The 47171-nt window shown below is 64.8% G+C and carries 50 protein-coding genes (1 of these 50 running past the window's edge); 24 read left to right on the top strand and 26 right to left on the bottom strand.

What is annotated here, in order from left to right:
• Nucleotides 1–209 precede the first annotated feature (209 nt).
• The 10 genes from KHP60_RS14700 to uvrC all read right to left on the bottom strand — a co-directional run bounded on the left by KHP60_RS14700 (nt 210) and on the right by uvrC (nt 8322).
• Nucleotides 210–815 (bottom strand): glutathione S-transferase N-terminal domain-containing protein, encoded by a 606-nt coding sequence (locus KHP60_RS14700; RefSeq protein ID WP_213565070.1) that lies wholly within the window; start codon nt 813–815, stop codon nt 210–212.
• A gap of 64 nt (nt 816–879) precedes the next feature.
• Nucleotides 880–1728 carry a 23S rRNA (adenine(2030)-N(6))-methyltransferase RlmJ gene (locus tag KHP60_RS14695; RefSeq protein WP_213565069.1) on the bottom strand — a complete coding sequence of 283 codons (849 nt, stop codon included), beginning with the start codon at nt 1726–1728 and terminating at the stop codon, nt 880–882.
• A gap of 89 nt (nt 1729–1817) precedes the next feature.
• Nucleotides 1818–2384: a ribonuclease T2 gene (locus KHP60_RS14690; RefSeq protein WP_249688788.1), complete on the bottom strand. Its 567-nt coding sequence runs from the start codon at nt 2382–2384 to the stop codon at nt 1818–1820.
• A gap of 92 nt (nt 2385–2476) precedes the next feature.
• Complete coding sequence (locus tag KHP60_RS14685; protein ID WP_213565067.1) at nt 2477–2908, bottom strand: hypothetical protein; 432 nt, start codon at nt 2906–2908, stop codon at nt 2477–2479.
• 81 nt (nt 2909–2989) lie between these two features.
• On the bottom strand, nt 2990–4036 hold the full coding sequence (locus KHP60_RS14680; RefSeq protein ID WP_213565066.1) for an extensin family protein: 1047 nt from the start codon (nt 4034–4036) through the stop codon (nt 2990–2992).
• Between the two features lie 508 nt (nt 4037–4544).
• Entirely contained in the window at nt 4545–4793 is a 249-nt protein-coding gene (locus KHP60_RS14675) for a hypothetical protein (protein ID WP_213565065.1), read from the bottom strand.
• A 66-nt stretch (nt 4794–4859) separates the two neighbouring features.
• Nucleotides 4860–5315, bottom strand: coding sequence for a molybdenum cofactor biosynthesis protein MoaE (locus KHP60_RS14670; protein ID WP_213565064.1), 456 nt, complete (start codon nt 5313–5315; stop codon nt 4860–4862).
• Between the two features lie 22 nt (nt 5316–5337).
• The gene (gene moaD, locus KHP60_RS14665; protein ID WP_213565063.1) at nt 5338–5589 is read right to left on the bottom strand and encodes a molybdopterin converting factor subunit 1; all 252 of its coding nucleotides are present in this window, start codon (nt 5587–5589) and stop codon (nt 5338–5340) included.
• The gene (gene pgsA, locus KHP60_RS14660) at nt 5586–6191 is read right to left on the bottom strand and encodes a CDP-diacylglycerol--glycerol-3-phosphate 3-phosphatidyltransferase (RefSeq protein WP_249688787.1); all 606 of its coding nucleotides are present in this window, start codon (nt 6189–6191) and stop codon (nt 5586–5588) included. The genes moaD and pgsA overlap by 4 nt, the downstream gene beginning before the upstream one ends.
• 127 nt (nt 6192–6318) lie before the next feature.
• Entirely contained in the window at nt 6319–8322 is a 2004-nt protein-coding gene (gene uvrC / locus KHP60_RS14655; RefSeq protein WP_213565061.1) for an excinuclease ABC subunit UvrC, read from the bottom strand.
• 111 nt (nt 8323–8433) lie between these two features.
• Here uvrC and KHP60_RS14650 point away from each other — a divergent pair, with 111 nt between their 5' ends.
• The 7 genes from KHP60_RS14650 to KHP60_RS14620 all read left to right on the top strand — a co-directional run bounded on the left by KHP60_RS14650 (nt 8434) and on the right by KHP60_RS14620 (nt 14885).
• Nucleotides 8434–9594: a benzoate/H(+) symporter BenE family transporter gene (locus KHP60_RS14650; RefSeq protein ID WP_213565060.1), complete on the top strand. Its 1161-nt coding sequence runs from the start codon at nt 8434–8436 to the stop codon at nt 9592–9594.
• Between the two features lie 62 nt (nt 9595–9656).
• Nucleotides 9657–10181 carry a hypothetical protein gene (locus KHP60_RS14645; protein ID WP_213565059.1) on the top strand — a complete coding sequence of 175 codons (525 nt, stop codon included), beginning with the start codon at nt 9657–9659 and terminating at the stop codon, nt 10179–10181.
• A gap of 154 nt (nt 10182–10335) precedes the next feature.
• Nucleotides 10336–11268 carry a ribose-phosphate pyrophosphokinase gene (locus KHP60_RS14640; RefSeq protein WP_213565058.1) on the top strand — a complete coding sequence of 311 codons (933 nt, stop codon included), beginning with the start codon at nt 10336–10338 and terminating at the stop codon, nt 11266–11268.
• Between the two features lie 749 nt (nt 11269–12017).
• Nucleotides 12018–12635, top strand: a complete 618-nt coding sequence (locus KHP60_RS14635) for a 50S ribosomal protein L25/general stress protein Ctc (protein ID WP_213565057.1) — start codon at nt 12018–12020, stop codon at nt 12633–12635.
• Between the two features lie 87 nt (nt 12636–12722).
• On the top strand, nt 12723–13334 hold the full coding sequence (gene pth, locus KHP60_RS14630; protein WP_213565056.1) for an aminoacyl-tRNA hydrolase: 612 nt from the start codon (nt 12723–12725) through the stop codon (nt 13332–13334).
• Nucleotides 13335–13353: 19 nt separating this feature from the next.
• On the top strand, nt 13354–14451 hold the full coding sequence (gene ychF, locus KHP60_RS14625) for a redox-regulated ATPase YchF (RefSeq protein ID WP_213565055.1): 1098 nt from the start codon (nt 13354–13356) through the stop codon (nt 14449–14451).
• Nucleotides 14452–14732: 281 nt separating this feature from the next.
• A complete protein-coding gene (locus tag KHP60_RS14620; protein WP_213565054.1) occupies nt 14733–14885 on the top strand; it encodes a hypothetical protein in 153 nt (50 codons plus the stop codon).
• A 31-nt stretch (nt 14886–14916) separates the two neighbouring features.
• On the opposite strand, the gene KHP60_RS14615 is transcribed toward KHP60_RS14620, so the two are convergent.
• The 3 genes from KHP60_RS14615 to KHP60_RS14605 all read right to left on the bottom strand — a co-directional run bounded on the left by KHP60_RS14615 (nt 14917) and on the right by KHP60_RS14605 (nt 17535).
• The gene (locus tag KHP60_RS14615) at nt 14917–15690 is read right to left on the bottom strand and encodes an alpha/beta fold hydrolase (RefSeq protein WP_213565053.1); all 774 of its coding nucleotides are present in this window, start codon (nt 15688–15690) and stop codon (nt 14917–14919) included.
• A gap of 156 nt (nt 15691–15846) precedes the next feature.
• Nucleotides 15847–16272, bottom strand: coding sequence for a group III truncated hemoglobin (locus KHP60_RS14610; RefSeq protein WP_213565052.1), 426 nt, complete (start codon nt 16270–16272; stop codon nt 15847–15849).
• Nucleotides 16273–16389: 117 nt separating this feature from the next.
• Nucleotides 16390–17535 (bottom strand): hypothetical protein, encoded by a 1146-nt coding sequence (locus KHP60_RS14605; protein WP_249688786.1) that lies wholly within the window; start codon nt 17533–17535, stop codon nt 16390–16392.
• Nucleotides 17536–17815: 280 nt separating this feature from the next.
• Between KHP60_RS14605 and nfi the strand changes: the two genes are divergently transcribed.
• Nucleotides 17816–18493 (top strand): deoxyribonuclease V, encoded by a 678-nt coding sequence (nfi, locus tag KHP60_RS14600; protein WP_213565051.1) that lies wholly within the window; start codon nt 17816–17818, stop codon nt 18491–18493.
• A gap of 38 nt (nt 18494–18531) precedes the next feature.
• On the top strand, nt 18532–19548 hold the full coding sequence (locus KHP60_RS14595; protein WP_213565050.1) for a MaoC family dehydratase: 1017 nt from the start codon (nt 18532–18534) through the stop codon (nt 19546–19548).
• On the opposite strand, the gene KHP60_RS14590 is transcribed toward KHP60_RS14595, so the two are convergent.
• From KHP60_RS14590 to KHP60_RS14580, 3 genes are all read right to left on the bottom strand, one after another.
• On the bottom strand, nt 19545–20120 hold the full coding sequence (locus KHP60_RS14590) for an HD domain-containing protein (RefSeq protein ID WP_213565049.1): 576 nt from the start codon (nt 20118–20120) through the stop codon (nt 19545–19547). The genes KHP60_RS14595 and KHP60_RS14590 overlap by 4 nt on opposite strands.
• A 10-nt stretch (nt 20121–20130) precedes the next feature.
• Complete coding sequence (locus KHP60_RS14585; RefSeq protein WP_213565048.1) at nt 20131–20676, bottom strand: adenine phosphoribosyltransferase; 546 nt, start codon at nt 20674–20676, stop codon at nt 20131–20133.
• Nucleotides 20677–20746: 70 nt separating this feature from the next.
• Complete coding sequence (locus tag KHP60_RS14580) at nt 20747–21631, bottom strand: S-methyl-5'-thioadenosine phosphorylase (protein ID WP_213565047.1); 885 nt, start codon at nt 21629–21631, stop codon at nt 20747–20749.
• A gap of 173 nt (nt 21632–21804) precedes the next feature.
• Between KHP60_RS14580 and KHP60_RS14575 the strand changes: the two genes are divergently transcribed.
• A complete protein-coding gene (locus KHP60_RS14575) occupies nt 21805–22305 on the top strand; it encodes a cupin domain-containing protein (protein WP_213565046.1) in 501 nt (166 codons plus the stop codon).
• On the opposite strand, the gene KHP60_RS14570 is transcribed toward KHP60_RS14575, so the two are convergent.
• From KHP60_RS14570 to petA, 4 genes are all read right to left on the bottom strand, one after another.
• Complete coding sequence (locus KHP60_RS14570) at nt 22306–22914, bottom strand: hypothetical protein (protein ID WP_213565045.1); 609 nt, start codon at nt 22912–22914, stop codon at nt 22306–22308.
• 387 nt (nt 22915–23301) lie between these two features.
• Complete coding sequence (locus KHP60_RS14565) at nt 23302–24186, bottom strand: cytochrome c1 (protein WP_213565044.1); 885 nt, start codon at nt 24184–24186, stop codon at nt 23302–23304.
• 24 nt (nt 24187–24210) lie between these two features.
• Entirely contained in the window at nt 24211–25491 is a 1281-nt protein-coding gene (locus KHP60_RS14560) for a cytochrome b/b6 (RefSeq protein WP_213565043.1), read from the bottom strand.
• Nucleotides 25492–25515: 24 nt separating this feature from the next.
• Nucleotides 25516–26079: a ubiquinol-cytochrome c reductase iron-sulfur subunit gene (gene petA / locus KHP60_RS14555; RefSeq protein ID WP_213565042.1), complete on the bottom strand. Its 564-nt coding sequence runs from the start codon at nt 26077–26079 to the stop codon at nt 25516–25518.
• A gap of 263 nt (nt 26080–26342) precedes the next feature.
• On the opposite strand from petA, the gene KHP60_RS14550 reads away from it, so the two are divergent.
• Nucleotides 26343–26822 (top strand): tRNA (cytidine(34)-2'-O)-methyltransferase, encoded by a 480-nt coding sequence (locus tag KHP60_RS14550; protein ID WP_213565041.1) that lies wholly within the window; start codon nt 26343–26345, stop codon nt 26820–26822.
• Between the two features lie 188 nt (nt 26823–27010).
• Nucleotides 27011–27925, top strand: a complete 915-nt coding sequence (gene hemF, locus KHP60_RS14545) for an oxygen-dependent coproporphyrinogen oxidase (protein ID WP_213565072.1) — start codon at nt 27011–27013, stop codon at nt 27923–27925.
• A gap of 132 nt (nt 27926–28057) precedes the next feature.
• Here the strand turns inward: hemF and KHP60_RS14540 are convergent, their stop codons facing one another.
• The 4 genes from KHP60_RS14540 to KHP60_RS14525 are packed head-to-tail and all read right to left on the bottom strand — an operon-like array spanning nt 28058 to nt 30793.
• Nucleotides 28058–29302 carry a CCA tRNA nucleotidyltransferase gene (locus KHP60_RS14540; protein ID WP_213565040.1) on the bottom strand — a complete coding sequence of 415 codons (1245 nt, stop codon included), beginning with the start codon at nt 29300–29302 and terminating at the stop codon, nt 28058–28060.
• Nucleotides 29302–29559, bottom strand: coding sequence for a DUF6111 family protein (locus KHP60_RS14535; RefSeq protein WP_213565039.1), 258 nt, complete (start codon nt 29557–29559; stop codon nt 29302–29304). Before KHP60_RS14535 ends, KHP60_RS14540 begins: the two co-directional genes overlap by 1 nt.
• Nucleotides 29556–30194: a CoA pyrophosphatase gene (locus tag KHP60_RS14530; RefSeq protein ID WP_213565038.1), complete on the bottom strand. Its 639-nt coding sequence runs from the start codon at nt 30192–30194 to the stop codon at nt 29556–29558. The genes KHP60_RS14535 and KHP60_RS14530 overlap by 4 nt, the downstream gene beginning before the upstream one ends.
• Nucleotides 30194–30793: a DUF1285 domain-containing protein gene (locus KHP60_RS14525; RefSeq protein ID WP_213565037.1), complete on the bottom strand. Its 600-nt coding sequence runs from the start codon at nt 30791–30793 to the stop codon at nt 30194–30196. The genes KHP60_RS14530 and KHP60_RS14525 overlap by 1 nt, the downstream gene beginning before the upstream one ends.
• A 200-nt stretch (nt 30794–30993) precedes the next feature.
• On the opposite strand from KHP60_RS14525, the gene KHP60_RS14520 reads away from it, so the two are divergent.
• From KHP60_RS14520 to KHP60_RS14505, 4 genes are read left to right on the top strand one after another with little or no spacing between them, the layout of a single operon-like run.
• Entirely contained in the window at nt 30994–32010 is a 1017-nt protein-coding gene (locus KHP60_RS14520; protein WP_213565036.1) for a MoxR family ATPase, read from the top strand.
• A gap of 10 nt (nt 32011–32020) precedes the next feature.
• Nucleotides 32021–32947: a DUF58 domain-containing protein gene (locus tag KHP60_RS14515; RefSeq protein WP_213565035.1), complete on the top strand. Its 927-nt coding sequence runs from the start codon at nt 32021–32023 to the stop codon at nt 32945–32947.
• A 3-nt stretch (nt 32948–32950) separates the two neighbouring features.
• Nucleotides 32951–35755: a DUF4159 domain-containing protein gene (locus KHP60_RS14510; protein WP_213565034.1), complete on the top strand. Its 2805-nt coding sequence runs from the start codon at nt 32951–32953 to the stop codon at nt 35753–35755.
• Between the two features lie 12 nt (nt 35756–35767).
• A complete protein-coding gene (locus tag KHP60_RS14505; RefSeq protein WP_213565033.1) occupies nt 35768–37840 on the top strand; it encodes a hypothetical protein in 2073 nt (690 codons plus the stop codon).
• 175 nt (nt 37841–38015) lie between these two features.
• On the opposite strand, the gene KHP60_RS14500 is transcribed toward KHP60_RS14505, so the two are convergent.
• Nucleotides 38016–38528 (bottom strand): GNAT family N-acetyltransferase, encoded by a 513-nt coding sequence (locus KHP60_RS14500; protein WP_213565032.1) that lies wholly within the window; start codon nt 38526–38528, stop codon nt 38016–38018.
• 157 nt (nt 38529–38685) lie between these two features.
• Nucleotides 38686–39168 (bottom strand): NUDIX domain-containing protein, encoded by a 483-nt coding sequence (locus KHP60_RS14495; protein ID WP_213565031.1) that lies wholly within the window; start codon nt 39166–39168, stop codon nt 38686–38688.
• A gap of 338 nt (nt 39169–39506) precedes the next feature.
• On the opposite strand from KHP60_RS14495, the gene mbfA reads away from it, so the two are divergent.
• The 8 genes from mbfA to KHP60_RS14455 all read left to right on the top strand — a co-directional run.
• Nucleotides 39507–40478 carry an iron exporter MbfA gene (gene mbfA, locus KHP60_RS14490; RefSeq protein ID WP_213565030.1) on the top strand — a complete coding sequence of 324 codons (972 nt, stop codon included), beginning with the start codon at nt 39507–39509 and terminating at the stop codon, nt 40476–40478.
• Nucleotides 40479–40532: 54 nt separating this feature from the next.
• Complete coding sequence (locus KHP60_RS14485; protein ID WP_213565029.1) at nt 40533–41447, top strand: metallophosphoesterase; 915 nt, start codon at nt 40533–40535, stop codon at nt 41445–41447.
• 282 nt (nt 41448–41729) lie between these two features.
• Nucleotides 41730–42551, top strand: coding sequence for a DUF4142 domain-containing protein (locus tag KHP60_RS14480; protein ID WP_213565028.1), 822 nt, complete (start codon nt 41730–41732; stop codon nt 42549–42551).
• A 185-nt stretch (nt 42552–42736) separates the two neighbouring features.
• Nucleotides 42737–43435, top strand: coding sequence for a fumarylacetoacetate hydrolase family protein (locus KHP60_RS14475; RefSeq protein ID WP_213565027.1), 699 nt, complete (start codon nt 42737–42739; stop codon nt 43433–43435).
• 127 nt (nt 43436–43562) lie between these two features.
• Nucleotides 43563–44408, top strand: a complete 846-nt coding sequence (locus KHP60_RS14470) for a lysine/arginine/ornithine ABC transporter substrate-binding protein (protein ID WP_213565026.1) — start codon at nt 43563–43565, stop codon at nt 44406–44408.
• Nucleotides 44409–44784: 376 nt separating this feature from the next.
• Nucleotides 44785–45630, top strand: a complete 846-nt coding sequence (locus tag KHP60_RS14465) for a lysine/arginine/ornithine ABC transporter substrate-binding protein (RefSeq protein WP_213565025.1) — start codon at nt 44785–44787, stop codon at nt 45628–45630.
• Nucleotides 45631–45764: 134 nt separating this feature from the next.
• Nucleotides 45765–46487, top strand: coding sequence for an ABC transporter permease (locus KHP60_RS14460; RefSeq protein WP_213565024.1), 723 nt, complete (start codon nt 45765–45767; stop codon nt 46485–46487).
• Nucleotides 46487–47171: the 5' portion of an ABC transporter permease gene (locus tag KHP60_RS14455; protein WP_213565023.1), read on the top strand. It continues 41 nt past the right edge of the window; the window shows 685 of its 726 coding nt (coding positions 1–685); its start codon is at nt 46487–46489; its stop codon lies off the right edge, out of view. The genes KHP60_RS14460 and KHP60_RS14455 overlap by 1 nt, the downstream gene beginning before the upstream one ends.

The raw sequence follows: 47171 nt of genomic DNA, 5'->3' as shown, positions 1-47171 counted from the left end.
TCACGAACAACCTGACCGCCAAGATCGAAGGTCTGTACGTGAACCTCGAGCGCGACGACAACTTCGTCAGCCCGACCGCAACGGGCGGCAGCGACGAGAGCGAGTTCGGCGTGGTGCGTGCCGGTCTGAACTTCAAGTTCGGCACCTACTAAGATCCATCGCTCACGCGATCGACGAAAGGCCCGGGTCAACGCCCGGGCCTTTTTATTTTATGGCGTCACCCTGGTCTTGGAATAGGCCGGGACGCGGGATTCGAAATCGGCCACCCAGGCGACGAGCCTGGGATAGCTCTCGCGCCAGCGGCCGCCGAAGCGCAGATCGAGATAGCCCAGCGCACAGGCGAGAGCGATCTGGCCGATATGAAGAGGCTGGCCTGCTGCCGAGAGATGAGCCTCCGCGTGATCGAGACCGCGGCGCACCTTGTCGGCCTGGTGGCTGACCCATTTCGGCTCATGTCTGTCTTCCGGTCGGAAGCGGCCCTCGTAGACCTGCAGCAGCGCCGCATCCGTGATGCCGTCGGCAAGTGCCTGATCGCGCAGGGCGGAGAATCTCTCCGGACCATTGGGGATGATGCCGCCGCCCCCGGCGAGATGATCGAGGAAATCCACGATCACGCGGGAATCGTAGAGCACGTCGCCGTTCTCCAGAATCAGCGCCGGGATCTTGCCCAGCGGATTCTGCCGCCGGATGGAATCCTCAGGGTTCAAGGTATCCGCATCGACGATCTGGATGCGATCGGAGAGTCCGAGGATCGAGGCGGAGAGTTTGACCTTCCGCCCGAAGGGCGATGCGGGCGAGGAGCGGAGAACGAGCATTGATGACCCCTGGTGAGAGAATGACAGGAGTCATGAACGCTCGCGTCCCGAACGGCAATCCGCTTTAAGCAGGAGGCCCGAAGGCTTCACAGCGATAAGCCCCGTAGCCGCTGCGCGACAGGCGCTCCGCCAAAGCCGGCAGCAGCCTTTCCGCCTCCTCTCTCAGAGACCAAGGCGGATTGAGGACGAAGAGGCCGCTGCCGTTGAGCCGCGACGGATCGCGCGGATCATCCACATAGAGTTCGAGGCGAAGCCCCGGGCGTGTGCTTTCCTCATGCAGTTGTGCCGCCGCCGCATCGACAGGGTCGACATCCTTGATCGGATACCAGCCGGCATAGACGCCGGTGGGCCATTTCTTCAGAGCGGCGATCAACTCCGTCCCGAGCCGGTCCAGTTCGTCGGGCTTCTCGTAAGGCGGATCGATGAGCACGAGTCCACGCTTCTCCTTCGGCGGAATCAGCGCATGAAGCGCCGTCCAGCCGTCCAGATGCATCACCTTGAGATTCGCCACCTCATTGTAGGCCTCGTTCAGCACCGCGTGATCGGCCGGGTGCAGTTCCACGAACACGCCCCGGTCCTGCCGCCGCAGAAGCTCGCGCACAATCGCTGGCGAACCGGGATAGGCGGTCGCGCCATGCCGTGCTCGCACGTCGGCCACCACGCTCCGGTAGGGGGCGAGGATCTCCTCCACGTCAGGCGAAAAGGCCTCGCCCAGGCGCCCGATCCCTTCGACCCACTCCCCTGTCCGTCCGGCCTCGTCGCCGGCAAGGTCGTAAAGACCGATCCCCGCATGGGTGTCGATGACGCGCAGCGGTGTCTCCTTGCGCTGCAGATAGACCAGGATACGCACCAGGAGAGCGTGCTTCATGACGTCGGCGAAATTGCCGGCGTGAAAGGCGTGTCGGTAATTCATTGTCGTCCTAAACCATCGGATTCAAAAGTAGACCTCACTTTGGGGGCGATCCGATGCTCGTCTCCCTTTTGGGCGCATCCTTCGATGCCCTATCTCACCGCCGGGACCGTAATCTCGCCTGCGCGGCAACTGTCTCCGTCGACCTCCGGACACCGGCGGAAGCCACGCAGATCCTTGGCAAGGCAGATGCGGACCTCCTGAAAAATACGCCGTCCGCAGGAAACGGAAACCATGTCGGCATGCAAGCCCGGATTGGCGTTCATGAAGGCGCGCTCGATCTCGCTCGGTAGCACCTTGGAGCGGCTGTCCAGGGACTTGAACCCGTCCGGGATGCGCACGAGTTCGCGGGCCTGCCGAACCGCCCGGAAATAGCCGCTCGGCGACTCGCCCGTGCAGGTTCCGTGCTTGCGCCACTGATAGCGCGCCAGGTTGTCGTCAGGGAACAGGCCGCTGGCATCGGCGAGCGCCGCCCGCGGAACGAAGCGGCCGCTCGGCTCGCAGAAGCTGGGATAGCCCTGCTCCCGCTGGGGCCATAGGCCATGGGTCACGAAGCCGAGACCGCTGCCGGTATCGCATTGCCGGCTTCGGCTGCCGCTGTTCTCGCAGAAGCCGGGCGACCAGGAAAGAGCCAGGACATAGAAGTCGAACTGCCCCATGGGGGCGCCCCTCGCCTCCCGGGGGCCCTGAGCTGCAGAAGGAAGGATCGAGAGAAGGCAGGCGCCCGCGAAGGCAAGGCACCAGCGCAGGATCAAGGAGCCGCCTGCTTGCAATGCGGCGCGAAAGAATAGTGGCGGTCGAGGCCGTCGACGCAGGCCTCCGTGTTCCAGCCGATGCCGATGAAGCCGAGATCCTCACGGATCGAGAAGTTGATTCTCCGCTTGTAGCCGTCGGACACGATCACGGTGCCGGTGCAGAAGCGGCGGGGGATGTAATCGAGCCCCCAGGGACGCCATGCGACTTCCCGCACGCGCTCGAAGCCGACCAGCTGGAGGTCTGAATTCCAGAACCGGCCCTCTTTATGGGCGAATCTCGAGCTGATGTCCCGGAGCACGGAGGGATCGGCGCAGGCCGGCAACGACGCGTCGAAAGGCTCCTCCCGCCGTTCCGCGGGATTGATCTCGCGCGCAAGCGCAGGCGCGCTCAACAACATGCAGGAGATGAAAGCCGCCAGCCACTTCATTCGAATGCTCCGCCAAGTCTACAGACCGTATAACATCGACCATGTGGGCGGCGCCCGCGAAGGTCAAGATCCGCTTACGCTTTAATAGATGGCGTGGCTGTTGAGCATCATCGGCTGGCCTGAAGAACGCCCCTGCTGCCTCGGGGGAGCATAGGTCTGTTCGGCCGGCCGGCCGGCGGGCGGAAGGGGCGCCGGGGAATAGGACTGGGATATGGGGTTCTTTGAAGATCCCGCATTCGGTCCCGGCAGATCGGCCGCATAGGCCCCACCGGAGGAATAGCGTGTCGCCGGGGGAACCGGCGCGGAGATGACCGGAGACGGCGGCGGGGGCGCCGGCGGAATATGGGCCTCCCCGTCTGGGACGTCCTGCTCCAGATCGACGGGAGCCAGGTCGCCTGACGCCGCCGCGCTCTGGAGAGCCTCGCGGCTGCGTTCGGGATCGATTCGGGGGGCGAATTTCAGGATCGGCTTGCAGATGCGCCGCTCGCCCCGGGGATCATGCCGCGCCAGGTCGATATGGAAATGATCGTAATGGAAGGCGTCGGAACCCGGGCCGAGCACCGTGGTGAAGTAGCGGCAGGAGCCGACGAAGGCCTCGCGCAGGAATTCCTGTTCGGTGGCATCCCCTCCCCGCCAGCCCTTGACCACGGAGATCTCCCGGCCATCGGCCAGGACGAAGCCCATCACGTCGAGCGCATTGCCGAACGCGTGCTCGGAGACCTTCGCACCCCGCTGGTTGTTGCGGGGACGGCAGGAATAGGAGCCCGCCTTGATGTCGGCCAGAGGCACGCCGAAATACATTTCGGCCGCGGGCCTGACGATCTCGTCCAGCCACGTATCGATGCGGGGAATGATCGGGCAGGCCAGCGTGACCTTCGACTTCAACCCCACCGCGCCGTTGTTGAAGGCCGAAACCTTGAACGGATAATCCATGCCGCAGACGCCCGGCCCGTCGATCTTGGAGCTGAGAGCCATATAGGCGGAGGGCTGCACGAGGCGCTGCGACAGGCAGGCCTCCTCGGCCTGGGCACGCCAAGGCTCACGCTGCTCGAACCGAAACAGCCCGCAACCGGTAAGCCCAAGCCCAATGAGCGATAGGGCAAAAAACGCAACTAACCCACGACGCATGAACGGGAGACTGGCCCAAAGGTCGTAAACATCCGGTCAACGTCGGAAAATGTCCTCTGAAGTCGGCTCGATTCGGTTCCCCTCAGACGCAGTTTCGCACACCGATCCCCGCTGTGCCCAGGTGCGACAGAATCGAGCAGGAACTTTTTTCGACTAAATTTGCGCAGATATTCCACTTGGGGAAACAAGGAGTTAACTTCTTGTTAACGATTACATTGCTTGCAGCCACGTCGTTTGCGACACTCCGGGGCGCTTCTCAGGATCCCGCAGGTTTGATAGGGTGCCTCTGCATTCAGATAGGGGATTAACCCCTTCAGAAAGAGGGGCTTCGATGAACCTGACTTCGAACCTGGACTGGACGTCCAAGCTCAACATCGCCGCCGTCTGCGTTTCCTTCTCCTTCATCTGCGCTGTTTTTTCTGGTCTTTTCTAAGACAGCATCGACGGCCCCTGGTGGAGCCGAACATCGATTTCATGGTTTCAACGCTGCCGCCTCCGGCAGCGTTTTTCATGTCTCCGGACAGGGCACTTCCGTGATGCTCCAGGACATCACGTTGATCTCCATCTGGCACTGCGCCAGCTTGGGACCCGCGGCGGTCCTGAGACAGACCTTCTCTCCGGGCGCGAACATCCTGCCTTGGGCCCGGCAATAGCAATCGAGCGGATTGTGGGCCTGGGCCGTCTGGGACATCGGCACTTCGTGGGCCAAGACCGGGGCTGCCGCGATCAGGCCGAGAAAGACAACGACGCTGCGCATGAGACGTCTCCGTATGTCATTTCACGGACGATGCTCATCCTGTCACGAGACCGCGTCAAGCGTCGATTATCGCCACCTTTCCGCCGCCCGGTCGTCGGCCTCCTTGGCCTCGACCCAGGCGCCGACCAATCCATCCTTGAGATGCTCGCGCTTCCAGAAAGGCGCGTGGGTTTTCAGGTAGTCCATCAGGAATGAGGCCGCCTCGAAGGCCGCTTGGCGGCTGGCGCTGGCCGTGAGCACGAGAACGATTCCCTCGCCCGGCACGATCTTGCCGAACCGATGGATGATTGTGAGGCCGAGAAGGTTCCAGCGGGTCTGCGCCTGGGCGGCGATGCGGCCGATCTCGGCCTCCGCCATGCCTGCGTAATGCTCGAGTTCGAGGGCCGCGAGCCGCCCGTCCTCGTCCCGGCACAGGCCGGTGAAGGCGACGACCGCCCCGATATCCGCCCTCCCGTCGGTCAGGGCCGCCGTTTCGGCGGCGGCATCGAAGGGCTCGGCCTGGATGCGGATGGTGTGTGCCATGGCGGTCCCGCCCCTCGAGAGGCTAGCCGCCTGTCATGGGCGGGAAGAAGGCGATTTCCCGGGCCCCTGCAATCCGGGCCTCGGGCTTGACGTGGACATGGTCGATGGCAGCCCGGACAATGCCTTCGTTCTCGAAGGCATACTCGTATTCCTCACCCCGGCCTCTCAGCCAGCGCACCAGTTCGGCGACCGTCCCAATGCCGTCCGGCACCGCGACCTCCTCGTCCGTCCGGCCGATTCGCTCGCGCACCCAGGCGAAATAGACGAGCTTCATGGCCTCTCACCCTCGTCGACGAGGTGGTGGATGCCGTTCTTGAAGTAGTCCCAGCCGGTGTAGATCGTCAGGATCGCCGCGACCCAGAGCAGGACGATGCCGATCAGGGTGTTGTTGGGCAGGACCGTCTCGCCGGCCGGCCCGGCGATCAGGAAGCCCAGGGCCACGAGCTGGAGGGTGGTCTTCCACTTGGCGACCCGGCTCACCGGAACGCTGACCTTCAGCTCGGCCAGGAACTCGCGCAGGCCCGAGACCAGGATCTCGCGGCACAGGATGACGATGGCCGCCCACAGCGCCCAGCCGTGGATCGTGCCGTCGGCCACCAGCATCAGCAGGCAGGCGGCCACGAGAAGCTTGTCCGCGATGGGATCGAGCATGCGCCCGAGCGCCGATTGCTGGGCGAAGGTCCGGGCCACGTAGCCGTCGAGGTAATCGGTGATCGCCGCCACGGCGAACACGATGAGAGCCAGCCAGCGCGACCAATGGTCCTCGGGCCAGAACAGGAGGCCGACCACGGCCGGCACCGCAACGAGCCGACCGTAGGTCAGCATGTTCGCCAGGTTGAAAGCCTTCGAGCGGCCCAGGGAGGAAACGGTCTTCATCACAGCTGCAGGAAGCATGAGGACGGTCGGTCCGTCAATCGGACAAGCCTCGGTTGCACACCCCCGCCAGCCGGCGAACACGGCAATGTGAGGCCCGCCTGACCTCTGGTGCCCCGGACTGTCATGCTCAGCTCCTCTCATGGAAGAAGTCGAAGACCGCGCGGGCCGTTGCGGCATTGACGCCGGGCGCCTTCATCAGGTCCTCGAGGGCGGCGCGCTGGATCGCCTTGACGGTCCCAAAATGGTGCAGGAGCGCCCGCTTGCGGGTCGGCCCGATGCCGGGGATCTCGTCGAGAGGGTTCTTCACCAGCTCGCGCTTGCGTTTGGCGCGATGCGCCCCGATGGCGAAGCGGTGAGCTTCGTCGCGGAGGCGCTGCACGAAATAGAGCGCGGGATCCCGCGGCGGCATCTTGAAGGGCGGCTGGCCGGGCTTGAAGAAGGTCTCGCGCCCGGCATCGCGGTCGCGTCCCTTGGCGATGCCGACCAGGGACACGTCGTCTTCGCTCACGCCCACCTCCGCCAGAGCTTGTCGGGCCGCCTCCAGCTGGCCCTTGCCGCCGTCGATCAGGACCAGATCGGGCCAGGCGGGAAAGGCGTCGTCTCCCGTCGGCCCGTCCGCCTCCGAGCCCCTCGGCTCCTCCTTCACCAGGCGGGCGAAGCGGCGCTGCAGCATCTCGCGCATCATGCCGTAATCGTCGCCGGGCTTCAGTTCCTCGGACTTCATGTTGAAGGTGCGGTAATGCTGCTTCATGAAGCCGTTGACACCCGCCACCACCATGGCGCCCACCGCATTGGTGCCCATGATGTGCGAGTTGTCGTAGACCTCCACACGCCTCGGCACTTTCGGCAGCCCGAAGGCCTGGCCGAGGGACACGAGGAGCTTCTGCTGCGACGAGGTATCGGCGAGGCGCCGGCCCAGCGCCTCACGGGCATTGCGCAGCGCGTATTCGATGAGCTGGCGCCGCTCGCCGCGCTGAGGCGAATGGATCTCGACCCGGGTCTCGGTCCGGGTGGAGAGCGCCGCCGCCATGAGCTCGGCGTCCTCGATCTCGTGCGAGAGCAGGATCAGGCGGGGGGCCGGCTTGTCGTCATAGAACTGCGCCATGAACGAGCCCAGAACCTCCTCCCGGCTCATGGACTTGTCCGCCTTCGGGAAATACGCGCGGTTGCCCCAGTTCTGCCAGTTGCGGAAGAAGAACACCTCGACGCAGAACTGGCCGGCCTGCTCGTCGAGGGCGAAGACGTCCGCCTCCTCCACCGACTGCGTGTTGATGCCCTGCACGCCCTGGATGGCCGACAGGGCCGCCAGCCGGTCGCGGCAGCGTGCGGCGCGCTCGAACTCGAGTTCCTCGGCCGCGGCTTGCATCTCGTCCGTAATGCGCTGCTTCACCGCATTCGACTTGCCTGACAGGAAAGCGCGCGCCTCGGAGACCAGCTCCGCATATTCCTCCGACGAGATCTCGTTGGTGCAGGGCCCGGAGCAGCGCTTGATTTGGAACAGCAGGCAGGGCCGCGTGCGGTTCTCGTAATAGCTGTCGTTGCAGGAGCGCAGCAGGAATGCGCGCTGCAGCGCATTGATGGTGCGGTTCACCGCCCAGACGCTGGCGAAGGGGCCGTAGTAATCGCCCTTGCGCTTCCTCGCGCCGCGATGCTTCACGAGCTGCGGCGCCTCGTGATCGGCGGTGAGCAGGATGTAGGGAAGCGACTTGTCGTCCCGCAGCAGCACGTTGTAGCGGGGCTTGAGCTGCTTGATGAGATTGGCCTCGAGCAGCAGCGCTTCGGTCTCCGTCGCCGTGGTGACGAATTCCATCGAGGCGGTCTGGCCGATCATCCGGGCGATGCGGTTCGAATGCGCCTGCCCGCGCGCGTAGGAGCCGACGCGGCTCTTCAGGCTCTTCGCCTTGCCGACATAGAGCACGTCACCCTTCGCATCGAGCATGCGATAGACGCCGGGCGCATTGGGAAGGGTATTCCAGAAATGCCGGATGACCTCGGTGCCGCGCTGAACCGAATCGGGATTGACCTCCAGATCGAACTCGACGTCCGAGCCGCTTTCGACGGCTGTGGACTCATCGTCTTCCTCGTTGTCCAGAATGTCCGGCGGGACGTCGTTGGTGGTGTTGCGACTCATGGGAGAGATTTAAGGGCTCGGGAGTCGCGAGGAAAGTGCCGCCGACGAACTGGCGCAGCCCCGCCGTTCGGTCTAAACGGCTAAGCTCCTGGAATAGGCAAGGGAACGGTCATGCGCCTGTCGATCGTCACATCAGCCGTCGTGGCGGCCCTGGTGGGTTTCGGCAGCACGATCGCCATCATCATCGCGGCCGCCCAGGCGGTGGGTGCCGATGCCGCGCAGACGTCGTCCTGGGTGGCATCCCTGTGCCTGGCGACAGCGGCCATCAGCGGAATCCTCAGCATCCGCTATCGCATTCCCGTTGTGGCGGCCTGGTCAACGCCCGGCGCGGCGCTGATTGCGGCCTCCAGCGGGATCTCCATCCATGCGGCTGTCGGGTCGTTTCTCCTGGCAGGCGCTCTGATCGTGCTCGCCGCTTTCATCAAGCCGTTCGGGCGGCTGATCGAGCGCATCCCCACCCCGATCGCGGCCGCGATGCTGGCAGGCATTCTCATCCGCTTCGTCATGGCCGTGTTCGAGAGCGCTCAGGCGGCACCCGGCCTGGTACTCCCGTTGGTCGGTCTCTTTCTGGTCATGCGCCTCTACAACGCGGCCTTTGCGGTGCTTGCGGTCCTCTTCGTAGGCCTGGGGCTTGCCTTCGGGGGCGGCCTTGCGCAACCTCTCGCCGCCGGTCTGAGCCTGTCCTCCCTCACCTTCATCGAGCCGGCCTGGGAGCTGGCTGCCCTGATCGGATTGGGAATCCCGCTCTTCCTGGTCACCATGGCGTCGCAGAACCTGCCCGGTTTCGCGGTTCTGCGGGCATCCGGGTACGCACCTCCATCGCGACCCATCCTGGCCGTTTCCGGCCTCGCCTCCGTCGTCACGGCATTTTTCGGCGCCCATACGAGCAATCTCGCGGCGATTTCGGCCGCGATCTGCACCGGGCCCGACACCCACCCCGATCCGGCCAAGCGCTGGATGGTCGGTCCGTTCTACACCCTGTGCTATCTGATCATCGCCGCATTCAGCGCGGCTCTGATCGGCCTGATCGCCGCCTTGCCTCCGGAGCTCATTCGGACCGTGGCAGGACTTGCCCTCATGGGCGCCTTTGCCGGCGCCTTGAGCTCGGCCCTGTCCGAGAACTCAAAGATCCTTCCGGCAGTACTGACCCTGGCTGTCACAGCCTCCGGCCTGACGCTCCTCGGGATCGGCTCTGCCTTCTGGGGCCTGACGGCAGGCCTCCTTGCCCTCGGGGTCGATGCCCTCGCCCTTCGCCTGCGTAAGCGCGCCTGATCTGGACGGCGGCCTCCGTTAAGCTTAAAACTTCGTTACGAAGAACAAGAACGGGGGCCTCCATGGCCGGGATGAAGCATGCATGGCGGCTTGCCGCTATGGTCCTGACGGCGGCTCTGGGAGCCTGTCAGGGAACGTTCAGCGGGTCGCCGGAAGGCGTTCCGGTGGCCCTGGAGAGCATCGACGGCGCCCCGGCTCCCATCCGCACGGCCCTGGTCGACGAACTGGCCAGCGCGGCCACCGACCGCAAGGTCGACCTCGTCGGCGCCAGCGCCCAGGCGCGCTACCGGGTCCGCGGCTATTTGTCGACCTCGACCGAGGATGGGGAAACCAAGGTGGCCTATGTCTGGGACGTCTTCGATTCCCAGAAGCGCCGGGCCAAGCGTCTGGCCGGATCGAGCCCCGTTCCCGCCTCCTCCATTTCGGATCTCGACAAGGCCGCGCTCGCCAAGCTGGCGCAGGCCAGCATGGACGAGATCGCCGAGTTCCTGACGGCGGCCAAGTCAGAAACCGTGTCCGAAACGCCCGAAGCACCCATTCAGACAGCGGAGGTTTCGGGCGACGAACCCGCTGTTGCGTTGCAGTGATTGCATGACTACAGGGCAAACTTGCAGCATATCGAAAGCCTTCCATCTATTGTGACGGTTTCATATCGCTGCTAAGAGCCTTGCGCCCAGCCGTGCAGGGATTATGGCATTGCGCAGCGCGGGTTATCGGTCACTCGAAGCCAAAGTTGCTTGCATGAAGCTCGTTGCGGGAAATTCCAACCGTCCGCTGGCAGAGGCCATCTCCGCCTATCTCAATGTGCCGTTGGCCAAGGCTCAGGTCAGGCGCTTCGCGGACATGGAGGTCTTCGTCGAGATTCAGGAAAACGTGCGCGGCGAGGACACCTTCATCATCCAGTCGACCTCGTTCCCCACCAACGACCATTTGATGGAGCTTCTCATCATCACGGATGCACTGCGCAGGGCGTCAGCCCGCCGCATCACCGCGGTGATCCCCTATTTCGGCTATGCCCGCCAGGACCGCAAACCGGCCGCCCGTACCCCGATTTCGGCCAAGCTCGTCGCCAACATCATCGCCCATGCGGGCGTCGATCGCGTACTGACGCTGGATCTCCATGCGGGTCAGATTCAGGGCTTCTTCGACATCCCGACCGACAACCTCTTCGCCGCTCCCACCCTGGCGCGCGACATCAAGGATCATCTCGACGGCGGCAACCGCATGGTGGTCTCGCCCGATGTGGGCGGCGTGGTGCGCGCCCGCGCGCTCGCCAAGCGCATCGACGCGCCGCTCGCCATCGTCGACAAGCGCCGTGAGCGGCCCGGTGAATCGGAGGTGATGAACATCATCGGCGACGTGTCCGGCCGCTCCTGCATCCTCGTCGACGACATCGTCGATTCCGGCGGCACCCTGGTGAACGCCGCCGACGCGCTCCTCGCCAACGGGGCGAAGGAAGTCTACGCCTACATCACCCACGGCGTCCTCTCCGGCGGCGCGGTGGCGCGTATCGCGGGCTCCCGGCTGAAGGAACTCGTGATCACCGACTCGATCATGCCGACCGAAGCCGTGAAGGTCGCCCACAACATCCGGGTCATCTCCATCGCCCAGCTCATGGGCGAGGCCATCGGCCGTACGGCGACGGAAAGCTCGGTGTCGAGCCTGTTCGACTGAGCCGAGAGGCTACGGCCTCTTGGGGAAGCCAATCCCTATCGCGGTTTGAACCTAAGCGTTCGGCGCTTGATGCCTGTTCGAGGAAATCTATCAGAGCACCTCGCAGGTCATCCGGGGCCCTTATCTCAGGTGAAAGTTCCTACGGCGCCCCGGTGGCATAGCAGATACCGGCCCCCCGGTTTTTATTTCGCCAGCATCATTCTCCTCTCGAAGAACGCTGACTAGGTGCTTCCATAAGTAACCGTCTCTGTTTTCGAGAGGTGCAGCGTCATCGACGGGAGCCCGTCCGACGGCGCAATTAAAGTTCTTTGGGTTCTGGCCTGTTACGAAGACGCTCTGAAGCCCGTCGACATTCTCCTTGAGAGGGTCTGGAAGAAGCATGGCGGCAAGGCGCGGGGAGCTCCCGGAATAGTCGCACCTGCTTTTCGAGACGATTTCCTTGAGGGCTTGGAGTTGATCCCCGGATCAACGCCGGGAAGGGGATGACGCGATGGGGCATGACACCGTCCCTGGTCACACGCTCCCCCGGTCCTCTGATCTTCATAAGGAAACAGGGAAAGACGGCGGATGTCCTGATCAACTGCGCCAAGCAGTTTTTCTTGCCCTTCAAGGCACTTTCCCCTATAAGCCGCGTCGCGCCCGCTCGACACCCTTGGAGGCACGGGCGCTAACCTCATGGCCGCCGGTAGGTTTTTCTGAAAAACCTGGGCGGCCATCGGTTTTTAAACCCATTTCAAAGGACCACGACCATGAGCGAAGTAAAGCAAATCAAGGCCGTGGCGCGCGACCGGGCCGGCAAGGGGGCCGCCCGGGCCGTTCGTCGCCAAGGCCAAGTTCCCGCCGTCATCTACGGAGCCGGCCAGCCGGCCCAGGCGATCGCCCTCGACTTCAACCAGACCAAGCAGCTGATCTTCGCCGGTCACTTCCTGACCACGATCTTCGAGATCGACGTGGACGGTCAGACGACCCGCGCCATTCCGCGCGACTACCAGCTCGACCCGGTGCGGGACTTCCCCGTCCATGTCGACTTCCTGCGCCTCGCGCAGGGTCAGGCGATCAAGGTCGTGGTGCCGGTGCACGTGGTCGGCCAGGAGAAGAGCCCCGGCGTGAAGCGCGGCGGCGCGCTCCAGATCGTCGAGCACTCGGTGGAACTGCTCGTTCCGTCCGACGCGATCCCGGACTTCATCGAGGTTTCGATTGCCGACCTCGAGATTGGCTCCTCGGTTCACCTCAACGACATCGCCCTGCCGAACGGCGCCAAGGCGACTTCGACCGAGAACATGACCCTCGTGACCGTCGTGGCCCCGACCGGCCTCACGGAAACGGATGCGGCTCCGGCGGCTGCCGAAGGCACCGCTGCTGCCTGATCGGCCTGATCGGGCGTTCAAGCCCATCGATCGGCTTCGACGCTCCGACCGCAAGGCCGGAGCGTTTCTTATGAGCAGGACCAAGCGATGCGCCTCTTCGTCGGCCTCGGCAATCCCGGATCCCGCTACGCCAGGAACCGCCACAATATCGGTTTCATGGCCGTGGACGAGATTGCGCGCGTGCACAACGCTGGCCCCTGGCGCAAACGCTTCCATGCGGAAACGGCGGACGCGGTGATCGGCGGCGAAAAGGTCCTGCTGATCAAGCCGCAGACCTATATGAACCTGTCCGGCCAGGCGGTGGGGGAAGCGCAGAACTTCTTCAAGATTCCCCTGCATGACGTGACGGTCTTCTACGACGAGCTCGATCTTCCGCCCGCCAAGCTGCGCGTGAAGATCGGCGGCGGCAATGCCGGCCATAACGGGCTTCGCTCGATCTCGGCCCATTGCGGTAATGAATATCGCCGCGTGCGGCTCGGCATCGGCCATCCCGGCCACAAGGCTCTGGTGCAAAGCCATGTGCTGGGCGATTTCGGAAAAAGCGAAGGGGAATGGGTCGAGGACCTGTGCCGGATCATCGCAGACAACGCCGCCCTTCTCGCCAAGGCCGAGGACGGGAGTTTTCAGAACAAGGTCCACCTCGCCATGGAGGCGAGAGGCTGGACGGACGTGAAGCGGCCCGGAGAAAAGGCCACATAACAAACAAAGGAGTGAGGCCATGGGCTTCAAGATGGGCATCGTCGGCCTGCCGAATGTGGGCAAGTCCACCCTCTTCAACGCTTTGACGCAGACCGCTGCCGCGCAAGCCGCGAACTATCCGTTCTGCACCATCGAGCCCAACGTGGGCGACGTCGCGGTGCCGGACGAGCGGCTCGACCAGCTCGCTTCCATTGCCGGCTCGGCGCAGATCATCCCGACCCGCCTCACCTTCGTGGACATCGCGGGCCTCGTGCGCGGCGCGTCGCGGGGCGAAGGTCTCGGCAACCAGTTCCTCGCCAATATCCGCGAAGTCGATGCCATCGCCCATGTCGTGCGCTGCTTCGAGGACACGGACATCACGCACGTCGAAGGCAAGATCGATCCCATCGCCGATATCGAGACCATCGAGACCGAGCTGATGCTGGCCGACCTCGACAGCCTCGAGAAGCGCGTCACCGCGCTCGAGAAGAAGGCCAAGGGCAACGACAAGGAAGCGAAGGAAACCCTCGACCTCGTCAACCGCACCCTGCCCCTGCTGCGCGAGGGCAAGCCTGCCCGTCTGGTGGAGCGCAAAGTCGAGGAAGAGCGCCTGTTCCAGATGCTCGGCCTCCTCTCCTCCAAGCCCGTGCTCTACGTCTGCAACGTGGAGGAAGCTTCCGCCGACAAGGGCAACGCGTTCTCCGCACGGGTTTTCGAACGTGCCAAGGAAGAAGACGCCAAGGCGGTGGTCGTCTCGGCCAAGATCGAGAGCGAGATCGCGGTTCTGCCGCCCGAGGAGCAGAAGGACTATCTCGACGCGGTCGGCCTCGAGGAACCAGGGCTCAACCGGGTGATCCGCGCCGGCTACGACCTTCTCGGCCTGATCACCTACTTCACCGTCGGCCCCAAGGAAGCCCGCGCCTGGACGGTCACCAAGGGCACCAAGGCTCCGGGTGCCGCGGGCGTGATCCATACGGATTTCGAGAAGGGCTTCATCCGCGCCGAGACCATCGCCTATGCGGACTACACCTCACTCAAGGGCGAGGCCGGCGCACGCGATGCAGGCAAGCTGCGGCTGGAGGGCAAGGAATACACGGTGCAGGACGGCGACGTGATGCACTTCCGGTTCAATACTTGAGGTCAAAACGACTCCTCTGGTCCTTAAGAAGGTCGCTTTCTTGCACCCTCTCCTCTTTATACCCTCTCCTCATACCCTCTCCTCGTCATGGCCGGCCTTGTGCCGGCCATCCCGATCGGAAGAGCTCAGAGTTTCATGCCATCGGGATCACCGGCACAGGGCCGGTAATGACATGGAGGTTGAGAAAAGACGGCCTCCTCAATCTGTCGGAATCCTGAACAGGGGCTTTTTCGTCCGTTCAGGACCGTTCTGCGACAAAGCCCGCATGAAGGATGTGATTCATGCAGGCTTTTTTTGACAACTTCGTCTCTCCCGGGCTCGGCAATGCCGAATTCTTCGTCGGCGTGCTCGTGGCCTGCGGATTTCTCATGATCGGCATTTCGTCCCTGATGCCCAGGAGCGGCAACGACAAGCTCGAGTGGTGGGAACGCTAGCGACTCGTGCGGATCCGAAGGGCTGCAGATGCTATGGACGGCCCGCCGCTTTCAGGATGAGCGAAGCGATGATGTCGGGCTGTGAGATGAGCGAGAGATGGCTCGCCTTCACCTCGATCGTCTCCGCCCCCATCCGCTTGGCCATGAAGCGTTGCAGGTCCGGATTGATCGTTCGGTCCTCCGTCGAGACGGCATAAAAGTTCGGCTTCGACCGCCAGGCCGCCTGTCCCGTCCTGCCGGCCAGCAGCGCCTTGTGGAACGGCTCCTGCACGGCGTAGAGCACCTTCGCCCGCTCCTCCGGCAGATCGCCCGCGAAATCGCGCAGGAACGCGGCCTCGCTGAGCCTCCCCTCATCGCCGTCGTACATGATGCCCGCCGTCGCCGGAGGCGCCGGGTACTGCATGGCGAGGGCCGCGTAGTCCTCGCCGGCATCGGGCGCCCGTGCCGCCACGTAGACGAGCGACGAGACCCTCGGGTCGACACCCGCTTCCGTAACGATCATGCCGGCGAAGGAGTGGCCGGCCAGCACGGTGGGCCCCTCCTGGCGGGCCAGCACGCGCCGGGTCGCCGCAACGGCCTCGTCAAGAGTCGTCAGTGGGTTCTGAACGGACGTGACGTTGAGCCCGGCTGCCTGAAGGCGCGGAATCACTTCGGACCAGCACGACCCGTCGGCGAACAGCCCATGCACGAGCACGACGTTCCTTGCGGCCGGGACAGGATCCGCGGCTCGTGCCGGGCCCGAACGGAGCGGTGTCGCGGCGGCTATGGCCACGAGCGATCCGAGGAAAGTGCGACGATCCATCATGGAAGGCTCCCAGGAGCCGATGTGCCGCGCAAGTTTCCAGACAATTGTGAAGATTGTGGGTCTTCGTACCGCTTGTGGCGGTGGACCGCCCGCACAGAATCCTAACGGAGCGGCGCCTCGGAGCTTTGCCGGCGAAGCGGCCAAGCGGAACCCGCTCTAGGGAAGCCGCAGCGCCTTCGGTCCGATCCCGAGGCCGATTTGCAGGCTCTCCGCGATGCGCCGCGCTCGGTCCACGAAGAAATCCGCCACGTCCGGCTCGCAGATGTCCTGAGCCGTCTTCTCGAACAACGACAGCCAGCGGGCGAACAGCTCCGGCGTGAGCGGAAGGCCGAAGTGGGCGGTCTGCGGCTTGCCCTGGTAACGGCCGGTTCTCAGCGCGATCGAGGACCAGAAATCCACCATCAGCGCCAGATGCTGGCTCCAGCGGCCGGAAAGAGCCTTATGGAAGATCGGCCCCAGCTCCGGATCGCGGATCACCCGGTCGTAAAAGGTTTCCACGAGTTCACGGATCAACGCCTCCGATACGCCCTCCACCGGGCTGACGATCGGGATGCTGCGGCCTGTGGCGGCTGAATCGGCCAATGCGGATCTCCTCTTGAGCCAAAAGGGACAGGAGCATCATGCACCCATCCCGTTCAACCAATCTTTGCGAAACATCAAGCCGGGTCGGTTCTCCATCGACCCGGCTTTTTAGGGTCGTCAGTGGTGGCCGTGATCGATCTGAGGCTTGGCCTGCGGCCCATGGGGATATTCCTTGCTGTGGGAATGTGTCGTCAGTTCGATTGGCTGACGCGCTCCTCCCTCAGGACCGTAGAAGACCCCATGAAGTCCCCAATAGCCACTCACCAGCACCACGAGGGCGACGGCTAGGCCCGCCGGAACCGAAGCCAGGCTGCCGAACCGCGGCAGGACATTCGGCATCTTCACGGCAACTGCCTTGGCCTCGCGGCAGGGATCGGCGGCGACGAGGAAGAGAACGGCCATGATCAGGGCATGCCCAACGAGGTCGATTCGGCCGAACGGATACACAGCCGTGAAGAAGATCACCAGCAGGGCTAGGGCCGAGAGGCGGCGCACCAGCGGCGTCCAGAGCAGGCCGAAGCCCATGGTGAACTCGGCGACGCCTGCCATCGGGATGAACACGTCGCGCGGCATGCCGAAGGTCAGGAAGGGCTTCTCCTCGACGAGGGGATGGAACCAGTCCGGATAGGCGAACTTTTCGAGGCTCGACCACATGAGCGCAATCGCGATACCCCAGCGCAGCGCCAGGAATCGGCGCGCACGCCACTTCTCGTCGTTCGAGGAGGCCATCACCAGATAGGCCGCGACGCCGATGCCGAGAGCCAGGTAGTCGAGCAGGTGAAAGAGATCGTATTCGCGCAGAGCCACCACCCACAGGGTGATGATGCCGGCCGCCGCGATCGGCATGGTCCGACGCGAGAACACGCACATGGCGATCAGCAGCTGCGCCCACGAGATCACCTCGTAATCCGTCTTGAGATCGGGGGTGAGATAGATGCCGCCGACGGCGAAGATCGCCACGAAGAAGCCTCCTATGGAGGCGCGCATGAAATCGTCCGACCGGCTCCAGAGCGGCGCGCTGACGCGATCGAGCCCGGACTGGACGGCGCGGCCCAGCGTCATGCGTTCAACGGCAAGAGTGGCCAGGAAGAAGGCCAGCACGAGGCCGATGCCGGTCCAGAACCACACATTGGTCAGCGTGGCGGAGATCGGCTGCGGCGCGGCATCGACGATGTAGGGTGCAAACCATTTCACATGGGCTTCGGCCGGCAGGGCCCACAGGCCTGCACCGACGGCCCCAAGACCCGCCGCTGCACGCTTCAAGGGTCCCGGCTTTCCTGTTCCTGGCTCAACCGGTGTGGAGCCCTTCGTAGCCTGTACGCGAGACATGATATCCTCGTTGTTGGACTTGCGTCTAAGATCGACAGGGACGTACACCCTCCGGACCCAGAACAACATTCAGACAATGCCCCTAAGGAATATTGCGTAGAAGGATCATAGGCTTGACCATAGGAGCACCGCTCCCCGGGTCTGGACTTCGCGACAGCAAGGGATCGATCCCCAACCTTGAGCGTTGAGGTTTCACCATCCTCACAGACGGGCCATGAAGCTTCACCATCGACACGACTGGAATCTCACCCCTACCGAGGCCGTCGCCCTCCAGCAGGAGCTGCGCACGGAGGTCGTGTCCGACCGTCCTATCGATCTGGACGAGGTGAAGCTAGTGGCCGGCGTCGACGTCAGCGTGAAGAACGAGCAGTCGCAGGCGGCCATCGTCGTGGTCACCTATCCGGGCTTCCTGCCGGTGGAGACCGTGCTGGCGCAGCGCCCGACCCCATTTCCCTATGTTCCCGGTCTCCTGAGCTTTCGCGAGGGTCCGGTTCTCGAAGAAGCATTCGAGAAGCTGAAAGCCGAGCCGGATGTCTTCCTCTTCGACGGCATGGGCATCGCCCATCCCCGCCGCATCGGCATTGCGAGCCATATGGGCCTGTGGCTGCAGCGACCCACCATCGGTTGCGGCAAGACGCTCCTGTGCGGGCGCTACAAGGATCTCGGCGAGGAGAAGGGCTCAGCCGCTCCCCTGATCGACCGCAAGGAAACCATCGGCGTCGCCCTGCGCACCCGCACGGCCAAGAACCCGATGTTCATCTCCCCGGGGCACCTGGCCGACATTGCGACGGCGACGGAACTCGTTCTCCGCTGCTCTCCAAAGTATCGCTTGCCCGAACCGATCCGCTTGGCGCACAACGCGGCTGGACAATTCAGCCCCCTTCCGGCCTGACCCTGAGGCGAAGCGCCAAAACCGCAGCGATCCAGACCATGCCCCGTTATGCTTTCGAAGATTTCACGCCCGGCTCCACGCAGATGCTCGGCCCCTACACCGTCACCAAGGAGGGGCTGCTCGCCTTCGCGCGGGAATACGACGCGCAACCCTTCCATGTGGACGAGGTCGCCGCCAAGGACAGCTTCATCGGCACGCTCATCGCGTCGGGCTGGCACACCTGCAGCATCAACATGCGTCTGGTCGCGGACGGGTTTCTTCTCGATTCCACGTCCATGGGGGCACCCGGGATCGAGGACGTGAAGTGGCTGAAGCCCGTCAGGCCCGGTGACACCCTCCGCTCCCGCATGACGGTTCTGGAGAGCCGCCCCTCCACGAGCCGCCCCTCCCTTGGCCTCGTGCGCTTCGAGTTCGAGATGCTGAACCAGGCGGATGAGGTCGTCTTCACCCAGAAGAACTGGATCATGTTCGGCCGCCGCGACGCGGAGCCCGTCAAGGGCGCCGGCCCAGGCGCTCTGACCGCCGAGGCCTCCGCCGCGCCGGACCATACGCCCGAGCGGGAGCTGCCGCACATCTCGTCCAATCCCTATTTCGAGGATCTCGTCATCGGCGAGACGGACGAGCTGGGCTCCTACGCCTTTACGCCCGGAGAAATCATCGGCTTTGCCCGGCAGTTCGACCCGCAGCGCTTCCATGTGGATGCGGAAGCCGCCAAGGACAGCCTCTTCGGCGCCCTGTGCGCCTCGGGCTGGCATACGGCCAGCGTGTGGATGAAACAGATGGTCGGCCACCGCGAGCGCATCCGCGCCTATGCGCTCGCCCATGGCCAGCGGCCAGCCCGGCTCGGCCCCTCCCCGGGCTTTTCCAACCTGAAATGGCTCAAGCCCGTCTATGCGGGCGACACGGTCACCTACCGCTCGACCGTGACGGCCAAGCGCGCTTCCGCATCCCGCCCCGGCTGGGGCCTGGTGTTCCACCACAACACCGGCACGAACCAGCACGGGGAGGAGGTGTTCGCGTTCGACGGGATGGTGTTCTGGGAAAGGCGGGCTTAGCCCCTCGAGCCTTCGGCCCGCTCGCGGGTCTCCTGATCGAGAATGGCGCGGATCTCGGCAAGAACAGGATGAGCGGCCGTCTGCTTCCGCCCGTAGCCGAGATTGAACGCATAGTCGAAGCTGGCGGGATTCTGCCCCTGGTTGTGCTGGAGGATCGTCTCCAGCTTGTCGAGCCCCTTGGCGAGAATGGCCTCGGGCGACGAGGCCGCCTCGTATTCCTCCCACAGGGCCAGTATCTCGGCCCGCTTCGTCGGGCGGAGTGTTTTGGTCAGCACCTCCAGATCCGCCCTCTCCTGGGCGGACTTGCCGGATCCCTCCGTCTGAAGCACGGCGGGAATGTCGCCGCTCAGGGCTTCGCCGAGATCGTGAACGATGCAGAGCTTGATGAGGCGCAGAAGATCGATGTTCTCGAACTCATCCGAGAACACGAGCGCCATGAGGCACAAACGCCATGTATGTTCGGCCGTGCTCTCGGGACGACCCGTCGAGGTGTAGCCGCTGCGCAGGGTGCTTTTGAGCCTTTCCGCTTCCCGTAGGAAGTCCAGCGCTCCCGAAAGGCGGTCGCCCGACATCGGAGGCTCCTCAATGCCCCTCGAAGCTCACGAGGCTGCGCACCTCGACGCCGAGATCGCGCAACTTCGCGGCACCGCCGAGATCGGGCAGGTCGATGATGAAGCAGGCGGCAACGATGTTGGCGCCCATCCGGCGCAGGAGTTGGCTGGCCGCGACCGCCGTTCCGCCGGTGGCGATGAGGTCGTCCACGAGGATCACCCGCTCACCCTGGCCGATGGCATCGGTGTGGATCTCCATCTCGTCGACGCCGTATTCGAGCGAATAGGCGATCCGCACCGTCTCATGGGGCAGCTTGCCCTTCTTGCGGATCGGCACGAAGCCCGAGGAGAGCTGATGCGCAATGGCGCCACCGAGAATGAAGCCGCGCGCCTCGATGCCGGCCACCTTGTCGACACGCCCGCCCGCGAAGGGATGAACGAGTTCGTCCACGGAGCGCCGGAAGGCTCGGGCATCGCCCAGCAGGGTCGTGATGTCCCGGAAGACGATGCCCGGCTTCGGGTAATCCGGGATCGAGCGGATCGCGGATTTCAGGTCGGTGAGGAGACGCTGGTCCATGGGGTCAAGCCTGCCTGGGTGTCGAGGAGGAGTTGGATCTGAAATCGCCGTGAGCGCAAGTGGCGCGCGATCATGCTTGCGACGGGTTTAGCACTCGCCCGGCCACAGCATCCAACTTTTTCAGAAGATCCGGATCGCGGGCCGACGGGGCGGTCATGACGGCCCCGTCGAGCGCCCGGTCGGAGCCTGCGGGGCATAGCTCGTGCTCTGCCGGAAAATCCCGGGCGACGCGGGCGACAAGACGGGCCACCTTCGTGGCGTTCTGGTGCGCGACGGCGACGACGGAGGCCACGTCCACGTTGTCGTGCTCCGGATGCCAGCAATCGTAGTCGGTCACCATGGCGATGGTGGCATAGGTGATCTCGGCCTCGCGGGCGAGCTTGGCCTCCGGCATGGCCGTCATGCCGATCACGTCGTAGCCGAGCTTCTTGTAGGTCATGGACTCGGCATAAGTGGAGAATTGCGGCCCCTCGATGCAGACCAGCGTGCCGCCCAGCGTGAATGGAATTCTCTCGGCCACCGCCGCGTCGGCGATGCGCTGGCGCAGCAGGGGGCCGACCGGATGCGCCATGGGCACATGGGCGACGCAACCCCGGCCGAAGAACGAGCCCTCGCGCTTGTGCGTGCGGTCCACGTACTGGTCCACCAGCACGAAGAAGCCGGGATAATACTCGTCCTTGAACGAACCGCAGGCCGAGACCGAGATCAGGTCGGTGACGCCGGCGCGCTTCATCACGTCGATATTCGCCCGGTAGTTGATGTCGGACGGGGACAGGCGGTGGCCGCGCCCATGGCGCGGCAGGAAGGCGATCTCGGTCCCGCCGATGCGCCCGGTGCGCAGCACGTCCGAGGGCTCGCCCCAGGGAGAATCGATGCGCTCCTCGCGCATGTCCTCGAGCCCTGGAAGATCGTAGACCCCCGACCCGCCGATAATGCCTAGAACCGCCTTCGTCATCTGAACCCTCGCCTGTCAGGGCGCTTCCCGCCGTGCCCCGTTTCATAGCCGAAGGGGGGCCCTTTCCCAAGTCCATCCGTGGGAGCCGAAGCTGTTCCTGATCGACAAGTTTCCGAACGGCCGGCTATGGTCGCTCTTGCTCCCGCAGATCATCCTCGAAAGGTTGTTCTCTCATGTCCGAGACCAGGCGCCCCTCCTTCATCCGGAATTACCAGGAGCTCCAGAACGACGGCACGGCGGTCTTTCGCGGCACGAACGAGCCCCGGAGCATCGGTTCGCCCTTCTCCGCCGCCCTTGGCCTCACGAAGCTCGGCATTCATCACGAGCTGCTGCCGCCGGGCCGCCGCACCTCGTTCCCGCATGCGGAGAGCGCCGAGGAGGAATTCATCTACGTGATCGAAGGCACGCCGGACGTTTGGATCGACGGCGAGCTCTTCCGTCTCGCTCCCGGCGATGGAGTCGGTTTCCCGGCCGGAACGGGGATCGCGCACAGCTTCCTCAACAACACCGACGAGCCCGTTCGGCTTCTGGTCGTCGGCGAGGCGAACAAGGACGAGAATCGGATCGTCTACCCGGTCAACCCGGAGTTGCGCGCTCTTCGCACGGATTGGTGGGACGATGCGCCCGCGCGCCCGCTCGGGCCCCATGACGGCAGGCCGCGCCGGCCGGAATGATCAGCGCAAGGGGAAAGCCGCGATCTCGTCCGTCACGAGGCAGGGAAAGAGCGTCTCGCGAACGAGCCTGATCTGCCGCACGGGCGCGGTGATGCAGACCGGCAGGCTCTCGATCCGCTCGACCACGTGGTCCGGAATCGAGGCCTTCGTGCGGTAGCGCGCCAGGGTCGAATGGATCAGGTCGTAGATGATCGGGCTCGCGCCCGGCGGCGGGGGGATGTCGCGGACGATCCTCTCCCGGATGGCTTCGATCAGACCGGTTTCCTCAGTGGCCGTCGCGATGATGGCCGTGTCGGTGACCTTGAGACGGGAGAAGCGCAGTTCCAGGGTCGGATGCCCTGCGCAGAGATCCTCGAGCAGGCCCTGGCTTTGCCGGGCGATGCTCCGCCAATAGGCGTCCTTGTCGAAGCCGCCCTTCACCGTCACCAGCGGATAAATGGTGACGTGCAGCCCATGCCCGGGCCCCACATGCAGGTGTTCCGGCCAGAGCTCGGCGAAGGCCCGCTGTACCTCCTCGAAGGCGGCTCGAGTCTCAGGCTCCAGGCTGGGTTGAACGTGATAGGCGAGGCAATCCTTGCCCCAGATGTCGTCGGCGATGGTCTGCAGCATGAAGAACGGGATAGAGCCAGCCCGGCATCGTGTCACTAGAGCATCGGACCCAAAAGTGGATTTGCACTTTTGGGATCCATCCGATGCTCCCTTTTTGATGAGCACATCGTCGAAAGCGGAAAACCGGATCCACTTTTCCGCACGATGTACTAGAGCGTCGGATGAATTCTCAAGGGTTGGGAGCGCATCTCTTTCGTCATCACCGGGCTTGTCCCGGTGATCCCGATAGCTTGAAACGCCGCGCTTCACAGGATCGGGATGGCCGGCACAGGGCCGGCCATGACGGGGAGCGGATGACACAGTTGTTTCCACTCCCTCGACCCGTCCCTCGACCGAGCACAATGCACCTCGAAAGAAAAAGGCCCCGGAAACCGGAGCCCTTATTCGTTACGGGTTGTGCGTCATCGGGGGCGTGGCGTGGCCTTCGACCTCGCCGCCCACCCGGGCCCAGACCTTCTTCTTCGTGAAGTAGAGCAGACCGGCCAGGACGATCAGGAACAGGATGACCTGGAAGCCGAGGCGCTTGCGGGCCTCGAGGTGCGGTTCCGCCGTCCAGGTGAGGAAGGCCGTTACGTCACGGGCGTACTGGTCCACGGTCTCCGGCACCTGAGGCTGACCGGCCTCGTTCTTCGGATACTCGACCTGACCGTCGCTGATCGGCTTCGGCATCGCGATCACATGGCCCGGATAGTAGTGGTTGTAATGGCCACCCTCGGGAACCGTGAAGCCCTGCGGCGGCTCCTCGTAGCCGTTGAGCAGCGCCACGAGATAGTCCGCGCCGTTCTCGGAATACTGACGGAAAATGTCCGTGATCCACCAGGGGAAGCCGCGCTCGAAGGTACGGGCCTTGGGCATCAGGGACAGGTCCGGCGGAGCCTTGCCGCCATTTGCCGCGGCGGCGGCGTTCTCGTTCGGGAACGGAGACGGGAAGTGGTCGGCCGCGCGGCCGGGACGCTCGAACATGTCGCCGGCTTCGTTCGGGCCGTCCTGGATCTTGTATTCCGCCGCCAGGGCGCGGACCTGAGCCTCGGAGAATTCCGGGCCACCGGGCTGCGACAGGTTGCGGAAGGCCACATAGCTCAGGCCATGGCAGGAGGCGCAGACCTCCCGGTAGACCTTGAAGCCGCGCTGGAGCTGGGCCCGGTCGAAGGTGCCGAACGGACCCTGGAAGCTCCACTTGAGCTGCGGCGGGACCGGGGTCTCGCCGGCCGCGAAGGCCGGAGCGGCGAAGCCGAGAACGGCGGCTGCGATGAGAAGAGTACGCTTCATCATTGGTCTGTTTCCTCTACTCTCGCCTCAGCCCTTGGAATGCGGCTCGGCATTGGCGCCGGCCGGAATGCCAGCCCCGCCCTTCTGCACGCCCATGACGGATTCGAGGATCGAATTCGGCAGCGGCAGCGGACGCTCGACGAAGCCGAGCACCGGCAGAACGATCAGGAAGTGGGCGAAGTAGTAGGCCGTGCAGATCTGGGAGGCGATCACGTACCAGCCCTCGGCCGGGCGGGAGCCCAGCCAGCCGAGCAGGAAGCACACGATCACGAAGATCCAGAAGAACTGCTTGTAGAGCGGACGGTAGGCCGTAGAGCGCACCTTGGAGGTATCGAGCCAGGGCATGAACACCCAGATCACGATGGCCGCGCCCATGGCGATGACACCACCGAGCTTGTCGGGAATGGCGCGCAGGATCGCGTAGAACGGCAGGAAGTACCATTCGGGAACGATGTGCGAAGGCGTCACGGCCGGGTTCGCCGGGATGTAATTGTCCGCATGGCCCAGGTAGTTGGGCATGTAGAACACCCAGTAGGCGAAGAAGATCATGAACACGACGACGGCGAAGATGTCCTTGATCGTGGCATAGGGGGTGAACGGAACCGCGTCCTTGCCCGACTTGATCGGGATGCCGGTCGGGTTGTTCTGGCCCGGCACATGGAGCGCCCAGATGTGCAGGATCACGACGCCCGCGATCATGAAGGGCAGCAGGTAGTGCAGGGAGAAGAAGCGGTTCAGGGTCGGGTTGCCCACCGAGTAGCCGCCCCAGAGATAGCTCACGATGGTCTCGCCCACGAGCGGGATCGCCGAGAACAGGTTCGTGATCACGGTGGCGCCCCAGAAGCTCATCTGGCCCCAGGGAAGCACGTAGCCCATGAAGGCGGTGGCCATCATGAGGATGAAGATCACGACGCCGAGGATATAGAGAACCTCACGGGGCGCCTTGTAGGAACCATAGTAGAAGTTCCTGAAGATGTGGATGTAGACGGCGACGAAGAACATCGACGCGCCGTTGGCGTGCAGATAGCGGATCAGCCAGCCATAGTTCACGTCGCGCATGATGTGCTCGACGGACTGGAACGCCATGCCGGCATTCGGGGTGTAGTACATCGCCAGGAACACGCCCGTCACGATCTGCGCGACGAGCATGAAGGCCAGGATGGCGCCGAAGGTCCAGAAATAGGTCAGGTTCCTCGGAACCGGGAACGCAATGAAGGACGAGTGGACGAGACCTGCGATCGGCAGACGGCTCTCGAACCACTTACCGAAGGCGCTCTTGGGAACATAAGTTGTGGGATGCTGGCTCATGGATATCGCCTGATCGTCGCTGGGTTACGCCGTGACTTCTTGGCCGATCACGATCTTCGTGTCCGACGCAAACGTATAGGGCGGAATCGGCAGGTTGATCGGCGCCGGACCGCCGCGAACGCGACCGGAGGTGTCGAACACCGAGCCGTGGCAGGGGCAGAACCAGCCGTGATACTCGCCCTGCTGGCCCAGCGGCACGCAGCCCAGGTGGGTGCAGTTACCATAAACGATGAGCCACTGAGCCTTGCCCTCCTTCACGCGGGCCGAGTCGGCCTGCGGGTCGCGTAGGGAGGCGACGTTCACGTCCTCCGCCGCCTTGATCTCCTCGGCCGTACGGTGACGGATGAAGATCAGCTTGCCGCGCCAGAAAACCTTGACGATCTGCCCTTCGGCGATGGGGGTCAGGTCGACCTCGACGGGCGCACCGGCAGCCACCGTCGCCGCGTCGGGCGCCAGGGACTGGACGAAGGGCCATACAAGGGTGGCTCCGCCGACAACGGCAGCTGCGCCCGTGGCGATGTAAAGGAAATCGCGCCGTGTCGGCTCAGCGACATGAGTGGTGGTCTCGGCCACTTGGCTCTCCAGCATTGATCAAAAAACGAGAACCGCGCATCGGCAATACCTTGGGAACCCAGGCATTTGGCACACGAGGTCCAGAATGGAACAAGCATGCGCGGCGACGCACGCGCAATGCGACTGGGAGTCGCCGCGCGGTGGCTCTTTGGCACGGTCAAGCCCGCCTGTCCATAGCCGGATTGGAGTTGTTCCAGCCTGTGGCGCAAAATGCCGCCGGCTCACATACCCCTGAGCACTCCCTTGACGACAGAGCCCGTTGCCCCGATGACGGGCGCATGCCACGTCTTGCCATCTACCAGCCGGACATTCCGCAGAATACCGGCACCATGCTGCGCCTTTCCGCCTGCCTCGGAGTTCCGGTGGAGATCATCGAACCCGCGGCCTTCGACGTTTCCGACAGGAACCTGCGCCGCTCCGGCATGGATTATCTCAACCACGTCACGGTCACGCGGCACATGTCCTGGCGCGCCTTTGAGGCCTGGCGGCAGGAGGCCGAGGGTCGTCTGATCCTGACCACCACCAAGGGCGCCATCCCGTATGCCGATTTCGTCTACCGGCCCGACGACATCATCCTGGTCGGCCGCGAATCCGTCGGGGTGCCGGAGGAGGTCCACCAGACGGCGGATGCCAGGGTCATCATTCCCATGCAGCCCGGCATGCGCTCCCTGAACGTCGCCGTGACCGCCGCCATGATCCTCGGTGAAGCCCTGCGGCAGACGAACACGTTTCCGAAACCTGATCCAACAAGCCCGTGAGAACAACACAGCAGCCTCACCCCTGAAAGTCTGATCGGACTTTCTCCCTTCGTCATCACCGGCCTTGTGCCGGTGATCCCGATCAGACGAGCGCCGTGCTTCAGCTAATCGGGATGGCCGGGACGAGCCCGGCCATGACGGAGAGAATGTCATCCTCGGCCCGCCAGCGGGGATGAGGGCTGCCCATGATGAAAGACAGGACTGCCATGACCGATCAGAATGCCGTCGAGCGCCTGCAGACAGAGGCACCCATCTGGTTCGCGTTGCTGCGTGACCGGATCTGCGCCGCGTTCGAGGCCCTGGAGGACGAGGTGACGGGTCCCCTCCCCCCGGAGGCTTCCGAGCCCGGCCGGTTCGAGCGCACGCCCTGGGAGCGTAAGGACCATGGCGGCGCTCCCGGCGGCGGGGGCGTCATGTCCATGATGCGCGGCCGCGTGTTCGAGAAGGTGGGCGTGCATGTCTCGACGGTGCATGGTGAGTTCGCGCCGGAGTTCCGCGGCCAGATCCCGGGCTCCGATCAGGATCCGCGCTTCTGGGCCGGCGGCATCTCGCTCATCGCGCACCCCTGGAACCCGAACGTTCCAACGGTACACATGAACACCCGTTTCGTGGTGACCACGAAGCCGTGGTTCGGCGGCGGAGCGGATCTCACACCCGTGCTCGACCGGCGGCGGTCTCAAGGTGATCCGGACACCGTCGCTTTCCATCAGGCCATGGAAGAAGCCTGTCGGGTGCATGCGCCGGAGGGTTCCTACGAGAAGTACAAGAAGTGGTGCGACGAGTACTTCTTCCTCAAGCACCGTAGCGAGCCGCGCGGCATCGGCGGCATCTTCTACGACTATCACTGGACCGGAAACCCGGACGAGGACTTCGCCTTCACCCGCCATGTGGGCGAGGCCTTTCTCAGGATTTATCCCGAGATCGTCCGGCGCAACGCGGCAAAATCCTGGACGGAAGAGGACCGCATCGAGCAGCAGGTGCGGCGCGGGCGCTACGTGGAGTTCAACCTGCTCTACGACCGGGGGACGATCTTCGGACTGAAGACCGGGGGCAACATCGCCTCGATCCTCTCCTCCATGCCGCCGACGGTGCGCTGGCCTTGAGGCGCTATCGTCTATGACATCTCTACGGCATCACAGGCCATGTGCCGGTGATGCCGTAGAGATGTGAGGCGCCGCACTCTTCCGCATCGGGATGGCCGGGACAAGCCCGGCCATGACGAGGAAGGTTCGAGTTCAAGCCTGTTCCAGTACCCGCCTGAGCAGATCCGTTGCGTAGGCCTCATCCGTCCGGCAGCCCTCCGCCAACCAGGCTTGGCGGGCCCGCGCGAGCAATTCCCCGACTCTTGGGCCCTTCGGGATGCCGCCCTCGACGAGGTGGGCTCCGCGCAAGGGGAGGACCGGCACCGGCTCGGCGCCGCTTCGGAAGCGGTCGAGAGCCTCACGGGCATCGGCGTGGACGATCGGAACGGGTTCGCCGGCCGTGGCCGCAAGGACGACCGAGAGGGCGTCGACATCATGATCAGCCGCCAGACGGCGGATGGCCAGGGCGTCCAGGGGCAGGGCCCAGGTCTTGAGAAGGCTCAGGAGATCGGCATAGGCCACGAGCTTCCTGTGTTCATCGTTGGAGAGCCGCAATCGCTCCCGCAGACGCTCCGCATCTTCCTCAGTCATGACGGCCAGCGCCGCCAGGCGCCAGATCGGGACAGGATCAGCCCTGTCATCAGCCGCCACCCGGTTGAGGCGTCCGAATTCGGCGGCACCGCCGAGGAGCCATGAAAGGAAGCCATGATCGGCCAGGATGCGGACCGTGTCCTCCGCCCGTTGCGCGACGAGCAGTTTGAGGAGTTCATGCCGGATCCGCTCCTTGGAGAGGATCGCCAGGCCCTGTCGCTCGGTGTCCGCCGCAGCGAGTCCCTTCGGGTCGGGATCGGCTTGTGCATATTCCGCGTGGAACCGGAAGAAGCGCATGATCCGCAGGTAATCCTCACGGATGCGGGTATGGGGATCGCCGATGAAGCGGACACGCCGGGCCGCCAGATCCGCCACGCCGTCGGTGTAGTCGTAAAGCCGTCCGTCGAGACCGAGCGAGAGGGCATTGATGGTGAAATCCCGGCGCTTGGCATCGCGGACGAAATCGCGGCCGAAATGCACGAGCGCATGACGTCCATCCGTTTCCACGTCCTCGCGCAGGGTCGTGATCTCGTAAGGCTCGCCGGCGACGACGACCGTGATCGTCCCGTGTTCGATCCCGGTGGGCACCGCTTTGAAACCGGCGGCCGTCGCGCGTTCGACAATGACGTCGGGCAGCATGGTCGTGGTGCAATCCACCTCGGTCACGGGCCGCCCGAGAAGGGCATTGCGCACGGCTCCGCCCACGATGCGCGTCTCTTCGGCATCGTCATTGAAGACCTCCAGGAGGCGGCGCAGCGCGGGGCGCTTGAGAAGACCCACGAGTGCCTGTCGGTCGAGGGTTTCCATCACTCGAAATGCCCTGGAATCACACGCCCGTTTTCAACCCGCGTCGGCACATATGTGCCCGTCTGGCGTTCGTCCACAAAGCCTGTCACGACCAGTGAGATCACGACGAAGCTTAAGCCCACGATGGTGAGCCAGAGAGATTGATCGCTCCAGTGAGACCAGAGCAGAGGATTGCGGCGGCGGATGATGAGATAGGTGCCGAAGAGCACGAACGGCAGAAGAAACAGCACCAAACCCTGAACCACCGCACGCGTCATGAACCGTAGAGCCTCTCGTACAAATTGCGGATGATGCCCGCCGTCACGCCCCAGATGTAGCGTCCTTCGTAGGGCATTGCATAGTAGCGGCGAAGCCTGCCCTTCCATTCCCGCGAATGGAGTTCGTGGCGCGCAGGATCCATCAGGAAGCCGAGAGGCACCTCGAAGGTATCGGCCACCTCGTCCAGATTGAGGTTGACGGTGTAGGAGGGCGAGACCCGCGCCACCACCGGCATGACGAGATAATTCGTGGTGGACAGGTAGGCGTCGAGGTAACCGAGCGGGCTGATGAAGCGGCTGTCGAGGCCGATCTCCTCCATCGCCTCCCGGCAGGCCGCCGCCAGGACGGAAGCATCCTCCTGATCGACCCGCCCGCCCGGAAAGGCGATCTGACCCGAATGCTGGCGCAGATGCGCGGAGCGCTCGGTGAGAAGCAGCATCGGCTCCTCGCGCATGACGACGGGAACGAGGACCGCGGCCGGTTTCGGGGTCAGGGGGTGGGCCAGGGGCACGTTGTCGAGGCTGTGATCGCCCCTCGGATTGGCCAGAGCTTCCTCCGGATGCGGAGGCTCGGGCCGAAGCCGCTCGGCCGCCAGCGTCAGGAAATCCGGCGCGTCGTGAGGTGCAAGCCGCATCAAAGCCCGTCCAACGTGGAAACGGGAGCGATGTGGAAGAACATGCCACTTGCCCTGACACCGAAGGTGGCAACGCCTTCCACATCCTTTTCTTCGCCCATTGCGATGAGATCCAGCGCCAGGGCCCGCGTCACCCGCGCCCAGAGCTCGCCCCTGACATTGACGTAAGGCTTGATCCCGCCATTCGCGTCCCGCTCGAAGCGCAGGGGATGCTCAGGCCCGACCTGCACGAGATCGTCCACATTGGTGCGGAAGGCGATCTGGCGGCTCATACCTTCACCTTCCACGGCCATTTCCACCGCGAGGAACGGCACATCCTCGACTTCGATCCCGACCCGCTCGACGGGCGTGACGAGCACGTAACGCTCCGGATCCCTGCGCAGAACCGTCGAAAACAGCTTCACGAGGGCGGATCGGTTGATGGGCGTGCCCATATAGTGCCAGGTCCCGTCGGCTGCGATGCGCATGTCGATTTCGCCGCAATAGGCCGGGTTCCAGCGCTCGACCGGCGGCAGTCCTCTGCGCCTCGCGCCAGGGCCGAGCGCTTCTGTGAGGCGGGCCAGGGCATTCCCTGACATGGAGGGTGAGGGATCGGTCATGACGCAAGCGTGAACAGGAATCTGAACTTTATGGATCGACGAACGGCCGTCGATTGTTACTTCCTAGAGCATAGAGTTCTCGGCTGTCCCGTCCACTCCGTTCCTTCCAATGCTGCGGCGCAACGACCCTTGCATCTCGACACGGATCGAAGGCAGACTAGCTACCGGGGGCAATTGCGAGTGAGAGGGAGAACGACCTCATGACGGCCAGCATTGCTCAGGCGCCTACCGCATTGGACGACGCGATCATCCGCAGCGCGGAGGCGACCCTCGAGACTGTCGGCCGGGCCCGCGAGGCCATTCACACGGTCATCTTTGGTCAGGAAGACGTGGTCGACCTGACCCTCATCACCCTTCTGGCCGGCGGCCATGGCCTTCTCGTCGGCGTTCCGGGCCTCGCCAAGACGAAGCTTGTGGAAACCCTGGGCACCGTGCTCGGGCTCGATGCCCGCCGCATCCAGTTCACGCCTGACCTGATGCCCTCCGACATCCTCGGCTCGGAAATCCTCGACGAAGGCGCCGACCGGCGCCGTTCCTTCCGTTTCGTGAAGGGCCCGGTCTTCGCGCAGCTCCTGATGGCCGATGAGATCAACCGCGCGAGTCCGCGCACCCAGTCCGCCCTGCTCCAGGCCATGCAGGAGCATCACGTCTCCGTGGGTGGCGAGCGGCACGATCTGCCGCAGCCCTTCCATGTGCTCGCCACGCAGAACCCCATCGAACAGGAAGGGACCTATCCCCTCCCCGAGGCCCAGCTCGACCGCTTCCTGCTTGAAATCAATGTCGGCTATCCGACACGCGATGCCGAGCGGCGCATCCTGATCGAGACGACGGGCGCCGAAGAGCATAGGCCCCTGGCGGTCATGAATGCCGAGGCGCTCATGAACGCCCAGCGGCTGGTCCGCCGCCTGCCGGTCGGCGAGAGCGTGGTCGACGCCATCCTCGATCTCGTGCGCTCGGCCCGTCCGGAAGGAGACGGGATCGACGGGGTGACCGACAAGATCCTGTGGGGCCCCGGCCCCCGCGCCAGCCAGGCCCTGATGCTGGCGGTGCGCGCCCGCGCGCTGATCGAGGGCCGTGTGGCCCCGTCCATCGCCGACGTGGTGGCGCTCGCCGAGCCGGTGCTGAAGCACCGCATGGCACTGACCTTCTCCGCCCGGGCGGACGGAGAGTCCATCAGGAGCGTCATCGGCCGGCTCACCTCGCGGCTGGCAGGCTAGGATCCCCATCATGACCCGTGTCCGGGTCCTCCCCGAAAGTGCCCGCTCACCAGGTCGCCGCGAAACGGAGAGCGCTCTCTCTCTGGCGAACCGGATGCCGCACCTCGTGCTCGAGGCGAGGCGCGTCGCCGCCAACCTCTCCCACGGCATCCACGGCCGCCGGCGCGCCGGCGCCGGCGAGACCTTCTGGCAGTTCCGTCCCTTCGTCACCGGAGAGGCGGCGCATCGCATCGACTGGCGCCGCTCGGCTCGCGACGACCGGCTCTATGTGCGCGAGCGCGAATGGGAAACGGCCCAGACCGTCTGGTTCTGGATCGACCGTTCCGGCTCCATGGGCTACGTCTCGGACCTGGCGCAGGCGCCCAAGATCGAGCGCGCCATCGTGCTCGGCCTTGCGCTCGCCGACAGCTTCGTCGAGGCCGGCGAGCGGGTCGGCATGCTGGGCCTCATGTCGCCGCGCGCGACCCGGCGCATTGCGGAAACCATGGCCCAGACCCTGGTGACGGACCGGTCCGCATTGGAGGAAGACCTTCCGCCGCAGGCTCCCGTCGCGCCGCAGCACGAAGCGGTGCTGATCAGCGATTTCCTGTCGCCCACCCGCGAGATCACCGCCATGGTCGAAGGCATCTCGTCGCGGGGCGCGCGCGGGCATCTGGTGATGATCGTCGATCCCGTCGAGGAGACCTTCCCGTTCCAGGGGCAGGCGGTTCTGCACGATCTCGAGGACGGCTTGTCGCTCCGGATCGGCGACGCGATCTCCTGGGGCCGGGCCTATCGCCTGCGCATCGAGCAGCACCGGGAGGAGCTTCAGGAGCTCGCCCGCCGCCGCGGCTGGACGCTGACGATCCACCGCACAGACCGCCCTGCCAGCGAAGCGGCTTTGCGCGTCATGACGCTCGTGTCGACCTCTCGCGGCACCGGACCGGGAGGGCGCTGAGCGATGCTGGGCCTTCCCCTCACCTTCACCGTTCCGCTCGTCCTGACGGCTCTTGCGGCCCTGCCCGCCATCTGGCTGCTGTTGCGGATCACGCCGCCGCAGCCGAGGCGGGTCGACTTCCCGCCTCTGAAAATTCTCGCGGATCTGCGGCCCGAGCAGGAACTGCCCGCCCGCACGCCCTGGTGGCTCCTGCTGCTGCGGCTGCTGCTCGCCGCCTTCCTCATTCTCGCGGCCGCCGGACCGATCTGGAACCCGCTGGCCGAAGACAACAGCCGGTCGCCGATTCTGATCATGCTCGACAACGGCGTTGCCGCCGCTCATGACTGGCGGGATCGGATGAACCTCGCGGCCGAACGCATCGAAGCGGCTGGACGCGACGGGCGCACAATCGGCCTCGTGGCGACGGCGGAAGCCCCGGCCGCCATCGAGCTTGCGAGCCCGGCCGCCGCACTGGAACGGTTGCGGTCTCTGAAACCTCTTCCGCACCTGCAGGACCGCCAGGTCCATCTCGATTCCGTCAGGCGCTTCATGGATTCCACGCCGGAGGCCAACATTGTCTGGATCAGCGATGGGGTGGCAGGCGTTGAGGGACAGGGCTTCGTCGACGGTTTGGCGCAAACGGCGAACGGGCAGCGGATCACCGTTCTGAAAGCGGAGCGCGCTCCGGCTCTGGCCATTGCCGGCGTCGAGAATGCCAGCGGCCAGCTCAATGTCACGCTGGTGCGGCCCGAGCCGAACGGACGCGATGCCGGTATCGTGCGCGCGCTCGATCTGAAGAGCCTGCCGCTCGCCGACATGCGCTTCTCCTTCAACCAGAACGCCACCGAGACGAATGTCGCCTTCGATCTGCCGACAGAGATCCGCAACGCGATCGCGCGCATCGAAATCCTCGGCGAAGGCTCGGCCGGAGCCGTGCATCTTCTCGACGAGCGCGGCAAGCGCCGCCGCGTCGGTCTCGTCTTCGGCGGCACCTCCGATCAGGCCCAGCCGCTTCTCTCGCCGCTCTACTATATCGAGCGCGCGCTCTCACCCTATTCCGAGATCCGCAACGGCCGTGGCGCCGTGGCCGATGCGGTGAACCAGCTCATCGACGAACAGGTTTCCATTCTGGTGCTGGCGGATGTCGGCGGCCTCGACCGGGAGACCCTCGGCAAGGTGACGGCCTTCGTCGAGAAGGGCGGCATGCTGCTGCGCTTCGCCGGCTCCCGGCTTGCCGCCGGCAATGACGAACTCGTGCCGGTGCGCCTGCGGCGCGGCGGACGAAGCCTCGGCGGCACGCTGTCCTGGGACACGCCGAAGACCTTCGCGCCGTTCACCCGTGAAAGCCCCTATTTCGGCCTCGCCGTGCCGGAGGAAATCGGCATCCGCCGTCAGATCCTTGCGGAACCCGACGGCGATCTCCCGGCAAGAACCTGGGCCTCCCTGGCCGACGGCACGCCCATCGTCACAGCCGACAAGCGCGGCGACGGCATGATCGTGCTCTTCCACGTGACGGCGGACACCACCTGGTCGAACCTGCCCCTGTCCGGCCTCTTCGTCGAGATGCTGCGCCGGACCACGGCTCTCGCGGGCGCGCCGAGCGACGTGAATGCGGAAGCACGCAATGCGGAGAACGAGACCGTGGCTCCCCGTCTGACCCTCGATGGCTATGGCATCTTCACCTCGCCTCCGGCGACGGCCCGTGCCGTGGCGCGCAGCTACGCCGAGCGTGCGAACGGAGAGCATCCGCCGGGGTTCTACGGCCCCGTGGATTCGAGCCTTGCGGTGAATGCGCTTCTGCCGAGCGACCGGCTCGCCCCGCTCGACTACGCTCCGCTCAATGCGCGGATCGCGCCTCTTGCCGGCGCGCAGACCGTCGATCTGCGCATGCCGCTGTTCATGCTGGCCCTCGCCCTTCTGCTGGCCGACACCCTCGCGTCGCTGTGGCTCGGGGGACATCTGTCGAGCCTGGCCGGCCGCCTGCGCCGGGCCGGAGCTGCGGCGGCCGTCGTCCTGAGCGCCGCCCTTCTCCCCAATCCGTTCTCCGATGCGAGTGCGCAGGAACGGCGATCGTCCATGACCATGGAGAGCTCCAATCCCGCTCTCGTGACGCGGCTCGCTTATGTCGTCACGGGTGACGCGCAGGTCGACGAGACAAGCAAGGCGGGACTGGCGGGCCTGACGCAGGTGCTGAGCCAGAGGACCGCCCTCTCGCCGGGCGAGCCCATCGGCATCGATCCCTCGCGGGACGAGGTCGCGTTCTATCCGCTGATCTACTGGCCCATCGTGGCGGCGCGGCCCATGCCGTCCGAGACTGCGATCCGGCGCCTCGATGCCTTCATGAAAGGCGGCGGCACGGTGATCTTCGACACGCGCGATGCCTTCGGCAATCGCCCGGACGGAGCGCCCACCGCCGAGGGACAATACCTGCGCCGCATGCTGGCGAGCCTCGACATTCCCGAACTCGAGCCCGTGCCGGCCGATCACGTGCTGACCAAGACCTTCTACATCCTCGACAGCTTCCCCGGCCGCTACGCCACGGGACAGACCTGGGTCGAGGCCCTGCCACCCGCACCCGAGGGTGAGGCAAGCCGTCCCGCCCGCTCGGGCGACGGAGTCTCGCCGATCATCATCACGTCCAACGATCTCGCTGCCGCCTGGGCCGTGGGCCAGCGGGGCGAGTGGATCTATCCGATCGTCGGCAGCGATCAGCGCCAGCGGGAATTCTCGTACCGCAGCGGCGTCAACATCGTCATGTATGCGCTGACCGGCAACTACAAGGCCGACCAGGTGCACGTGCCGGCCCTGCTCGAACGCCTCGGGCAGTAGGGGGAGACTGTATTGCTTTCCGTCAGCTTCTCACCCCTCATCCCGGCTTATGCCCTCTGGGCGCTGGGCGCGGTCGTCACCCTGCTGGCGATCCTTGCGCTGGTCTCCCGCGGCCCCGTGGCGATCCTGCGGGCGATCGCCCTCGGGCTCGTTCTCCTCGCTCTCGCCAACCCGGCGCTCGTGCAGGAGGATCGGGAGAAGGTGAAGGATATCGTGGCGGTGGTCATCGACCGCTCGACCTCGCAGACCCTGGGCGACCGCTCCCCGATGACCGATCAGGTGAGAGCCGAACTGGAGCGCCGCTTCGGTTCGCTGGCCGACGTGGATCCCCGCTTCATCGAGGCGGACGACGGCAACGGCGATGACGGCACGCGCCTGTTCGCCGCCCTCTCCAACGGATTGGCCGACGTGCCGCCGGACCGGCTCGCCGGCGTCGTCTTCGTCACCGACGGCGTGGTGCACGATATTCCGCCTTCCGTGGAAGGGCTCGGCTTCCGGGCGCCTCTTCACGCGCTCATCACCGGCCGTCCCGACGAGCGCGACCGGCAGATCAAGCTGCTGGAGGCGCCCCGCTTCGGCATCGTCGGCAAGGACCAGACCATCCGCGCCCAGATCATGGAGCGCGGCGGCACAGGCTCGGCCCTCGTGACCGTGCGCCGCGACGGACAGGTTCTCACCCGCCAGCAGGTGCGGGCCGACACGCCCTTCTCGCTCGACGTGCGGATCGAACATGGCGGCACCAACGTGGTCGAGCTCGAAGTGGAAGGCTTAGCCAACGAGTTGACCCAGGCGAACAACCGGGCCGTCGTCCCCATCGAGGGCATCCGCGAGAAGCTGCGCGTGCTGCTGGTTTCCGGCGAGCCGCATGCGGGCGAGCGCACCTGGCGCAATCTCCTGAAATCCGACGCCAACGTGGACCTCGTCCACTTCACAATTCTTCGTCCGCCGGAGAAGCAGGACGGCACCCCGATCAACGAACTCTCGCTGATCGCCTTCCCGACTCGCGAGCTGTTCCAGCAGAAGATCAAGGAATTCGACCTGATCATCTTCGACCGTTACGCGAACCAGAGCATCCTGCCCTCCAGCTACTTCGAGAACATCGTGCGCTATGTGCGCGAGGGCGGCGCGATCCTGGTGGCGGCAGGCCCCGAATTCGCGAGCTACGGCAGCCTCGCGCAGACGCGGCTCGCTCCGATCATTCCCGGCCAGCCCAACGGCACCATCGTCGAGCAGCCCTACAAGGCGCAGATCACCGATACCGGCGACCGGCATCCCGTCACCCGCGACCTGCCGGGCTCGGAGCAATCCCCGCCGACCTGGGGCGAGTGGCTGCGGATCATCGGCTCGCAGGTCCAGTCGGGCGACACCCTCATGTCGGGGGCGAACGAACTGCCGCTCCTCGTCCTGCGCCGGGAGGACAAGGGCCGGGTAGCCCTGCTCCTCTCCGATCACGCCTGGCTCTGGGCTCGCGGCTACCAGGACGGGGGGCCGCATCTCGACCTCCTTCGCCGCCTGGCCCATTGGCTCATGAAGGAGCCGGCCCTGGAAGAGGAAGCGTTGCGTGCGAGCGCCCAAGGACGCGACATTCGCATCGAGCGGCAGACCATGGCGGAAACGGCCGATCCGGCCACCCTCATCGCGCCGAGCGGTGCGGAGAGCAGCGTTCCGCTGACCGAGACGCGCCCCGGTCTCTTCACCGCGCAGGTCGCAAGCCGCGAACTCGGCTTGCACACGGTCCGCTCGGGGGATCTCATCACCTTCGTCAGCATCGGCCCGGCCAATCCGCGGGAACTGATGGACGTGTTCAGCAACACGGAGGCTCTGAGCTCGATCGCCAAGGCGACGGGCGGATCGGTGCGGCGGGTCGCGATGGCGGGCGATCAGAGCATTACGGTGCCGCGCATTCTCGCGGTGCATTCCGGCACGCGCTTCTCCGGCGGCGACTGGATCGGGATCAAGCCCAGCGACAGCGCCATCGTGCGCGGCGTGTCAGTCTTTCCGATGGCGCTCGGCTTCGTCGGCCTGGTGCTCCTGATCGGCTCGACGCTCGCCGCCTGGCTGATCGAGGGACGGCGGCGGGCTTGAGCCGGATCGAGGATGCGGGTCGGGGCGCAGCGCTCGATGAGTATGGACGACGCCTTCACCGCCACGTCATCACTGGCCTTGTGCCGGTGATCTCGATCGGAAGAACGCAGCGCTCATTCAACCGGGGTGGCCGGGACAGGCCCGGCCATGACGGGAGACGCCACGATTGTCCAAGCTATCCGTTCGGGCCGGGAAGAGGGCTCACCAGCCCCTTCGCGCCCGCCAGTGCCCCCTCGACCAGCTCCAGTGCCAGGAAGCGGATCGGATTGACCGGGCCGGGAAGCTGCAATTGCTGCGGCGGGATGCGCATGAAGCCGAAGCGGCTGTAATAGGGCTCGTCGCCCACCAGCAGCACCAGGGTATGTCCCTTCGCCTTGGCGGCATCCAGCGACCGGCGCATGAGCGCCGCGCCGATGCCGCGGCTCTCGAAAGCCGGCTCGACGGTGAGCGGCCCCAGCATCAGGGCCGGCGCGCTGCCGGCCATGACCGGCGTCATGCGCACCGAGCCGACCAGCAGCGTGCCGACCATGGCGGTGAACGACAGGTCGAGCAGGTGGGACGCCCCTTCCCTCAGGCGCGAAGCGGTGCGGGCAAAGCGGCCGGGGCCGAAGGCACGCTCGTGCAGGCGTTCGATGGCCTCGGAATCGATGGGTTGTTCTGTGCGGATCAGGAGCGAGAGCTCGGTCATGAACGGACTCGGGACGCGAAGGACGAGAAACAGAAATGGCGGCCGGACGTGATGTCAGCCGTGTCGTCGTCGCAGAATCCGGGTGATGCTCATGGGCTCGGCGTTTCCTGAAGTTGCTAGGCCATAGCAGCGTCGCGAAGGCGGCGCAAATCCTCTCTCACCACTTCGCGGAGGGAGGCTGCCCCTCGAGGATTTCGGCCAAACGGTCGCGGGTGGCACCGGTCGTTCCATCGGGCAACCGGTCGAGGGAGAAGAAACCGGCTTCGGCAATTTCCCGGTCCGGCTGCTTGACCCCCAGCACCGTAAAGTGCCGGATCACATAGACCAGCACGTGATCGCGCCGGGAGATCCTGTTGTTGAAGAAGACGCCGAACAGACGGGGCGTCTCGTCGATCGTGATGCAGGCCTCCTCCCGGAGTTCCCGGCCGAGCGCATCGAGGGCCGTCTCGCCGGTCTCGACGCCTCCGCCCGGCAGATGCCAGCCCGGCACGTAGGTGTGCCGGATGAGAAAGACCTGGTTCCGGTCGTCGAGCACGACGCCGCGCACGCCGAGCGTCATGCCGCGGGAAAAGCGCCAATACGTGTGAAGGCCCCAGGAAATGAGGCGCGACGCCCTGCGAGGCGGCTGAGAGTCGGACATCGGTTCAGGCAATCACAACAAGATTACCGGAGGATGAATGTAGTCATTCATCAATTGCATAGCTGTTCCCGCAATTTGGCGCGTGACGGGACTTATACGAAGGTCTAAGACAGCGGCAACCAAAGGTGTTCCAATGTTTCTCGCGCTCATCCTGTCCCGCCTCAACCGCTCCGCTCGCTTCTCCTGGTCCCCGGCCCTCAACCTCGAGGACCGCTCGATCTACTCGACCCTGATCCCGGGCGCGCAGTACTGAGCCTCACCCCGGCCGTCCTGCTCCCTCAGGGAGGCTTGGCGACGGCCCGTTTCCCCGTTTAGAATACTTCTAAACAGGAGCGGGCATGAAGTCTCTGTCGGAATTGTCCGGGCGCGAGGTCATCGCGCTCGCCATTGCCAACGAAGAAGAAGATTCGCGGATCTACCAGCATTTCGCGGATCGCATTCGCCCCGATTTCCCCGCCTCGGCCGAGATCTTCGACGGCATGGCCGAGGAAGAGCGGGCCCATCGCAATTCTCTCTACGATTTCTACCGCTCCCGGTTCGGCGAGCATCTCCCTCCCATCCGCCGGGAGGATGTGCGCGGCTTCCTGAAGCGCCGCGCCGTGTGGTGGAGCCCCCACCTCGACCTCGACCGCATGCGCCGCGAGGCGGAGATCATGGAGCTGCAGGCTGCGAATTTCTATGAGAAGGCCGCGCAGCAGACCCTCGACGTATCCCTGCGCGAATTGTTCACCAGGCTTGCCGAGGTCGAGCGCGGTCATGAGCGCAAGGCCGGCGAACTGCACGCGGCCCACCTGACCGAGAACGCGGAGGCCGCCGAGGAGCATGCCCGCCGCAGGCTCTTCGTGCTGCAATACGTGCAGCCGGGATTGGCCGGGCTCATCGACGGCTCGGTGTCGACCCTCGCACCCCTGTTCGCCGCAGCCTTCGCGACTCAGAACAACTGGGAGACCTTCCTGGTCGGACTCGCCGCCTCCGTCGGTGCCGGCATCAGCATGGGCCTGACCGAAGCCCTCTCCGACGATGGCGAGATCACGGGCCGCGGCTCGCCCTGGCTGCGCGGCTTGGTCTGCGGCCTCATGACGGCGGCCGGCGGCATCGGCCACACCCTGCCCTATCTGGTGCCCGATTCCTGGCCCAACGCCTTCATCCTGGCCACCAGCATCGCGGCGCTCGTGGTGGCGGTGGAACTGGTGGCGATTTCGTGGATCCGGACACGGTACATGGAGACACCGTTCTGGAGCGCGACCTATCAGGTCATCGTGGGGGGCGTTCTGGTGCTTCTCGCCGGTATCTTCATCGGCAGCGCTTGACGCGAAGGGCACCGCGCGCGAACTCTCGCTTCCACTCGCATCAATCCGGCCGCCATGTTCCGTATCGCCCATCTGACCGACCCCCATGTAGGGCCCCTTCCCCGACCGCGCCTCAAGCAGCTTTTGAGCAAGCGCCTGACCGGTTGGTACAACTGGCACAGCAGCCGGCACGATCTGCACGACATGGAGCTCCTCGCGGAACTCGTCGCCGACATCCATGCGCAGAAACCCGACCACATCACCTGCACGGGCGACACCTGCAATATCGGCCTTCCCGATGAGTGGAAGACATCTCGCGTCTTTCTTGAAGGCTTGGGCGATCCCTCCCGCGTCACCTTCGTGCCGGGCAATCACGATGCCTATGTGCGTGGCTCCCTCGAAGGGCTGTTGCGGGAGATCTCGCCCTGGACACGGGGCGATGACGGCAGCGAAGGGACTTTTCCCTATCTGCGCCGCTACGGGCCGATTGCCGTCATCGGGTTGTCTTCGGCCATCCCCACTCTCCCTTTCGTGGCGAGCGGCCGGGTCGGATCGAAGCAGATGAAGGCCGTCGAGGAGATTCTCCGCGAGCTGGGACGCGATCCGGGCTGCTTCCGGATCGTGCTGATCCACCACCCGCCCCATGTCGGCGGCGCGGAGGCGGGCCGCAACCTCACCGATGCGTCCCGTTTCGAGAAGATGTTGTGCCGGGTCGGCGCGGAGCTGGTGCTGCACGGGCACAACCATGTGGGCTCGCTAGCCCATCTCGACGGTCCACGCGGACCCATTCCCGTCATCGGGGCACCTTCCGCCTCGGCACGCAGCGGAACGCTGACCCACAAGGCCGGCTATCATCTCTTCACCATCGGACAGGATGAAACCGGCTTTCTCCTCGCGGCCGAACTCCGGGGCCTGAAGCCGGATGGCACGGTGGGTGGAATGGGCATGCTCTCACTCGCGCGCATCCGCCAGCCAACAGACAAGTCGTGATCCAGGTCCCGGCCAAGCTTTGCCAGACACAGCGAACATCGCAAGGCAAAGCTTGCCTATTGAAGCGCACAATTCCAGTCCTTCCGGATGTTTTTACTAGGGTCGACCATCCATTATCCTGGCCGCGGCCATCAAAGTCGGCCTGACTGGCAATATATCCTTACCTTATCTGGAACCGCTCAGATCGCACTCCGTTGAACGGATGCAGCAGCCATCCATGATTTTTGCAGGCCTCGTCGGCTTCGCATGGTGTTCTGCGATCCCGGAAACAGGAGTCATCTCATGAAGAAATATCTTGCCCTTTCGGCATTGCTTGCGTCCGTTTCGGCCGCCCCGGCCTCTGCTCAGGTCATGGACAGCCAGACCTATCGCATGATGGCGGCTCAATCGGATGCCTTCGAGATTGCCTCGAGCCAGCTCGCCCTCGAGCGTTCGCGGAATCCCGTCGTGCGCCGCTACGCCGAGAACATGATCCGAGACCACGGCATGACCAGCCAGGCCCTGAATGGCGGTCGTCCGGTCTATTCGGCGTCCGGTGAATTCATCGGCGGCTCCCTGGGCGGCACGCTCGCCGGTGCCGGCATCGGCGCCCTGGTCGGCGGCCCGGTGGGCGCGGCCGTCGGCGCTGGCGTCGGCGCGACGGCTGGTGCCACGGCCGGCGCTGCGGCGAGCGGTTCCCCGGGCACGGCGGGCGGCACGGCAACCGGCGCGCTGGCTGGTGCTGGCGTCGGAGCCGTGGTCGGCGGACCGGTCGGTGCAGCGGTCGGAGCCGGCGTTGGCGCAACCACGGGTGCCGCAGCAGGCCGGACGGCCGATGTCCAGTCGACGGGCTCGGTGACCCCGATCCGTCTCGGCGTTCCGCTCAGCCCCGAGAAGACCGCCATGCTGAACCAGCTCGCCTCGACCTCGGGTCCGCAGTTCGATCGCCTCTATGGGCAGGCCCAGCGCATGGCTCACCAGGAGGCCCTCGCTCTCCACTCGGGCTATGCTCAGGCCGGCAACGATCCGTCACTGCGCCAGTTCGCGGCCTCGGTGGTCCCGCACCTCGAGCATCATGCGGCAGACGCCCAGCGTCTCCCGGGCGGTACGGCCCGCCGTCGTTAAGAGGCTTCATGGTTGAACGGCCATCACGGCGGGTCCAATGGGCCCGCCGTTTTCGTCTTCGCCCAAAGCGGTAGCCGAATCCTGTTCGCGGCGGCTTGTGATGCCTGTTCCAACGTGTAGGAAGAGACCAGAAGGTCCGGCCTTCGGGCCTTGTCCGATCACCCTCCGACATTCCGCGAGCTTCCATGGCCTATGTCATTCCTGCGCCTTCGATCCCCGCCCTTCCGGTTGCCGGCAGCGCCGACCTGTTCCCGGTCCGCCGAGTCTATTGCGTCGGCAGAAACTATGCGGCCCATGCGCGGGAGATGGGAGGCGACCCGACCCGCGAACCTCCCTTCTTCTTCATGAAACCGGCCGATGCGCTCCAGCCCGTCGTGGAAGGTGAAACGGCAGAGCATTCCTATCCACCAAAGACCGGGAACTACCATTACGAGATCGAGATGGTCGTGGCGCTGGCCAGGGGTGGAAAGGACATCCCCGTCGGGCAGGCTCTCGACCACGTCTTCGGCTATGCGGTCGGCCTCGACATGACACGCCGCGACCTCCAGGACGAGGCCAAGCAGCTTCGCCGCCCCTGGGAACTCGGGAAGGCCGCCGATTATTCGGGCCCGGTCGGACCGATCCATCCCGTCTCGCAGGTTGGACACCCTGCAGGCGGCTCCATCTCCCTGTCGGTGGACAGCGCGACCAAGCAGAAGGCGGATCTGTCCGACATGATCTGGTCCGTCGCCGAGCAGATCGCCTATCTTTCCCAGTATTTCGAACTCGCCCCCGGCGACGTGATCTTCTCCGGCACCCCGGACGGAGTCGGCGCGGTGACGCAAGGTCAGACCATGGTGGGCGCCATCGAGAGGCTCGGCGAGATCAGGCTTCGGGTTGTGTGAAGTCGACTGACCGACCCCTTGCCTTTTTGTCAAGTTTGGCTGTTACTGCGTCACGGCGCGGCCCGCGAGGACCGCGATTAAGTCAGGCCTCGGCGCAAAGCCGGGGACCACAAACAAGGGAACGACTATGAAATTCGTTAAGACCGTCGGCTTGGCTCTTCTCGGTTCCGCTCTTGCGATCGGCGGAGCCGCCGCACAGCAGAAGACGGTGAAAATCGCCACGGAGGGTGCTTATGCTCCGTGGAACTTCACGGGCGCGGGCGGCAAGCTCGAGGGCTTCGAGATTGACCTCGCCAACGACCTGTGCGGGCGCATGAAGGTGCAGTGCGAGATCGTCGCTCAGGACTGGGACGGCATCGTCCCGGCGCTTCAGGCGAAGAAATACGATGCCATCATGGCCGGCATGAGCATCACCGACGAGCGCAAGAAGACCATCGATTTCTCCAGTGCCTACGCCAACTCCCCGAACGGATTCCTGGTGGCGAAAGACTCGCCGCTCGCCAAGATGCCCGGCAAGGGCGAGGCCTTCAACCTCAGCACCCAGCAGGCGGCCGCCGAGAAGGCCATCGAGGCTTACAAGCCGCTCCTGAAGGGCAAGACCATCGGCGTCCAGACCTCGACCATCCACTCGAACTTCGCCGACAAGTACCTGAAGGGCACGGCCGAGATCCGCGAGTACAAGACCACCGAGGCCCATGACCTGGATCTCGCCGCCGGCCGCATCGATGCTGTGCTGGCCGACGCGACCGCCATCATCGGCACCCTCGAGAAGCCCGAGTTCAAGGACTACGTCCTCACCGGCCCGTCCATCACCGGCGGCCTGCTCGGCGCCGGCGTCGGCGTTGGCCTGCGCAAGGGCGAGACGGAGCTCAAGAAGAGCTTCGACGAGGCGATCCAGGCTGCGATCAAGGACGGCACGGTCAAGAAACTGTCCGAGAAGTGGTTCAAGATCGACACCACCCCTCGCGTCTGATCTTCGGAAGTCCGGTGGAGGATCTCCCTCCTTCGTCATCACCGGCCCTGTGCCGGTGATCCCTATGCGGGAGATGCCGCACTCTTCCGATCGAGATGGCCGGCCCTGTGCCGGCCATGACGGGGGCGGTGGCAATGCCCTTGCTTCCCACCGGCCAGCTTTTCAGATCTGAGATTGAGGCGCGGCTTCGGCTGCGCCTTTTTTGTATCGATCGGGCGCAGATGCGACCGAAATCGCCAGCTTGGGCTCTTTATTCAGCATGTTTAGGACTTGCGCCGGCTTGGCTTTTGAATGTTAGCTTCTGAGCGCGAGATGGAGGTCCTCGACGGCCTTCATCCGACAAAAGGATCAGTCGAAGCTGACCAGAGGGATGACGATGAAACTCTTCAGAACATTGGGTCTTGGCCTACTGGCCTCCACGCTCGCCCTCGGCGGAGCGGCGGCACAGGAGAAGACCGTCAAGATCGCCACGGAGGGCGCCTACGCCCCGTGGAACTTCACCGGCGCGGGCGGCAAGCTCGAGGGCTACGAGATCGACCTCGCCAACGAACTCTGCGGGCGCATGAAGGTGAAGTGCGAGATCGTGGCTCAGGATTGGGACGGCATCATCCCGGCGCTTCAGGCGAAGAAGTACGACGCCATCATGGCCGGCATGAACATCACGGACAAGCGCCTCGAGACGATCAGTTTCTCGCTCCCCTATGCCGCCACTCCGCACGGCTGGGGCGTGATGAAGGATTCTCCCCTCGCGAAGCTGGCCGGGGCGGGAACGACGGTGAGCTTCGAAAAGGACCCCGAGGGCGCGAAGAAGGCCATCGAGGCCTGGAAGCCGCTCCTGAAGGGAAAAACGATCGGCGTGCAGGGCTCGACCGTGAACGCGCAGTTCGTGGAGCAGTACTTCAAGGACACGGTCGAGATCCGCGAGTACAAGACGACGGAGCAGCACGACCTTGACCTGACGGCCGGCCGCGTCGACGCAATCTTTGCCGGGCATGGAGCCCTGAAAGCCACGCAGGAGAAGCCCGAGTTCAAGGACATGGTCATCGCCGGCACGGGCATGCGCGGTGGCGTACTGGGCCGGGGTGTCGCCGTGGGCATGCGCAAGGATGACACCGAGTTGAAAAAGTCATTCGACGAGGCGATCCAGGCTGCGATCAAGGACGGCACGATCAAGAAGCTGTCCGAGAAGTGGTTCAAGATCGACGCTACTCCGCAAGTCTGACGAGAGCGTGCTGGAAACCAGGTCGCGGGTCCTGCTACACGGACCTGCGACATGATCCGGCCGAGGCCGGATTTGACAGATCCTGTCTTACCCTCTGCTTTCGTGAGGGGAGACATTTTCAGGAAAGTTGAAGCGTGCAGCAGCTGAGCTATTTCGAGCTCGTCGGGTTCGGCCCCAACGGTTGGGGATGGGCTCTTCTCACCGCGGCCGGGATGACGATCGCCGTCGCCCTCTGCGGTTTTCTCGCCGGCTCCGTCGTCGGAACCCTGGTGGCCTGGGGGAAGATCGGGGGCAATCTCGTCACCCGAAGCCTGGCGGACGGTTACACCACCGTCCTGCGCGGCATTCCCGATCTGCTCGTGATCTATCTCTTCTATTTCGGCGGCAGCGCGGCGCTCGGCGCCATCGGCAGCCTGTTCGGGGCCGAAGGCTTCATCGGCGTACCGGCCTTCGTCACCGGTGCCCTGGCCATCGGCATCGTGTCGGGCGCCTATCAGGCGGAGGTCTTCCGCGGGGCCTATCAGGTCGTGAACCGGGGCGAGATCGAGGCGGCGCGCTCGGTCGGCATGCATCGCTGGCTCATGTTCCGCCGCATCATCGCCCCGCAGGTTCTGCGCTATGCCATCCCGGGCCTCGGCAACACGTGGCAGCTGGTGCTGAAGGAATCGGCACTGATCTCCGTGACGGGCCTCGTCGAGCTGCTGCGCCAGTCGCATATCGCGGCCGGCTCCACGCGCCGCCCGTTCGACTTCTACATCACGGCGGCGGTTCTCTATCTGCTCATCACCTGGGTTTCGACCTATCTGTTCCAGCGTGCGGAGACCCACTCGTTGCGTGGCATGCGGAGGGCATCCTGATGGACTTCGCTTTCATGTGGGATTGCTTCCTGACCCTGATGGGGGGTGTGCCGCTCACGCTGAACCTGGCCTTCACCGCGGTCGCGTTCGGCGCCATCTTCGCGATGCTCCTGGCCCTCATGCGCATGTCGCGCGTCAAGGTGCTCGACTGGCCGGCACAGGCCTATGTCTTCGTGTTCCGCGGGACTCCCCTGCTCGTGCAGATCTTCCTGATCTATTACGGCCTCGGACAGTTCCGTCCGACGCTGCAGGAATGGGGATTGTGGACGTTCTTCCGCGAGCCCTATTGGTGCGCGGTGCTGGCCCTCACCCTCAACACCGCAGCCTATGCCAGCGAGATCATCCGCGGCGGCCTGCAATCGGTGCCTCACAACCAGGTCGAGGCAGCGCGGGCCTGCGGCATGTCGGGCCTCCTGCTCTTCCGCCGCATCGTCTTCCCCATCGCGGTCCGTCAGGCCCTCCCCGCTTACGGCAGCGAGCTCATTCTCATGGTGAAGGCCACGTCGCTGGCGTCCATCATCACCATGATGGAAGTGACCGGTCTTGCCGCGAAACTGATCTCGCAGACGTTCCGCGCGGTCGAGGTCTTCATCGTTGCGGGCCTGATCTATCTCATTCTCAACTTCATCATCACGCGCATCATCATGGCCATCGAGTGGTGGCTCTCGCCTCATCTGCGCCGCC

Origin of the sequence: Microvirga sp. 3-52 (assembly GCF_018383585.1) — a bacterium.
GTDB lineage: Bacteria > Pseudomonadota > Alphaproteobacteria > Rhizobiales > Beijerinckiaceae > Microvirga.
The sequence above is the reverse complement of the archived record's forward strand: the minus strand, read 5'-3'. Positions and strand labels throughout refer to the sequence as shown.

Excerpts from the sequence above, each read along its gene's own strand:
- KHP60_RS14700 (WP_213565070.1), bottom strand. The coding sequence starts at position 815 with ATGCTCGTTCTCCGCTCCTCGCCCGCATCGCCCTTCGGGCGGAAGGTC.
- KHP60_RS14695 (WP_213565069.1), bottom strand. The coding sequence starts at position 1,728 with ATGAATTACCGACACGCCTTTCACGCCGGCAATTTCGCCGACGTCATG.
- KHP60_RS14690 (WP_249688788.1), bottom strand. The coding sequence starts at position 2,384 with ATGGGGCAGTTCGACTTCTATGTCCTGGCTCTTTCCTGGTCGCCCGGC.
- KHP60_RS14685 (WP_213565067.1), bottom strand. The coding sequence starts at position 2,908 with ATGAAGTGGCTGGCGGCTTTCATCTCCTGCATGTTGTTGAGCGCGCCT.
- KHP60_RS14680 (WP_213565066.1), bottom strand. The coding sequence starts at position 4,036 with ATGCGTCGTGGGTTAGTTGCGTTTTTTGCCCTATCGCTCATTGGGCTT.
- KHP60_RS14675 (WP_213565065.1), bottom strand. The coding sequence starts at position 4,793 with ATGCGCAGCGTCGTTGTCTTTCTCGGCCTGATCGCGGCAGCCCCGGTC.
- KHP60_RS14670 (WP_213565064.1), bottom strand. The coding sequence starts at position 5,315 with ATGGCACACACCATCCGCATCCAGGCCGAGCCCTTCGATGCCGCCGCC.
- moaD (WP_213565063.1), bottom strand. The coding sequence starts at position 5,589 with ATGAAGCTCGTCTATTTCGCCTGGGTGCGCGAGCGAATCGGCCGGACG.
- pgsA (WP_249688787.1), bottom strand. The coding sequence starts at position 6,191 with ATGAAGACCGTTTCCTCCCTGGGCCGCTCGAAGGCTTTCAACCTGGCG.
- uvrC (WP_213565061.1), bottom strand. The coding sequence starts at position 8,322 with ATGAGTCGCAACACCACCAACGACGTCCCGCCGGACATTCTGGACAAC.
- KHP60_RS14650 (WP_213565060.1), top strand. The coding sequence starts at position 8,434 with ATGCGCCTGTCGATCGTCACATCAGCCGTCGTGGCGGCCCTGGTGGGT.
- KHP60_RS14645 (WP_213565059.1), top strand. The coding sequence starts at position 9,657 with ATGGCCGGGATGAAGCATGCATGGCGGCTTGCCGCTATGGTCCTGACG.
- KHP60_RS14640 (WP_213565058.1), top strand. The coding sequence starts at position 10,336 with ATGAAGCTCGTTGCGGGAAATTCCAACCGTCCGCTGGCAGAGGCCATC.
- KHP60_RS14635 (WP_213565057.1), top strand. The coding sequence starts at position 12,018 with ATGAGCGAAGTAAAGCAAATCAAGGCCGTGGCGCGCGACCGGGCCGGC.
- pth (WP_213565056.1), top strand. The coding sequence starts at position 12,723 with ATGCGCCTCTTCGTCGGCCTCGGCAATCCCGGATCCCGCTACGCCAGG.
- ychF (WP_213565055.1), top strand. The coding sequence starts at position 13,354 with ATGGGCTTCAAGATGGGCATCGTCGGCCTGCCGAATGTGGGCAAGTCC.
- KHP60_RS14620 (WP_213565054.1), top strand. The coding sequence starts at position 14,733 with ATGCAGGCTTTTTTTGACAACTTCGTCTCTCCCGGGCTCGGCAATGCC.
- KHP60_RS14615 (WP_213565053.1), bottom strand. The coding sequence starts at position 15,690 with ATGATGGATCGTCGCACTTTCCTCGGATCGCTCGTGGCCATAGCCGCC.
- nfi (WP_213565051.1), top strand. The coding sequence starts at position 17,816 with ATGAAGCTTCACCATCGACACGACTGGAATCTCACCCCTACCGAGGCC.
- KHP60_RS14595 (WP_213565050.1), top strand. The coding sequence starts at position 18,532 with ATGCCCCGTTATGCTTTCGAAGATTTCACGCCCGGCTCCACGCAGATG.
- KHP60_RS14590 (WP_213565049.1), bottom strand. The coding sequence starts at position 20,120 with ATGTCGGGCGACCGCCTTTCGGGAGCGCTGGACTTCCTACGGGAAGCG.
- KHP60_RS14585 (WP_213565048.1), bottom strand. The coding sequence starts at position 20,676 with ATGGACCAGCGTCTCCTCACCGACCTGAAATCCGCGATCCGCTCGATC.
- KHP60_RS14580 (WP_213565047.1), bottom strand. The coding sequence starts at position 21,631 with ATGACGAAGGCGGTTCTAGGCATTATCGGCGGGTCGGGGGTCTACGAT.
- KHP60_RS14575 (WP_213565046.1), top strand. The coding sequence starts at position 21,805 with ATGTCCGAGACCAGGCGCCCCTCCTTCATCCGGAATTACCAGGAGCTC.
- KHP60_RS14570 (WP_213565045.1), bottom strand. The coding sequence starts at position 22,914 with ATGCTGCAGACCATCGCCGACGACATCTGGGGCAAGGATTGCCTCGCC.
- KHP60_RS14565 (WP_213565044.1), bottom strand. The coding sequence starts at position 24,186 with ATGATGAAGCGTACTCTTCTCATCGCAGCCGCCGTTCTCGGCTTCGCC.
- KHP60_RS14560 (WP_213565043.1), bottom strand. The coding sequence starts at position 25,491 with ATGAGCCAGCATCCCACAACTTATGTTCCCAAGAGCGCCTTCGGTAAG.
- petA (WP_213565042.1), bottom strand. The coding sequence starts at position 26,079 with ATGCTGGAGAGCCAAGTGGCCGAGACCACCACTCATGTCGCTGAGCCG.
- KHP60_RS14550 (WP_213565041.1), top strand. The coding sequence starts at position 26,343 with ATGCCACGTCTTGCCATCTACCAGCCGGACATTCCGCAGAATACCGGC.
- hemF (WP_213565072.1), top strand. The coding sequence starts at position 27,011 with ATGAAAGACAGGACTGCCATGACCGATCAGAATGCCGTCGAGCGCCTG.
- KHP60_RS14540 (WP_213565040.1), bottom strand. The coding sequence starts at position 29,302 with ATGGAAACCCTCGACCGACAGGCACTCGTGGGTCTTCTCAAGCGCCCC.
- KHP60_RS14535 (WP_213565039.1), bottom strand. The coding sequence starts at position 29,559 with ATGACGCGTGCGGTGGTTCAGGGTTTGGTGCTGTTTCTTCTGCCGTTC.
- KHP60_RS14530 (WP_213565038.1), bottom strand. The coding sequence starts at position 30,194 with ATGCGGCTTGCACCTCACGACGCGCCGGATTTCCTGACGCTGGCGGCC.
- KHP60_RS14525 (WP_213565037.1), bottom strand. The coding sequence starts at position 30,793 with ATGACCGATCCCTCACCCTCCATGTCAGGGAATGCCCTGGCCCGCCTC.
- KHP60_RS14520 (WP_213565036.1), top strand. The coding sequence starts at position 30,994 with ATGACGGCCAGCATTGCTCAGGCGCCTACCGCATTGGACGACGCGATC.
- KHP60_RS14515 (WP_213565035.1), top strand. The coding sequence starts at position 32,021 with ATGACCCGTGTCCGGGTCCTCCCCGAAAGTGCCCGCTCACCAGGTCGC.
- KHP60_RS14510 (WP_213565034.1), top strand. The coding sequence starts at position 32,951 with ATGCTGGGCCTTCCCCTCACCTTCACCGTTCCGCTCGTCCTGACGGCT.
- KHP60_RS14500 (WP_213565032.1), bottom strand. The coding sequence starts at position 38,528 with ATGACCGAGCTCTCGCTCCTGATCCGCACAGAACAACCCATCGATTCC.
- KHP60_RS14495 (WP_213565031.1), bottom strand. The coding sequence starts at position 39,168 with ATGTCCGACTCTCAGCCGCCTCGCAGGGCGTCGCGCCTCATTTCCTGG.
- mbfA (WP_213565030.1), top strand. The coding sequence starts at position 39,507 with ATGAAGTCTCTGTCGGAATTGTCCGGGCGCGAGGTCATCGCGCTCGCC.
- KHP60_RS14485 (WP_213565029.1), top strand. The coding sequence starts at position 40,533 with ATGTTCCGTATCGCCCATCTGACCGACCCCCATGTAGGGCCCCTTCCC.
- KHP60_RS14480 (WP_213565028.1), top strand. The coding sequence starts at position 41,730 with ATGAAGAAATATCTTGCCCTTTCGGCATTGCTTGCGTCCGTTTCGGCC.
- KHP60_RS14475 (WP_213565027.1), top strand. The coding sequence starts at position 42,737 with ATGGCCTATGTCATTCCTGCGCCTTCGATCCCCGCCCTTCCGGTTGCC.
- KHP60_RS14470 (WP_213565026.1), top strand. The coding sequence starts at position 43,563 with ATGAAATTCGTTAAGACCGTCGGCTTGGCTCTTCTCGGTTCCGCTCTT.
- KHP60_RS14465 (WP_213565025.1), top strand. The coding sequence starts at position 44,785 with ATGAAACTCTTCAGAACATTGGGTCTTGGCCTACTGGCCTCCACGCTC.